45 protein-coding genes are annotated in these 43908 nt (G+C 54.3%); 41 read left to right on the top strand and 4 right to left on the bottom strand.

What is annotated here, in order from left to right; translation table 11 throughout:
• The first annotated feature begins 354 nt into the window (after positions 1–354).
• The 34 genes from P8Z34_10460 (at position 355) to P8Z34_10295 (ending at position 33916) form a co-directional block, all read left to right on the top strand.
• Positions 355–1926, top strand: coding sequence for an NAD(P)/FAD-dependent oxidoreductase (locus P8Z34_10460; GenBank protein MEJ2551095.1), 1572 nt, complete (start codon positions 355–357; stop codon positions 1924–1926).
• The gene (locus P8Z34_10455; protein MEJ2551094.1) at positions 1923–3140 is read left to right on the top strand and encodes an iron-sulfur cluster-binding domain-containing protein; all 1218 of its coding nucleotides are present in this window, start codon (positions 1923–1925) and stop codon (positions 3138–3140) included. Before P8Z34_10460 ends, P8Z34_10455 begins: the two co-directional genes overlap by 4 nt.
• Before the next feature lie 79 nt (positions 3141–3219).
• Positions 3220–4035 (top strand): type II CAAX endopeptidase family protein, encoded by an 816-nt coding sequence (locus tag P8Z34_10450; protein ID MEJ2551093.1) that lies wholly within the window; start codon positions 3220–3222, stop codon positions 4033–4035.
• A 71-nt stretch (positions 4036–4106) separates the two neighbouring features.
• The gene (locus P8Z34_10445; protein ID MEJ2551092.1) at positions 4107–4559 is read left to right on the top strand and encodes a nitroreductase family deazaflavin-dependent oxidoreductase; all 453 of its coding nucleotides are present in this window, start codon (positions 4107–4109) and stop codon (positions 4557–4559) included.
• Positions 4560–4885: 326 nt separating this feature from the next.
• Complete coding sequence (locus P8Z34_10440) at positions 4886–5848, top strand: hypothetical protein (GenBank protein ID MEJ2551091.1); 963 nt, start codon at positions 4886–4888, stop codon at positions 5846–5848.
• A 110-nt stretch (positions 5849–5958) separates the two neighbouring features.
• Entirely contained in the window at positions 5959–6921 is a 963-nt protein-coding gene (locus tag P8Z34_10435; protein MEJ2551090.1) for a PfkB family carbohydrate kinase, read from the top strand.
• A 108-nt stretch (positions 6922–7029) separates the two neighbouring features.
• The gene (locus P8Z34_10430; GenBank protein MEJ2551089.1) at positions 7030–7377 is read left to right on the top strand and encodes a hypothetical protein; all 348 of its coding nucleotides are present in this window, start codon (positions 7030–7032) and stop codon (positions 7375–7377) included.
• Positions 7378–7388: 11 nt separating this feature from the next.
• Positions 7389–7934, top strand: coding sequence for a hypothetical protein (locus P8Z34_10425; protein ID MEJ2551088.1), 546 nt, complete (start codon positions 7389–7391; stop codon positions 7932–7934).
• Positions 7935–7995: 61 nt separating this feature from the next.
• Positions 7996–8148: a hypothetical protein gene (locus P8Z34_10420; protein MEJ2551087.1), complete on the top strand. Its 153-nt coding sequence runs from the start codon at positions 7996–7998 to the stop codon at positions 8146–8148.
• Between the two features lie 214 nt (positions 8149–8362).
• Entirely contained in the window at positions 8363–9271 is a 909-nt protein-coding gene (locus P8Z34_10415) for a PHB depolymerase family esterase (protein ID MEJ2551086.1), read from the top strand.
• Positions 9272–9325: 54 nt separating this feature from the next.
• Positions 9326–10390, top strand: a complete 1065-nt coding sequence (locus P8Z34_10410) for a metallophosphoesterase (GenBank protein MEJ2551085.1) — start codon at positions 9326–9328, stop codon at positions 10388–10390.
• Between the two features lie 132 nt (positions 10391–10522).
• On the top strand, positions 10523–13492 hold the full coding sequence (locus tag P8Z34_10405; protein ID MEJ2551084.1) for a tetratricopeptide repeat protein: 2970 nt from the start codon (positions 10523–10525) through the stop codon (positions 13490–13492).
• Between the two features lie 237 nt (positions 13493–13729).
• Complete coding sequence (locus tag P8Z34_10400) at positions 13730–13939, top strand: hypothetical protein (GenBank protein MEJ2551083.1); 210 nt, start codon at positions 13730–13732, stop codon at positions 13937–13939.
• Positions 13940–14084: 145 nt separating this feature from the next.
• A complete protein-coding gene (locus tag P8Z34_10395; GenBank protein ID MEJ2551082.1) occupies positions 14085–14711 on the top strand; it encodes a LysE family translocator in 627 nt (208 codons plus the stop codon).
• A gap of 82 nt (positions 14712–14793) precedes the next feature.
• Entirely contained in the window at positions 14794–15366 is a 573-nt protein-coding gene (locus tag P8Z34_10390; protein ID MEJ2551081.1) for a YdcF family protein, read from the top strand.
• Between the two features lie 9 nt (positions 15367–15375).
• Positions 15376–15831, top strand: a complete 456-nt coding sequence (locus P8Z34_10385) for a maleylpyruvate isomerase N-terminal domain-containing protein (GenBank protein ID MEJ2551080.1) — start codon at positions 15376–15378, stop codon at positions 15829–15831.
• A gap of 104 nt (positions 15832–15935) precedes the next feature.
• On the top strand, positions 15936–16442 hold the full coding sequence (locus P8Z34_10380) for an isoprenylcysteine carboxylmethyltransferase family protein (GenBank protein ID MEJ2551079.1): 507 nt from the start codon (positions 15936–15938) through the stop codon (positions 16440–16442).
• A 122-nt stretch (positions 16443–16564) separates the two neighbouring features.
• A complete protein-coding gene (ald, locus tag P8Z34_10375; protein MEJ2551078.1) occupies positions 16565–17659 on the top strand; it encodes an alanine dehydrogenase in 1095 nt (364 codons plus the stop codon).
• Between the two features lie 178 nt (positions 17660–17837).
• Positions 17838–18293 carry a DUF3592 domain-containing protein gene (locus P8Z34_10370; protein MEJ2551077.1) on the top strand — a complete coding sequence of 152 codons (456 nt, stop codon included), beginning with the start codon at positions 17838–17840 and terminating at the stop codon, positions 18291–18293.
• A gap of 178 nt (positions 18294–18471) precedes the next feature.
• A complete protein-coding gene (locus P8Z34_10365) occupies positions 18472–20268 on the top strand; it encodes an L-fucose isomerase (GenBank protein MEJ2551076.1) in 1797 nt (598 codons plus the stop codon).
• 241 nt (positions 20269–20509) lie between these two features.
• Positions 20510–20725 carry a hypothetical protein gene (locus tag P8Z34_10360; protein MEJ2551075.1) on the top strand — a complete coding sequence of 72 codons (216 nt, stop codon included), beginning with the start codon at positions 20510–20512 and terminating at the stop codon, positions 20723–20725.
• Positions 20701–21591, top strand: coding sequence for a glycosyl hydrolase 53 family protein (locus P8Z34_10355; protein ID MEJ2551074.1), 891 nt, complete (start codon positions 20701–20703; stop codon positions 21589–21591). The genes P8Z34_10360 and P8Z34_10355 overlap by 25 nt, the downstream gene beginning before the upstream one ends.
• A 266-nt stretch (positions 21592–21857) precedes the next feature.
• A complete protein-coding gene (locus P8Z34_10350; GenBank protein MEJ2551073.1) occupies positions 21858–22937 on the top strand; it encodes a glycosyltransferase 87 family protein in 1080 nt (359 codons plus the stop codon).
• Positions 22938–23130: 193 nt separating this feature from the next.
• Positions 23131–24507: an alpha-glucosidase/alpha-galactosidase gene (locus P8Z34_10345; GenBank protein MEJ2551072.1), complete on the top strand. Its 1377-nt coding sequence runs from the start codon at positions 23131–23133 to the stop codon at positions 24505–24507.
• A 225-nt stretch (positions 24508–24732) separates the two neighbouring features.
• On the top strand, positions 24733–25215 hold the full coding sequence (locus P8Z34_10340) for a hypothetical protein (protein ID MEJ2551071.1): 483 nt from the start codon (positions 24733–24735) through the stop codon (positions 25213–25215).
• Positions 25216–25407: 192 nt separating this feature from the next.
• Complete coding sequence (locus tag P8Z34_10335; protein ID MEJ2551070.1) at positions 25408–26370, top strand: two-component regulator propeller domain-containing protein; 963 nt, start codon at positions 25408–25410, stop codon at positions 26368–26370.
• Between the two features lie 80 nt (positions 26371–26450).
• Positions 26451–26795: a DUF3795 domain-containing protein gene (locus P8Z34_10330; GenBank protein MEJ2551069.1), complete on the top strand. Its 345-nt coding sequence runs from the start codon at positions 26451–26453 to the stop codon at positions 26793–26795.
• A 29-nt stretch (positions 26796–26824) separates the two neighbouring features.
• Complete coding sequence (locus P8Z34_10325) at positions 26825–27586, top strand: site-2 protease family protein (GenBank protein MEJ2551068.1); 762 nt, start codon at positions 26825–26827, stop codon at positions 27584–27586.
• 289 nt (positions 27587–27875) lie between these two features.
• Positions 27876–28301 (top strand): methyltransferase, encoded by a 426-nt coding sequence (locus P8Z34_10320; GenBank protein MEJ2551067.1) that lies wholly within the window; start codon positions 27876–27878, stop codon positions 28299–28301.
• A 213-nt stretch (positions 28302–28514) separates the two neighbouring features.
• The gene (locus P8Z34_10315) at positions 28515–31151 is read left to right on the top strand and encodes a PEP/pyruvate-binding domain-containing protein (GenBank protein MEJ2551066.1); all 2637 of its coding nucleotides are present in this window, start codon (positions 28515–28517) and stop codon (positions 31149–31151) included.
• 94 nt (positions 31152–31245) lie between these two features.
• Entirely contained in the window at positions 31246–31716 is a 471-nt protein-coding gene (locus P8Z34_10310) for a hypothetical protein (protein MEJ2551065.1), read from the top strand.
• Positions 31717–31725: 9 nt separating this feature from the next.
• Positions 31726–32403 (top strand): hypothetical protein, encoded by a 678-nt coding sequence (locus P8Z34_10305; GenBank protein MEJ2551064.1) that lies wholly within the window; start codon positions 31726–31728, stop codon positions 32401–32403.
• A 167-nt stretch (positions 32404–32570) separates the two neighbouring features.
• Positions 32571–33461 carry an aminoglycoside 6-adenylyltransferase gene (locus P8Z34_10300; protein MEJ2551063.1) on the top strand — a complete coding sequence of 297 codons (891 nt, stop codon included), beginning with the start codon at positions 32571–32573 and terminating at the stop codon, positions 33459–33461.
• Positions 33462–33475: 14 nt separating this feature from the next.
• The gene (locus P8Z34_10295) at positions 33476–33916 is read left to right on the top strand and encodes a hypothetical protein (GenBank protein MEJ2551062.1); all 441 of its coding nucleotides are present in this window, start codon (positions 33476–33478) and stop codon (positions 33914–33916) included.
• 52 nt (positions 33917–33968) lie between these two features.
• On the opposite strand, the gene P8Z34_10290 is transcribed toward P8Z34_10295, so the two are convergent.
• Together P8Z34_10290 and P8Z34_10285 are read right to left on the bottom strand one after the other, a co-directional pair.
• A complete protein-coding gene (locus P8Z34_10290) occupies positions 33969–34184 on the bottom strand; it encodes a hypothetical protein (GenBank protein MEJ2551061.1) in 216 nt (71 codons plus the stop codon).
• A gap of 310 nt (positions 34185–34494) precedes the next feature.
• Positions 34495–34827 carry a hypothetical protein gene (locus tag P8Z34_10285; protein MEJ2551060.1) on the bottom strand — a complete coding sequence of 111 codons (333 nt, stop codon included), beginning with the start codon at positions 34825–34827 and terminating at the stop codon, positions 34495–34497.
• 163 nt (positions 34828–34990) lie between these two features.
• Between P8Z34_10285 and P8Z34_10280 the strand changes: the two genes are divergently transcribed.
• Positions 34991–36349, top strand: coding sequence for a hypothetical protein (locus P8Z34_10280; GenBank protein MEJ2551059.1), 1359 nt, complete (start codon positions 34991–34993; stop codon positions 36347–36349).
• A gap of 355 nt (positions 36350–36704) precedes the next feature.
• A complete protein-coding gene (locus P8Z34_10275; protein MEJ2551058.1) occupies positions 36705–37130 on the top strand; it encodes a GNAT family N-acetyltransferase in 426 nt (141 codons plus the stop codon).
• 34 nt (positions 37131–37164) lie between these two features.
• On the opposite strand, the gene P8Z34_10270 is transcribed toward P8Z34_10275, so the two are convergent.
• On the bottom strand, positions 37165–38079 hold the full coding sequence (locus P8Z34_10270) for an AraC family transcriptional regulator (GenBank protein MEJ2551057.1): 915 nt from the start codon (positions 38077–38079) through the stop codon (positions 37165–37167).
• A gap of 72 nt (positions 38080–38151) precedes the next feature.
• Complete coding sequence (locus tag P8Z34_10265; GenBank protein ID MEJ2551056.1) at positions 38152–39069, bottom strand: YCF48-related protein; 918 nt, start codon at positions 39067–39069, stop codon at positions 38152–38154.
• A gap of 288 nt (positions 39070–39357) precedes the next feature.
• Here P8Z34_10265 and P8Z34_10260 point away from each other — a divergent pair, with 288 nt between their 5' ends.
• The 5 genes from P8Z34_10260 (at position 39358) to P8Z34_10240 (ending at position 43876) form a co-directional block, all read left to right on the top strand.
• On the top strand, positions 39358–39822 hold the full coding sequence (locus P8Z34_10260; protein MEJ2551055.1) for a GNAT family N-acetyltransferase: 465 nt from the start codon (positions 39358–39360) through the stop codon (positions 39820–39822).
• A gap of 653 nt (positions 39823–40475) precedes the next feature.
• Positions 40476–40943, top strand: coding sequence for a hypothetical protein (locus P8Z34_10255; GenBank protein ID MEJ2551054.1), 468 nt, complete (start codon positions 40476–40478; stop codon positions 40941–40943).
• A 143-nt stretch (positions 40944–41086) separates the two neighbouring features.
• Entirely contained in the window at positions 41087–41788 is a 702-nt protein-coding gene (locus P8Z34_10250; protein MEJ2551053.1) for an SDR family NAD(P)-dependent oxidoreductase, read from the top strand.
• A gap of 168 nt (positions 41789–41956) precedes the next feature.
• Positions 41957–42754, top strand: a complete 798-nt coding sequence (gene heR, locus P8Z34_10245) for a heliorhodopsin HeR (GenBank protein MEJ2551052.1) — start codon at positions 41957–41959, stop codon at positions 42752–42754.
• A gap of 159 nt (positions 42755–42913) precedes the next feature.
• Entirely contained in the window at positions 42914–43876 is a 963-nt protein-coding gene (locus P8Z34_10240) for an oxidoreductase (GenBank protein ID MEJ2551051.1), read from the top strand.
• The last annotated feature ends 32 nt before the right edge of the window (positions 43877–43908 follow it).

Below are 43908 nucleotides of genomic sequence, written 5' to 3'. Positions count from 1 at the left end.
ATTAACTGGTATATTCGCTACATCACGCTTGGTATTCTGGGCTTCTCTTCATTCCCTTACTCTTTATTTCGGTCGGAGAATTGGTTGGAAGCGGTTTCGATTTTCGAGTCTGGGAAGGATCACGATATTTACTTCCAATATTGCCATGTATTCTTTGGCTGGTGTTCGAGGTTTATGATGGGGTTGATTTATCATCGGTCAAGGATTAGTGACTTGACTGAAAATTTCTTTACTTCATACCCTATTTGTTAACGATTAAGGAATGCATATGAACGAGCGAATATAATTCCGGCAACATATCATCGACGTTTCGGAAAGAAGTCCGACGTTCTTATTCGACGAAGGAGAGATTCCATGGCGAATGGATCCCGATCACAACAAATCCAGCAGGCATACGACTGCGTCGTCGTCGGCGCAGGAAACGGCGGATTGGCCTCCGCGGCGCGCCTGGCGGTGGCGGGGAAGCGCATTCTGCTCCTGGAGCAGCACAACATCCCGGGCGGCTTTGCCTCCAGCTTCCGCCGCGGCCGGTTCGAGTTCGAAGTTTCCCTGCATCAGTTCGCCGACATCGGATCCCCCACGAACAGCGGCAGCGTACGCCAATTTTTCGAGGATGAACTGGGCATCTACCTGGATTGGGTCGAAGTGCCCGAGGCGTTTCGCCTGATCCTCACCGATCCCGAAGAGGCGCTGGACGTCACCATGCCCTACGGCGTGGACGCCTTCGTCGATGCGCTCGAAGAAGAAGTTCCAGGCAGCAGGGAATCTGTGACGAAGTACCTCGGGCTCTGCCAGGAGGTCCTGGAGGGACTTGCCTACGTGGGCAAGTCTCGCGGCAATCCCGATCGAAAGCACCTGCTCAGCCGGCACACCAATTTCCTCAAGACCGCGCCGTACACCGTCGATCAGGTGGCCGAGGCGCTCGACGTCCCCGAACAGGCACGGAAAATCATGCACGCGCAATGGTCCTACATCGGGGTGCCCACCAATCGTGCCAACTTCACGATCTTCGGTGGTATGTTGATCAAGTTCATCACCTTCGGCGCCTGGATTCCCCGTCAGCGCTCGCACGAGATCGCGCTGGCCTTCGATGCCCGAATCCGTGAATTGGGCGGCGACATCCAGTACAACACGCGCGCCGAAGAGATACTCGTCGATGACGGAAAGGTCGTCGGCGTGGTGACTTCTCATGGGGACCGCATCGAAACGGAATACGTTGTTGCCAATGCGTCCCCGACGCTCGTTTACAACCAGTTGATCCATCCGAAATCCGAGGTTCCTGCGATCGCGCTGCAGGAGTGCAACGCTCGACTGCAAGGCCTCAGCGGCTTCGTGGTTTACCTGGGATTGGACGCTCCAGCGGAGGAGATCGGGCTGCGGGAATACAGCTATCTGGTCTACCGCAGCATGAATACCGCGGCCGGCTACGAATCGTTCAGAACGCTGGACGCCCCCGATCTGCAGGCCGTGGTATGCCTGAACAACGCCATTCCGGATTGTTCGCCGCCGGGCACGTCGATCGTCTTCATCACCACGCTCTACCGGCCGGAAGCCTGGCACGACGTCAAACCGCAGGATTACGTCCGTATGAAAAACAAGATTGCCGCAGATTTGATCGCCGATTTCGAGTGCGCCACCGGCGCCTCGCTGCGGGAGCACATCGAGGAATTCGAAGTGGCGACCCCCCAGACCTTCGCCCGATACACGGGATCTTACGACGGCAATATTTACGGCTACGAACCGGAACCGTGGGACTCACTGCTGCCGCGCATGATGATGTTGTCGGACGACCAACATATCGGCGGTTTGCAGTTCAGCGGTGGTTCCGCTTTCCGCTGCCTGGGGTACAGCAGCAGTTTCTTGTCGGGCCAGGTGGGTGCGCTGCTGACGATACGCGAGATGAAAGCAAGGGGAGGGGCAGCATGAAGATCAGCGTCAAGGGATCCCTTCGAGATTTGTTCGGTTTCATCCGCTTACGCTCCTCGCGCGGTAAGCGCTTTGCCGCGGCCCCGTCGAAACCTGTCGATCCGGGTCCGGTGAACGAGTTGGCCGCGCAGCTTCATCCGAAACGCCAGAACCTGTTGATCAGCGAAATTCACGACGAAACCAAATCGACCAGGACGTTCCGCCTGGTACCCGATCCCGAATCGGACACCCGGCAATTGGCGTATTTCCGAGCGGGGCAGTACCTAAGCCTGAAGGCCGATATCGATCGGGTCAGAATCGCCCGGCCGTATTCGATCTCCTCCGCACCTCGCGAGGCATTGGGCGCCGACGGTTTTTACGACATCACCATCCGTAAAATCGACGACGGATTCTTCACCTCGCACGTTTGGGACAATTGGAACGTCGGGACCAAAATCGTGGCTTCAGGTCCATGCGGCCGGTTCTATCACGAGCCCATTCGGGACGGGAACAAGATCGTTGGGCTGGCCGGCGGTTCGGGAGTTACTCCTTTCTGCTCGATGGCGAGGGAAATCATCTACGGGGATATGAATGCCGAATTGCTGCTGCTCTACGGCAGCAGCGATAAGGACGACATCGTGTTCTACGAACAGCTTGGTGAACTTGAAGCGAAGTCGGCCGGCAGGATCAAGGTCGTACACGTGCTGAGCTGCGACGAAGCGCCGCTGCCCGATTGCGAGCAAGGATTCATCACTGCCGACTTGATTAGAAAGTACGCCGACGTGGACGAGAGCACATTCTTCATCTGCGGTCCCCAGGCGATGTACGATTTTGTCCGGCAGGAGCTGGCTGCATTCGGGCTGCCCCCCAGACGCATCCGCAACGAAGTGTACGGCGAGGCGCGCGACGTCAGCAATGCGCCGGGCTTTCCACGGACGGCGGTAAATAAGAGTTTTGAATTAACGGTCAGGATTGGCGGACTCACGATGGTCATACCCGCTCTGGCGGCGGAAACGGTGCTCGTGGCCATGGAGCGGGCAGGATTGGCCCCGCCGTCCGAGTGCCGCTCGGGGACGTGCGGAGTCTGCCACACGCTGCTCGTTTCCGGTGATGTATTTGTATATCCGGATGGCGACGGAACGAGGGCGGCGGATCGGCAGTTCGGTTTTATTCATCCATGCTCGTCCTATCCGCTTTCGGACCTCGAAGTGGCGGTGCCGAGGAGCGGGTTATAAGGCCGTCCGTCATCCGTTCCGATTTCCAGTAGGCAGCACGATGACAATCGACGGAAAATTGAACGGCGGGGAGGTATTAATGAAGGCACTTCGTGCGTTGGCGGGACAGAACGAGTTAATCGGCTATTTTTTGCTGGCGTATGGTTTTTCCTGGGTCGTTGGAGTGCCCCTCGCGCTAGAAGCGCAGGGGGTCATCCATTTAAGTCTTCCGTTTTCCTTGCACTACTTGTACGCATACGGTCCCGCCTTGGCCGCGCTGTTCATGACTTGGTTGGTTAATGGACGGGACGGGTTGAAAGAGCTGTTTTCCCGGATAATCAAATGGCGGGTGAGACCCATCTGGTGGATTGTTGCGTTTTCTCCTCTCTGGCTTTTTGCCTTGGTTGCCGTCGTCCGGCGTGTTATTGAGGGGAGTTGGCAGGACTTCAACCTTCTGGGACAAGTCCATTTTCTTCCGCATTTGTATCCGGGGACGGCGCTGCTTCTGTGGATTTTCACGTTCGGTTTGGGCGAGGAAATTGGTTGGCGGGGATTCGCCCTGCCTCGGCTGCAGAGAAATCGCAGCGCATTAGCGGCCTCACTGATCCTGACGATCCTGTGGGCGTTGTGGCATTGGCCGATGTTCTTTTACAACCTGGATAGCTCATTCATTATCGGTTGGCTGCTGAGCTTGGCGGCGGGCACGATCGTGTTTACCTGGCTGTACAACAGCAGTCGGGGGAGCGTGTTGATATTATTGCTGTGGCACGGCTCTTTCGATTTCATCACGGCTTCGAACGCCGGTGAGGGTTTGGCTGCCATCATTCTGAGTGTTATCGTGATGATCTGGGCGATCGTGGTCGTACTCCTATATAAGCCTGCAACTCTATCTGCGGAACAAAAACAAGTCATCTGAACGATGCTCGATTGTAGATATCTATACATATCGGTAAGCAAGGACGAATTTCGCGAAAGGAAGATAGGTAATTGGGGCTGCGGCGTTTCTTCAACCGGTTGGGGAATGGATTTATCTCTTTTATATTGCGTTCGCCCCTGCACGTCATGTTCAGCAAGAGCATCTTGCTCATCACTGTAACCGGCCGGAAAACGGGTAAAAAGTACACTACACCGGTGAATTATCTGCACCGAGGGGACGAACTCACGATCATCAGCCTGCACACTCGAACGTGGTGGCGAAATCTGCGCGGCGGCCGCGAGGTCACTATATGGCTGTGTGGCCGGAAAGTGACCGGTAAGGGGCAGGTGATCGAGGATGAACGCGGCGTGGCGGCGGCGCTGACGGAATACTTGCAGCGTGCGCCGAACTACGCCAGGTACTTCGACGTAGCACTCGATGCTCATGGTCAGCCCGTCAGCGCGGATGTCGAGCGCCAGGCACGAAGCCGGGTCGTGATCCAGGTGGAACTCCCTGAATCATAGCCAGACGGATGGAGATTCGAACATGAATGATGAAATCCGAAGCCTCGATGGGGCGAACATGGACATCGATCTCGTAACCCCGGAATACGAAATCAGTTGGGAACAAGATCGTTGTCCTTGGAATGAGGTGGAAGGCGCCACGGAACATCGCTGTGCGATAAAAAATGTGTCCATTTGCCGCTATTTTTGTGGCGTCAAGTTTCAAGATTGTGTATTGTGTTGTTATCCGCACGAGAATCCGTATCGCAAAGTTTGAAGCGCGACGGTCGAGTTCTCGGCGCAGCACGGATTGAATGTGCTGCTGTTCGAAGATATCAGGATAGCGAATGGAGTTGAATCGCCTCATCATCGTCACGTTACTTGTGGGGAGTTTGGTGCTTTCAGGCTGCGGTGAAAGCAGCCCACCCGTTACAGCGCACCCCGAGTTGGACCGGCGGGCAGCAATCCCCGGCGGCGCCGTCAAAATAAGGCCCGAAATCGATCAACATCCGCCGATTCTCCATTCGGCTGAATACGAACAGCCGGTTCCACTGCCTGACTCGATCAACACCGCCGGCGTGGAGGATTCGCCTTTCATCCTTCCGGACGGGACTTCGCTGTATTTCTTTTTCACGCCGGATGCGAATACGCCCGCAGAAGAGCAGCTGCTGGACGGCGTGTCGGGCATCTGGGTCTCCCACAAAATCGGAAATACATGGAGCGAAGCGACGCGGGTGTGGCTGCAGGATCCCGGTGAACTCGCGCTCGACGGCGCAGTGTGTATCCAGGGCAGCGTGATGTGGTTCGGCTCGGCGAGGGAAGGATACTCCGGCCTGAATGTCTTTACCGCCGAGTGGATTGATGGAAAATGGACAGACTGGCAGTACGTAGGGGATCGATTAATGAAGGAGATTCAGCTCGGGGAACTGCACGTACTCGGCGACGCCATCTTCTTCAGCTCCGATCGCCCGGGCGGGATGGGCGGCTACGACATCTGGGTGACCGCCAGAAGCGGTGACACGTGGGCCGATCCCATCAACATCGAGGCGGTCAACACCGAGGCTGTGGAAATGCAGCCGTACGTATCGGTCGATGGGAGCGAGCTTTGGTTTACTCGTGTCGCCAACGGAGGACCGGAGGTCTTCCGGTCACGCCTGATCGATGGTGAGTGGTCGGAACCGGAACTGATCGTATCCGACCTTTCGGGTGAGCCCACACTCGACGCGGCGGGGAATCTCTATTTCGTTCATGCGTTTTACGTGGATGACCAGAAGATCGAAACGGATATTTACGTAGCGTATAAGAAGTAAGCGAAACGTGATCCTGCTTTATCGACGTCCACGCAATCAGAGTCGGGTGATTGGCTCAAAACCAGTGGTTCCAATCGACAGTGGAGGTTTGCGTTCGGTGGCGGTGAACGATGGCTGAAGTCGTCTGCATGGGCGAATTGCTGATCGATTTCGTGTCTACGGAATCGGGCGTTTCCCTCGTGGATGCACCGGCATTCAAGAAAGCAGCCGGGGGCGCGCCGGCGAACGTCGCTGTGGGATTATCCCGCCTGGGTGTTTCTTCTGCCTTCATGGGCAAGGTGGGCGATGACGAATTCGGCAGATTTCTGGCGCAGAAGCTGATTGAAAACGGGGTGGACACTACGCCCCTGGTCTTCTCGAAAGATGCGAGAACGGCGTTGGCTTTCGTCTCGCTTACGGCTGATGGTGAGCGGGACTTCATGTTCTACCGCCATCCCAGCGCAGACATGCTTTTCGAGTCCGTCGAGGTGGATACGAATGCGATCCGCCGGGCAAAGCTGTTCCACTACGGCTCGATCAGCTTGATCGGAGATCCCAGTAGAAGTGCGACGTTGCATGCCGTAGAGGTTGCCCAGGAGGCAGGCTTGGTGATCTCCTATGATCACAATCTGCGTCTACCGCTTTGGCCGGCGGAAGAGGCGGCTCGAAAGGGAATGATGCTGGGATGGGAACATGCGCAGATCATCAAGGCCAGCGCGGAGGAGCTGCGCTTTCTCACCGGAGAGGGGGACTTGGCCCGTTCGGTGAAGCAGTTGTGGCATCCAGCGTTATGGCTGCTCGTGGTCACCATGGGGAGAAACGGCTGCCATTATTTCACCGAAAAGGCGGATCACCGCGTTACCGGCTTCCAGGTCGACGCCATCGATACGACGGGCGCGGGGGACGGATTCGTCGCCGGTATGCTGATGGGTCTGGTCCGTCGGCCCGATGTCTGGAAAGACAAAGCGGCTCTCGAAGATGTATTGGTGTTCGCCAACGCAGTCGGCGCGCTGACCACGACGAAGCGCGGTGCGATCCCTGCGCTACCGACATTGAGTACGGTGTCCGAACTGATCCAAAACCGAAGTGTCTGATATTCGGTACGTCGGGGCCTATCGTGAGGGTCTTCCAGATATAAAGAAACTCTACATGATCGTTTGACCACTTTATCAGCGTCTTCAAAGGCATGCGATGAGGCAGGATTGCAGCCGAAAAATGAAAGGAATACGATGCAGAAGATCGATAAGTCTAACGTCGTATTGATTCTTGTTCTGGTGCTCATTGCTGCTGTGACCGGATTATATTATCGTACTCAGGAATCCGCGATCGAATACGTCACCATCCGTGGAGATTCTGCGGTATTCCAGGGAAGTGGTTTGTATCGATATGATCAAGCCTCGCTGGCACGTGAAGCAATGATCTGGGACGCCATCAATTTGCTGGTCGCGGTGCCTTTGTTAGTGACCGGTATCTTTCTGAGTAGCCGGAAATCACTCCGTGGGCGATTGCTTCTGGCAGGCATGTTGTCATACTATTCTACGTCTATTTGATGTACGCCACGATGATGGTATTCAATCCCTTGTTCCTGGTCTACGTGGCGATTTTCGCCCTCAGCATTGTCGGATTGATGGTTAATCTGAGCCGCATCGACGTTGCCGGTTTGCCGCAGCGATTCGGCGCGCACTTTCCGATTCGAATCTTTACCGGATACATGGTGTTGATGGCGCCGATGCTGATCGTGTTGTGGGTAGGGCGCATCATTCCAATGTCGGTGAACAACAACTTTCCCCCCGAACTTGCGGGTGTAAGCACGCTCGAGTCACAGGCACTTGATTTGGGTTTAATCGTCCCACTTGCGCTGTCTGCTGCGGTTCTACTTTGGCGGCGTTCCCCTTGGGGATATTTACTGGCCAGCATCGGGGTAATGCATGGCTTTATGATGTTTATATCTATTCCTGCCTGGATCGTGGTGCCGCTGATTCAGGACGGGTCGGTGAACGCCGTTGAAGCCATTCCATTCATGACCTTGTGTTTCGTGGGGCTTCTATTGGCCGCCTGGTTCTATAAGAAAGTGCTGCCCGATCCAGTAACGAGTGCCGCATTGTAACTCAAGTCGGGCGAGATGGCCTTGACCCGATTTCAGGACGTACGTAGTGTAGAGGTGGGGTATGACGCAAAGACCTTCGCTTTCGGATTTCTTTACCAACATGAAGCAGGATATGCCCTGGCCGGTCAAAATCCAGAAACTCACCCGTAACCTGTGGCGGCGCATCGTCCTGCGCCAGGACTGCTGCGGCCACGAGGGTGAGCCGGGTTGTTGAAAGGTGGAAACATCGTCCCGTGGGGACGATATCAATAAAGAATAGCCGCATGAAGCCACTCAAAGGCTTTCTGGGCTGAAGATCCTGAAAAACGGCCGTATCAGGCAGGTAACGGTGCATTCTATTCGTCATGATATCCCATCGAAACGCCAACAATTGTAATTCGTTTCATTCTACCCGCGAAGAAATACATTATCTGCCGATCATCCTACTCGTGCTTACAGTCTTAGCCTGTGCACGCGGCGCTTCCACGATCACCAGGAATCCAACTGATCCACCTACGGGGGAAAACACCCGCACATTGACCCACGGGGGCCGCAAGCGTTCCTACATTCTGTACGTTCCGGAGTCGGTCGATTGGGAAGGATCTGTTCCTCTCGTATTTGTCTTCCACGGCGGGACGGGCAATGCCGAAAGCGCCATACGCATGAGTGGTTTCAACGACGTCGCAGATGTCAACGGATTCGTTGTGATCTATCCCAACGGCACCGGCCGTTTGAGCGATGATAAACTGCTGACCTGGAACGGCGGCGCATGCTGCGGATATGCTCAGGAGGCGGACGTAGACGACGTCGGTTTCGTGCGGGCTATCGTGGCGGATCTGCAAGCGTTGGTTGACATCGACGGCAATCGAATTTATGCCACGGGAATGTCCAACGGCGGCATTCTGTCCCATCGTCTGGCTTGTGAAGCTGCCGATCTATTCGCTGCCATCGCACCCGTGGCGGGAACATTGAATTTTTCAGCCTGCCAACCGCAGGAGCACGTTTCTGTGATCGAGTTCCACGGCACGGACGACCAGCACGTCCTCTACGAGGGCGGATACGGCCCCAAAGCGCTCGTGCGCGTAGACTTCGATTCCGTGCGAGATACGATCGGGTTCTGGGTCTCGGCTGACGAATGCAGCGCCGAGGCACAAATGGAATCGTTTGCCGACATCCGGCACGAAACCTGGACGGGCTGTGCGGGTTCAACAGTGGTGGAATTGTATACCGTCATTGGTGGTGGGCATTCCTGGCCCGGAAGTCAGGCTGGTTTAGCGGGCTCGGCTCAACCCACGATGACCATCTCGGCTTCGCAATTGATCTGGGATTTTTTCGCAGCGCATCCCAAGCAGGATTAGCAGATGTCCGCAGTGTATTTACTGACGATATTCCGAACGAATTGAGCAGCTTTCGTGAATTCAACGGTTATCGTATATAACACGTTGGCTCTGGCGTTCGTCCTTGGGGCGATAGCCTTTCTCTGGCGCCTGAAAACGCAGCTCACTTTTTTCCACGTATTCATACTGGGCGTGACGCTTGTGGCCTTGACGTTCGTCGGGGCATTTTTCAGTCCCATCGATGCCTTCGGAAAGAGTCAGATGTTATGCTGGGCGTTATTCGTGCATCATCCGATTTTTCTCATCGGCGTGACGATTGTTGCCCGCCGTCGAAATCGAAAATCGCTTTCTGGCTTGTCCGCGGTACTCACTATCTGCACCGTCCTGGTTGGTGTCTACGCATTCCTGATCGAACCCCATTGGCTGAAAACCACGCGGGTCACCATTCGAACCGACAAACTGGCAAGCCCCATTCGCCTGGCTGTGATCGCCGATGTGCAGACGGATCGTCCCGGGAAATATGAACAGCACGTCTTCGAGTTGGTCGCTGATGAGCATCCGGATCTAATTCTGTTTGCAGGGGATTATCTGCACATATCCGACGAAGATGATTACCTCGCTGCGAAGGAGAAACTCAACGCACTTTTGCTGCGCGCCGGGCTCGAAGCGCCGTTAGGTATGTATGCCGTTCGAGGGAACGTCGATTGGGGGGATTGGGATGAAATCTTTGCGGGAACTCCCGTCGTACCCATTGAGGTCACCTCCACTCGGAACCTGGGACCGGTCGTGCTGACCGGAATGACATTGACGGATTCGGGTAATCCGGGATTCTCCCTGCCGGGACAGGCCAAGTATCATATTGCCGTTGGGCACAAACCCGACTACAGTTTGGGAGAGGTGAATGCTGATCTGTTGATCGCCGGGCACACCCACGGCGGCCAGGTACGCCTTCCATTGATTGGACCGATATTTACGCTGTCGAGAGTGCCGCGCGCCTGGGCAGCCGGGATCACCCAGATCGCACCCGGGCAATACTTGATCGTATCGCGCGGCATCGGAATGGAACGTGGCAATGCGCCCAGGCTGCGTTTCCTGTGCCGGCCGGAGTTGTTGATCGTGGATTTGCTGCCGTTGGAATGAAGTTCGTGATTGAACGTTGACAATGAAGCGCATCCCTAAATTTCCTTCCCTGTCCTGCGGCGAGGTTGAAATTTGCTAATGGGGCAGCGCTGGTTGTAGATATTACGATGGATTCCGGGAGGATACACACCCATGGCTACCTTCGCTGAGGGGCCTTCGAGTTCAGAGGACGCTGTAGAACTTATGGATCAGGCTGAGCGCTGCTACAAGCAGGGGGATTATGCTGCTGCTCGTGAGGCGTACGAACATGCGTTGGGTGATCTGCTTGCTCTCCATGGCGAGAAACACCTCCACACAGCAATGGCGCAGCGCGGTTTGGGTGTTACGCTGTTCGAATTGGGGGAGTATGCCGCTGCACAGGGGTTCCTGGAAAGGGCGCTGGCGACCCGCGAGACGCTCCTCGGCCGCGAGCACGCCGATACGGCGCAGGTCCTGAACGGCCTCGCCTGCGTGCGTTTTGGACAACGGGATATTGACGGTGGATTGGAACTCGTCCGCCAGGCGTTGGTTGTTCGGGAGGCGAGCCTGGGTCCCGACCATCCCGACACGATAGAAAGCCTGAATAACCTGGGTGTTTTCCTTTATCACAATGGGGATCATCACCGCGCCGTCGAGATCCACGGCGAAGCGCTGACACGCTGTGAACGTGCCCTTGGCGATCACCGCAGTACGATCGAGACGTTGAACGCGCTGGCGGCCAAGCTGGCCCGTGATTCTGCGACGTACGAGCGGGCGCGTGAGTTGTACGATAGGGCGCTCGGAATGAGCGAACGCGTGCTCGGTGCAACGCATCCTTTGACGGCAGTGTTGATGAACAATCTGGCGGCCGTGCTGGCGGATCTCGAACGGTACAGCGATGCCCGAGGTTTGCTCGAGCAGTCGCTTGCATTACACGAACAGGTCTTCGGCGTCGAGCATGTCAAGACGGCCTGGGTGCTGTTTAACCTGGGCGACGTCGAATGGAAAATGGAAGATCCGGCTTCCGCCCGCCAGCATTTTACCCACGCCTTGATCGTCCGCGAATCTGCCCTGGGAGCGCAGGACCCCGCCACAATCCGCACGCTGCGAAAGCTGGTGGCCGTGTTGGGCACACTCGTCGAACGGGGCGACCAAACGGCGCTGCTGTACAGCATGCCGCTGCATACCTGTTTGACCGCATTCGATGCGGCGGCGGGCAAACTCCCGGCGGGACAGACTTATTTGCCGGGTGCGCACCTCGACGCGGACCGTGCTGCAGAACAATTGCACGATCTCGTCGGCAAACTTGGCGACGAAATGAAGCGTGCACCCCTGACTTCGAAGGCGCAAGAAACATTGGACATGGCCGCCGAACTGGAGCGGAAAGCGCGGCAGCACCTGGACGCCGGTGAGTATGTCGAAGCGCAGGAGCTGCTGCAGCGTGTTATCGAAGCTCGAGAACAGGTTTTGGGTGCTGATCATCTCGATCTCGTCCCCGCATTGAAGATGCTGGAAGTCGCGCTGCAGAAGTCGGATAGATCCAGCGCGGTGCTTCCGATCTGCCAGCGCATCGCTGACATTCACGTGGCAGCACTCGGTGAGGGGCACCCATATTCACTGATGGCGCTGACGGAACTTGCCGGCCTGATGGATTATGAATATGGACCCGGCGGTGGTAATGAAATATGGGAGAAGATTCAACGAGTGAGAGAGTCATATTTCGGCCCCGATGATGTGTTCACCCAGATGACCAGGAAGACGCTGGAGAACCTACTTTCGTTCCGCCAGGGGATGGAAGCGAAGGCCTCACCAGAAAAGCCGCGCCGATCCCGATCTGAGAAGCGCGAAGGATTTCTGCGGCACCCCAATTCGCTTGTAGACGAGATACTACCCGGTCTGAACGAGGTTGATTGGCGTTCGCTTCAACATGCCTATGGTACGGCGGAGGACGTGCCCGCGTTGTTGAGCATGCTGCTCAGCGAGGAAGATGATGTGCGCGAGGATGCGTTCGAGCAATTGTTTGGCAACATCTGGCATCAGGGCACCGTGTATGAAGCCTCGGCTTTTGCCGTACCATTCCTGCTGCGTATGTTGGCCGACGAACGAACGCCGGATCGACTCGGTGTGCTCACCTTGCTCTCGTCACTGGCAACCGGGAGTTCCTATCTGGCCGTTCATCACCGCGAAGGCGATGAAATGCTGGATTTGCGGAAGCTTGTGGAGAAACGCGGCGAAGATTTCGATTCGGCGCTGAAGAAGGAAATGGGGTGGGTAACCGCCGCGAACGAAGCCGTCGCGGAGGGGATCGAACTTTTCTTGAAGTTGGTAGAGACGGAAGACGAAGACGAAAATCTCAGGCTGGAAGCATTAGGGACGATCTCCGAGCTGCCGACCCGGAAGTCGGAAAGTGTGCCGCGCTTGCTCCGTTTGTTTTCGACGACAACGAATCGGCAGGTGCGTATCGCCGTCGCGCGGGCGCTTCACGATCTGATGGATGCTGACCGCCAGTCTCTACAATTCTTTTCCGAGCTGCTGCACGACGGTGAATTGGATGTGCTACGCCTCATCGCCGCCGTCGCGCTGATTGCGCGCAGCCGTGAAAATGCCCCAACAGAAGCCGTTGAAGAAGTGATAACGGCGTTGCGTCAATTGGGCAAAAGCCCACACCACATCGAGGCGACGGAGGAGGAACGCAGCGCATGGAAAGCCGTTGCGGAACGTTATTGGCTATTGTGGTGGGATGGCTCCCCGGTATGGTTTTGCCTGGAAAGTCTGGCCGGAATGGGCGGCGAGCGAGCGCGCACAGCGCTCTTGCAGGCTGTGAGTCTGCTGCGCGATCCGGATGATGCACTTCGTGCCGCGGGGTTGCTGTTGGACTTGACGTTCAACTGCGATGTATCGCAATCGGCCGGCGCGGCGTACTCAAGAGACAAGCAAACCGGGGTTCGCAAGATCGAATTTTGGGGAGCTCCGGAACCGGCGCTTCGCCAAATCCACGAGTTATCGCCGGAGCAGCGTGAGGCGCTGCGTACGCTGGTCGCACACGATCCGTTGTGGGAGTACCAGAGCAATCTGATGGAACTCTACGGACTGCCTTCGGATCGTCAGTCCCTACGGTCCCAATTGGCTGCTGAGACGGAGTAGAGTTTCAGGAGGAATTCCGTCACGGGGAGGACCATCCTTACGTCTGAAGCTCGAGCGGTGAACGGCTGAATGTGGGGTATGGAGAATCATCGACAACATGAAGTGGAATTCCCCCTCCAGAGTATGATCGTGATTCCATTTGTGCCTCCGTAGGGATCAACGGGGAATTTCCATCCTATGATCGGCAACGATAAAGCGTGATATCCTAGCCTTTATTCGATACACAGGAGCCGGCCGATGAAAACCAACAAGCGATGTCCGAAATGCGAGTCGACCCAGATTGTCCAACTCGCTGGCGAATCTTTCATGTCCAAAATCTATCCCTTCGGTTTGCATGATACTGGATATTCGAGAATCAACCGATTTGCTTGTACGGATTGCGGTTTCGTGGAAGAGTATCTTGTCGATCCCGAAGAATTGGCGGAGCTGAAGAAGTCGTTGGCGTGAGTGAAATCGGCATGGGAATGGATTCGATGCTGCGCTGTATATATACTCACTCTGCTTTCAACTATCCTGAACTCGAGGCTGCGAATACTTTGAAAGCAGCCGGCTGTCGATATCAGCCAAATACGTCTGCATCCGCCGGAAAAAGATGGGTGCGCAGATGATCGATGCCGAGTTTCTACTCACTTCCCTCGTCGTCGTTCTCGTTCCCGGAACGGGCGTCATCTACACCGTTTCGACGGGACTTGCGCTGCGCTGGCGAGCGAGCATCGCAGCGGCAATCGGCTGCACGGCGGGAATCGTTCCGCACCTGACGGCCAGTATTTTCGGTCTCTCGGTGATCCTGCATAACAGCGCAGTCATCTTCCAGATCTTGAAGATCACCGGGACGTTGTATCTGCTCTTTCTCGCCTGGTCGATGTGGCAGGATACGGGCGCAATCCAATTGGACGGCCAAGCGAGCAACAAGAATGCATTCCAAATCATACTTCGAGGGATCTTGATCAACCTTCTCAACCCGAAGCTGGCGCTTTTCTTCTTCGCTTTCCTTCCGCAATTCATTTCGGCGGATGTATCTTCCCCCACGCAGCAGATGATCGGCCTGGGTGCGCTTTTCATGCTCATGACCCTGATCATTTTCATTTTGTATGGCATTCTGGCCAGCGGTGTCAGTGCTTATCTGTTGAACTCCCCCAGGGCAATGCGATACGTGCAGCGCACTTTTGCCCTGGTCTTTGCGGTATTGGCGCTGAAATTGGCCTTGAGTGATGCGTAACGCGTTGTCCGGACTCGGAACTCGAATCGGCAGGGTTGCGGGCAAGATTATTCACTTGCCCGGGCGATTGTTGAGGTTCCGATTGTGGAGATTTTCGTTTGCCGGACTGATCGCATTTTTAGCGGTCTCCACCATAGCCATCGTCTGGGACGGCGTCACGGACGAACTGCAGAGAGCGGACGTCGCTCTCGTGATGGGCGCCAAAGTCAAGACCGACGGTACGCCCTCTCATCGTCTGACCGCGCGGTTGGACACGGCGGCGGACCTGTTCGAGCGGGGTTATTTCGAGTATCTGATCGTGAGCGGCGGCTTGGGTTGGGAAGGGTACGACGAAGCGCAGGTAATGGCGGCCTATCTGGCCGATCACGGGGTGCCTGAAGCGCGTATATTCATCGACAGCGGCGGAACGGACACCTTCATGACGGCGCGCAACGCTTCTCGAATCATGCGGACGAACGACATGCACAGCGTATTGGTCATCACACAGTACTTTCACGTTCCCCGGACGAAGCTGACTCTGAAGCGCTTTGGCGTGACGCCGGTGTATTCCGTCAACGCCACGTACTGGGGGCTGCGCGATCTGCTGTATATCCCCAGGGAAGTGATGGCATACTATTACTATCTCCTGCGCTCCTACGACCAGGATGTGAAGTGAGGCAAAGTCATGGACGAATTGTTGGATCGGTTCCAGGAAATCCGCACCGAATTCATCGACGTCCTGCAGCAAATTCCCGCTTCGAAGCGAACGGAACGGCTCTTCAATCAATGGTGTTTGAAAGACGTCGTCGCCCATCTTGCGGGGTGGGATCGATACTTCGTCGACATCGCGGATGCACTGGAAGCCGGTGAGGAGCCTGCATACTGGGGGAGTATGGCGAAATTCAACGCAGCCTCGGTCGAAAAGCGGAAAGATCAACCCTGGGACTCCGTGTTCGCTGAATTCGTGACCAACGGCGAGGCGTTCATTCAACGCTGCATGCAAATCCCGGCATCGATGTGGGCCGCCAGGTTCTGGAACCACAAATCAATCACGCCTGTTCAAATGCTCGAGATCAACATCCATCATTACGAAAAAGACCATCTGGTAAAAGTGAAAAAGATACTGGCTCGCTTCCAGTAGGCAATCATTTTCTCGAAGATCGGGAAATATAAGGGGCGGTCCCGCGCAAGCTGAGTGCGGCAGTATAAGGGTTTGAGATCGAACGAAAGAAAGGAGGCTCACTCATGCGCGATAAGAAAATGATGATTTCCGGTGTGCTCATTACGATTGGCGCCGTGGGGCAAATTGGGTCTGCCATTGCCTTTCACGATCCCGCGAGTAATGAATTACGCATGAATGCCGGCTGGTTCATCCTCATGCTTTCGGGATTGTTTGGCTGGCTGCCGATATACACGTTTCGACGCTTGGGAAGTGTGGAGGGACGTGGATACATGCGGACGTCGGCGTTGGTCGATCGTGGAATCTATGGAATCGTGCGCCACCCGCAGTATCTTGCGGGCGTTTTGATGGCCATTGCGCTGCCGTTAATTACCTGGCACTGGTCGGTGATCGTATTGGGGCTCATCGCCGCGCCGATATACTACTTGAATACGTACGATGAGGAGGAGGCGTGCATTAATAAGTTCGGGGATGAATATCTGGATTACGTGAAACGTGTGCCTCGCATGAACTTTCTTTCGGGTCTGTGGCGGATGATTCGCCGTCGGACCGCGGATGATCCATCGGCGTAGACTGTAAATTGGGTTTTCTCAGCATCAATTGCTGTCGGAAATGACGTTTTCGTGTCCTGCGTGGCTTGGACCTGTAGATTAACCTATAATTACTTAAAACTATATATACAAAGGAGGTCGATGTGATTATCGGGGTGCCGCGTGAGATCAAGCCCGATGAGTATCGCGTCGGGATGTTGCCGGTAGGTGCGGAGCTGCTGGTCAAGGACGGTCATGAGGTGCTGATCGAGCGGGAAGCCGGACTCGAAAGCGGCTATCCCGACCAGGATTACATCGACGCCGGAGCGACCATCGAGGATTCCTGGGAAGCGATCTATGCAAAATCGGAATTGGTCCTCAAGGTCAAGGAGCCGCAGCCCAAGGAAATCGACAAACTCGGAAAAGGCCAGATCCTGTTCTGCTACTTTCATTTCGCCAGCTCCCGGGAGCTGACGGAAGACTGTCTCCAATCGGGCATTTCGGCCGTGGCGTTTGAAACCCTGGCGGACGAACAGGGCAGGCTGCCGCTGCTCACGCCCATGAGCGAGGTGGCGGGCAAGATGTCTGTCCAGGAGGGAGCCAAATCCCTCGAAAAGCAGCGGCACGGCCGCGGCGTCCTGCTCGGCGGCGTCACCGGCGTCAAGCCGGCCAACGTACTCATCCTCGGCGCCGGCGTCGTAGGCACCGCCGCCACACAGGTCGCGGCGGGAATGGGGGCCAACATCATCGTCATGGACATCAACCTCGACCGCCTGCGCTATCTCGAAGAAGTGATGCCGCCCAACGTCACCACGGTTTTTTCCGATCCCCACGCCATTGCCTACCACGCCAAATACGCCGACTTGATCGTCGGCGCGGTGCTTATTCCGGGCGGGAAAACGCCGGTCCTGATCACCCGGGAAATCATCCGGACGATGAAACGCGGCGCCGTGCTGGTGGATGTCTCCATCGATCAGGGGGGCTGTTTTGAAACCAGCCGTCCCACGACCCACAGCGATCCCACGTACCTCGTCGACGGCGTCGTGCATTACTGCGTGGCGAACATCCCCGGCGCGGTGAGCCGAACCAGCAGCCAGGCTCTCGGGCACGCAACCCTGCCGTACTGCCGGCAGCTCGCCAAATTGGGTCTCGATTCTTTCCTCGCGCTCTCCGAGGGTCATCGAGAATCACTCAACATGCGCGACGGGAAACTGGTGCACCCTGCGCTTCTCGGAGCCTTCCCGGATCTTGGCGGGTGAACCGCTTCCGGAGTTGGGTCGCTCGATTTGTCCACCATAGAGGATGGGCAGGATTTGCTCACGATCTGCGTCGTTGAGTTTCCTGTTCCGCAGTGTGGCGTCAGCAGGGAATGCGAGTTTCGAACGCGCTTTATCGGCAGATGGTCGGTCGTCAACTTCGGATGAGAGGGGAGGAAAAATGGGTTTAATCTTCGGTTTGGTCTTCACCGCGATCGGCTTGTTCGCTCTCGTACGGGGCGTCGTGCATTATCGCACGGGCAAGGCGAGTGCAGCCTGGCCGGCCGTCGAGGGACGAGTCGCCGACGCTACGGTGGAGGTGAGTGTGTCGACGGACTCGGATGGCATGACGAGCAGACAATACACGCCGCATGTGGTCTATACATACTCGATCGGCGGGCAGCAATACAGCAGCGATCAGGTCAACATCGGTTCGAAGTGGCATTATCCCACACGAGCCCGAGCGGAAGCGAAGTTGAACTATCAAACCGGGCAGCGCGTCAACGTCCATTACAATCCCGAAAATCCGTCCCAGGCCGTTCTGGAGCCCGGTTCGACGCGCGGCGCATGGGGGACTTTGCTCATCGGGATCGTGTTCAGCGCTGCGGGCGTGGCGATCGTAATCTTCAATCTCTAGCGTTCGATAGCTGGGTTCAGTAAGAATATACTCTCATTCAGACGGGCTTCATTCCGTTCGGGCAACCTTGGATGGCGAGATTCTGTGAGAAGGAACTCGGAGCCATCCAATAATCACCGGCAGTCCCTGCTCTTCAGTGGAAGAACCCTCAAGAATCAGCACTGTTTAGGAGTAGAAAATGGATATTAACCCTCCCGCAAATCGTCTCGTTGGCTCCATGCCGAAAATAGGAATCCGCCCCACCATCGATGGCCGTCTGCAGGGCGTGCGCGAATCACTTGAAGGACAGACTACGCGTATGGCGAACGACGTGGCAGCTTTCCTGTGTGAAAACCTGCGCCACGCGAACGGTCTGCCGGTGGAATGCGTGATCGCCGATACCACCATCGGAGGTGTTGCCGAGGCCGCTCGCTGCGCGGACAAGTTCGTCCGTGAAGGCGTTGGGGTTTCATTGACGGTGACTCCATGCTGGTGCTACGGATCGGAAACGATGGACATGGATCCGCTGATCCCGAAAGCCGTTTGGGGTTTCAACGGTACAGAACGCCCCGGTGCGGTCTATCTTGCCGCAGTACTTGCCGGCCACAGCCAAAAAGGTCTTCCGGCTTTTGGAATCTACGGCCGGGAAGTTCAGGATTCGGACGACAATTCTATCCCCGAAGATGTCCAGGAAATGCTGCTGCGTTTCGCACGTGCCGGCCTGGCCGTCGCAAGAATGCGGGGCAAGAATTACGTGTCGATGGGCGGAGTCTCCATGGGAATCGCGGGTTCCATCGTCGACCAGGATTTCTTCGAAGCTTATCTGGGTATGCGGGTCGAATCGATCGACATGGTCGAGTTCGTACGCCGCTTGGATGAAGGTATTTTTGATCCGATTGAGTTTGAGAAGGCCATAAAATGGGTCAAGGCAAGCTGCCAAGAAGGCCGGGACGTAAACCCGCCGGAACAGCAGCGCAGCCAGGAACAGAAAGACAAGGATTGGGAAGTTTCCGTCAAGATGGCGATGATCGCGCGTGACCTGATGGTCGGTAACTCCCGTCTGGCTGAAATCGGATTTGGCGAGGAAGCGCTCGGACACAATGGGATCCTGGCAGGTTTTCAAGGTCAGCGTCACTGGACAGATTTCATGCCCAATGGAGATTTTCTCGAAGCGGTACTCAACTCCTCCTTCGATTGGAATGGTATTCGCCAACCCTATATCGTGGCCACCGAGAACGACGCCCTCAACGGAGTCTGCATGCTCTTCGGCCATCTACTCACCGGATCGGCTCAAATCTTCTCCGACGTGCGCACCTATTGGAGTCCGGACGCCATCGAACGCGTCACCGGGCACCGCCCGACGGGACTCGCCGGGAAGGGCGTGCTGCATTTGATTAACTCCGGACCTTCGGCGTTGGATGGCACCGGTCAACAAGAAATGGACGGCATACCGGCGATCAAACCCTGGTGGGAGGTAACTCCCGAGGACGCGCTGAAATGCCTGGAAGCCACCGAATGGTGCGCCGCTGTAACGGAGTACTTCCGTGGCGGAGGTTGGTCCACCGATTTTCTGACCCGCGGCGGGATGCCAGTTACGATGTGCCGGATCAACACGGTGCGGGGTCTCGGACCGGCGCTGCAGCTGGTCGAGGGTCATATCGTTGACCTACCACCCGACACCCACGACGTCCTGGATTCCCGCACCAATCCCACCTGGCCAACCACCTGGTTTGCGCCGCGCACGAATGGGGACGGTGTGTTTCGCGATCCTTACTCCGTGATGAATGCCTGGGGCGCCAATCATGGTGCGTTTACTTGTGGACACATTGGAGCCGATCTGATCACCCTGGCTTCGATGCTGCGCATTCCGGTGTACATGCACAATGTGCCTGAGGAGAAAATCTTCCGCCCCAGTGCCTGGAACGCATTTGGCACCGCAGATCGTGAAGGCGCCGACTTCCGGGCTTGCGCCAATTTTGGCGCCCTGTATCGCTAGGAGTTTGGGGGATGCTTCTCATAAATGTCGTCTTGAGGATATAGGAAGGACCGACACGCTCATCGAAGTCTGTCCAGGTGGTGTGTGACCATCATATGGACGTAAAAGAATGATGTTCTACATCTCGAGTTCATAGATTCCAATTGGCCGACAATCCAACCTGACCGCCTTCTATACGTGACATGTGTAGACATCACGTGTAGAACATTAGCCGTACGGTACAGTGGAGGAGGAATCGATCATGAAAAAACGCATTGTCGTGTTGCTGCTCATAAGCGTGATAAGTGACGCGCCGTCAGCATGTGTTCCAGAGCAGACTCCTGCACCGACGCTCACCCCAACTGCGACCAGAGAGCCGGTCCCCACGATTGCGACTCCGGCGGAGTCTGATTTCCACGTCAATCCCGTCGAAGGGCTTAGCAAGATTTCATCATGGGCGCCGACGTGTCCATGCTGAAACAAATCGAGGACAACGGTGGGAAATACTACGTCAATGGGGAGGAAGCAGACGCCCTGGAGATCCTCAAGGCGCACGGTGTGAATTGGATACGCCTGCGTATCTGGAACGATCCCACGGATGAAAATGGGCAACCCCTGGGCGGTGGGAACAATGATCTTGGGACGACCGTGGCGATCGCCACGCGCGCCAAAGCTCTTGGGCTAAAATTCCTTCTCGATTTTCATTACAGTGACTGGTGGGCCGATCCCGGCAGTCAAGACATGCCCAGGGTGAAGGCGCTTTTCTCTGACGATTCGATCCGGGATGTGCCCGTAATGTGGGACACTGTCCCGGTTAACTGGCTCGAGGAGCCAGGTGTTTACACCTTGGATGGCACAGTCGAGGGGCAGGAACTGCTGGCAGCTGCCAGTGTTACGACGGGTGGTGAAAAGAATTACCTAACGAATGCCGGTTTCGAATCGGGCGGCTTCGGCCCTTGGGTCGTGAACGGAGACGTTGGGGGGGTCGATATCAGCAACGAACGCCAGAACCTGCACGAAGGGAAATGCGCCATGCACTACTGGGCGAACGATGCCTTTGAATTCACGGTATCGCAGACCGTCACGGGCTTGGAGAACGGGACATACTTTCTGAGCGCGTGGATTCAAGGCGGAGGTGGTGAGGACGTCCTGCAGCTATATGCAAACTGCGGTGGAGAGACGCAGACTTTGGACATTGCGACAAATGGGTGGTTGAATTGGAAGACGCCGACCATCGAGAATATCAACGTCAGTGATGGAACCTGCACGGTAGGGTTGAAAGTTGTCGCTTCCAGCGGACAGTGGGCCTTTTTCGACGAGAGTTCTTTGAACTTCGTTGAGTGAATTTCAAATCGAGAACAGTCGACATCGGTCAACTTGACACCATGGGTGAGGTCATAGTAGATTGCCTATGGTGTCGTTTGATTCAAGCATCTCGACTGCAGTAACAATGTGTGCGCGTATTTAATAGACTGTAAAATTACGGCAGACTGTTTGCAGGGTACGTATGTTTCCCGAGATCAAACGGCTGCTTGCATGATCAAAATTGCGCTGAAGCATTCCTACTCGAATAAGGCAATGCAAGCGTGTATGGCAGCGTGGATGGAAGCATGAATAAATCAATTTCAAGTTGGTTGTTGGCCGGCGTGTTGTTGATAATTACGGCCATCGTTTTCGTGCATCTATTTAACCGTTTGCCCATTGAAGAATTCGGATTTGGACTCGATTGGAAAGGCTTGTGGTTTGGTCTCAAAGGTGGTCTGCCTCGATATGGAAGCGGTTTGAGAAATCCCCCCTGGAGTATCGTTCCGGTATTACCTTTGGGATTACTTTCATATCGATCCAGTTGGGGGATCCTGATATTGATGACGCTCGTTGCTGAAATCGTTAGTGTCCCTCGGAAAATTCAGAAAACACTGCGAATCCTAGTGACTGTCTTATTGGTGATCTCCTATCCATCGATACGCACCATGGCAGATGGGAACTTCGAGGTTTTAACAATCGCGGGCGTCCTCACGCTGCTATATGCGCTCCGCAAGCAAAATGCGTGGCTGTTATCCATCGGCATTCTCGTTGCATCAGTAAAGCCCCAAACCACGTGGCTTCTGTTCGTCGCGCTTCCTTTCTACCTCATTGATAAATGGCCACGGAAGAAAATCATCCAAGCGAGTATCGTCACATTTATCATTGTGGCGATATTCTTGTTGGCTTATGGAGTGGATTGGTTCGCTTCGATGATCGGAAACGAACAACGCGGAAGCATTATGGATATCAGCCTTTTGGCGGCTTTGACCCGTTTACAACTATCGCCCATTGTCATTGGTTGTATCTGGGGTGTGATTTTCGGTCTTTCCCTCTACATTATCTATTCCTCACGTCATTCGATCGATCGCACCAAGGCGGGATTCTTAATGTCGGCATCGCTTCTTCTCTCTCCATACGCCGCAGGGAACAGCATGCTTTCGCTTTTTACAGTCGGTGTGATCCCGCTGTACATTGGGGATAGGATGTCGGCAGGGGCATTGTCCATTGCATTCAATCTGCCTTACCTGTTTATCCATGAAAATCCCATCTGGTTCTCATATGGGGCATATTACACAACACTCGTCCTATTAATGTCATGGATCGTTTTTTCCTGGAAGGTCAGGGCGCATAGCCGAGACACCCTCGTCAAATCCCGGCAGACTTAATCCGATTATCCTGTGGGACTCGAGCGATTGCTCGATGCGCTTAAATCATGTTCAGTGCTGTAGAGAAAATCTCGAGATCGAACGGTGATATGGCTGATGCGTGCGGAGGATTTTCGCTGCTGCTTGAATGGGATTTAGAAATCGAAGTCGAGTAAAATGTTGGTCTGGGGTGAGAATAAAAGAGGCATAGCAAATGTGCAAAATCACTTTCATTGGGGCGGGAAGCACGGTATTCACCAAGCGCTTGCTGGTGGATATCCTCCAGTTTTCTGAATTGTCAGATTCTACGATCGTCTTGCACGATATCGATCCGAATCGCCTGCATACCTCGAAGATCGTTGCCCAGAAAGTCGCCCGGGCCGTGGATGCCCGGCCGTCCATCGAAATCACCACCGATCGCCGTGATGCGCTGGATGGCGCCGACTATGTCGTTTGTATGATTCAAGTGGGAGGTTATAAGCCTGCCACGCTGATCGATTTCGAGGTGCCTAAGAGATTCGGACTGCGGCAGACGATCGGCGACACACTGGGAATCGGCGGTATCTTCCGAGGATTACGCACCATCCCTGTGCTGCTGGAGATCTGCGCCGATATGGAAGAATTATGCCCCCAGGCTACATTCCTGAACTACGTCAACCCCATGGCGATGAACTGCTGGGCGATTTTTCGAACAAGCAAGATCAAAACGATCGGGTTGTGTCACAGTGTCTACCACACGGCCGCGCAGTTGGCAGACGACACCGGCGTGTCGATAGATGAAATCGAATATCTCTGCGCCGGCATCAACCACATGGCTTTCTACCTGCAGTTTGGGCGCAAGACCCCGCAGGGAATCGAAGATCTATACCCCCGGATTCATCAAGTGGTGGACGAAAGTCGTGTCCCGGATTGGAATCGCGTACGCTACGAGGTGTTCGAGCGTCTGGGCTACTTCGTAACCGAGTCGAGCGAGCATTTCGCCGAATACGTGCCCTGGTTCATCAAACGCGATCGTCCCGATTTGATCGAACGCTTCAACATTCCGCTGGATGAATACCTGCGGCGCTGTGAAGAACAAATCATGATGTGGGACGCAATGGGTGCGATTCTGGAAGATCCCCAAGTCGGCCTTGATAGTCCGGCATCCGAACTGCCGCAGATCGAAGGAATGCCGCAAGAATACGTCGACGAGATATTCTCACTGGCATCCAGCGGGGAATACGCGCCACTGATCATTCATAGTATGGAAGCGGGCGTTCCTCGTGTGGTATACGGAAACTTGCGCAACCGTGGCTTGATCGAGAACCTGCCGGATGATTGTGTCGTGGAAGTACCTTGCTCGGTGGACAGCAACGGCATTCACCCCTCACGGATCGGAGCGCTGCCCCCGCAGCTGGCGGCGTTGATGCAGACCAACATCAACGTACAAGCGCTTACGGTAGAAGCTGCGCTGACCCGCAAGCGGGAGCACATCTACCACGCCGCCATGCTCGATCCGCACACCGCGGCGGAGTTGGATCCGGATCAGATCCAGCTCCTCGTGGACGAACTCATCGAGGCGCATGGGGCTTGGCTGCCGAAATATCACTGAATCAATGCGTATTTGGACGGAGTGGACAAAGTGATTTTTCCTCGCATGGGCTGGCGTTCTCCCCATAAGGATTGATCTGTTCTCAACGATCTCCGCTATTGCGTCCACCATTATGCGTTCTCCTTTGTGCCATGACGCTGCACGAAGACTCGCCGGATTGCAGCGCCTGCCGCTGAATTCACTTAAAATCGTTCGAGGCAGGTAACAACGGGAAGGGAATTCGTCATGAACCGTAAATTCGTGTTGTGGACCGTGACCGGCTGCGGCATTTTGTGCCTGGGGACCATATTGTTTGTGATTCTCATGGGGGGTTCGCTTCTCAAGTGGGTGGCGCAGGACCCGGAGAACATCGAAATCGACGTGATTGTCCCCGCTTCGGTTTCTTTGGACGAAGAATTAATCCTCCTGGTGGAGATCACCAATTTGGCCGAGGAAGATCAAACATTGGATAGCATCGATATCGATCTCAGTTACCTGGACGGCTTCAGCGTGGATGGAACCGAACCCGAATATGCCGACATGATGGAAGCCAGCAATGCATTTTCGACGTATGATTTTCAAACCCCCATTCCTGCCGGCGGCCAACTGGAAATACGTTATTACATGACGGCGATACTCGTTGGTGAACGTTCCGGTGAAATCCAGGTGTGTGTCAATTGGTTCGCGAATTGCGCCAACCGATCTATCCGCACGATCGTCGAAGAATGAGGGGGGATCCGATATACGTCGCGGGAACCTTCTCATAGTAACTTATCGTCTCTGGGTAATAGATCGGTATGCGCGTAGAGAAATTCCGCGCGGGACGAGAGCAGCTCGATGAAATCCTTTTCGAGATGGCAATTATCCTTCTTGTGCTTGGGTTTATCGCTATGTCTGAGCGGCTGCGTTTCGATTGGCAAGGTGGCACGGGACCTGGGCCGATTCACGGCAACTCCTGTTTCCTCGTGGTCGTCCTACACCACTGCGGATGGTTTGGCCGAGCGGCACGTTTCGTCCATCGCCATCGATGAAACCGGCACCGTTTGGCTGGGTACATGGGATGGTCTCTCGCGGCTGGAAGGAGAAAACTGGATCACCTACACCATTGAGGACGGTCTTGCGGGCAACAAAATCAGCTCGCTCGCCATCGGCCCGTACGGCGCACTTTGGGTCGGAACGGACGGAGATGGCGTTTCGAGTTACGATGCGCAGACTCAGACCTGGATGACATATACATCCGCAGACGGTTTGGCGGGCACTCGTGTTTGGGACATCGCCCTGGGTCCTGAAAATGAATTGTGGTTCGCTGCACTCGATGGAGGCATCTCTCGCTATCACCCGAAGGAGGGACGCTTTATAACGTACACCAATAAAGACGGATTACCCGGCAATTCAGTTTGGTCTCTGGCAGTCGCCCCAGACGGCACACTGTGGGCCGGGATGAACGGGAGCGGCCTCGTCCATTTCGACGGCGCGGATTGGGTGGCCTACACGGCAGAGTCCACGCAGGGTGGTTTGAGCAGCGACCTCGTCTATGCACTGGTCGTAACGCCAGAAAATGTCGTCTGGGCAGGTACATGGAACGGTGGAATCTCGAGTTTCGACGGCGAGCGGTGGACATATTACCCCGGTTTCCGGGGCGCCGGCGATTACCGTACGCAGCCGAACTCGAATAATATCTATTCCGCCGCGCTCGAGCCGAATGGCGCGGTGTGGTTCGGTGGGATTTATGGAGTGTCCCGTTTCGATGGCCAAGGCTGGCGCACGTATCACACCAACGATGGCTTAATCGAAATGCACGGCTATTCCCTGGGGATTGCGAAAGACGGCACGATCTGGGTTGGCACAGAAAATGGTGTATCGCGTTCGGGAATTGCGGAGTAAAATCTATCGACAGAGGCATCACCACAGAGGGTAACTCGGGTATGATTGGCCTTAAATCGACGCGTAGAGAGGAAACGATCATGAGTGAAATGCTTGCGTACTGTGGACTGAACTGTCTGCAATGCGGAGCGTTGATTGCCGCCAGGACGAACGACGATTCGAAGCGTGCGGAAGTCGCAGCTTTATGGTCAGAGGAATTCGGCACTGACCTTCAAGCCGGTGATATAAATTGCGACGGATGTGCTTCGGAAGGTGGGCTGCTCTTCCAACATTGCAGTGTCTGTGAAATTCGGAAGTGCGGGTTGGATAAGGGCCTGCCGAACTGCGGACACTGTGATGAATACCCCTGCACGAAGTTGACCGAATTCTTCGCAGTGGCACCTGATGCGAAAATTGCGTTGGATGGAATCCGGGCCGGGTTGTAACGGCTTGAAAACAAAGCCCTGAAGTAGAGATGAACCTTTTTCAGCCACCACCACTGACTCGATACGACCTCCGTTTTCGATTTGCGGGGGTTCCCGTTCGCGTCCACCCGCTTTTCTGGTTGATGGCGCTCCTGTTTGGGGCTTCCGCGGGCAGTCTGGTAAATTTACTGGTTTGGATCGTCGTTCTCTTCATCTCGATCCTCGGTCATGAACTGGGACACGCCTTTGCGATGAGAATGTACGGTATAGATTCACGCATCGTACTTCATCTCGCGGGAGGACTGACCATACCCGAATCCGTGAAGTGGGGCAGCAGAAGGGCGAGTGTATCGTTAGGCTCCACGCAATCCATGATCGTTTCGTTTGCCGGCCCCTTTGCCGGTTTCCTTCTGGCGGGACTTGTCATACTGGCTGTGGTAGCCTCTGGCGGGAGTGTATTCATCTCCAAGTTATTTGGCGTGATTCCCCTGCCGATGGCGCAACTGCCAGTGAGCAGTTACGTTGCGAATTTGGTAGTGATGACGTTCCTTTGGATCAATGTCTTCTGGGGGTTGATTAATCTCATGCCGGTCTACCCCCTCGATGGCGGCGACATTGCCCGAGAAGCGCTCGTCCGCATGGATCCTCGGCGTGGCTTGCGTACGTCTCTCCTGGTTTCGGCGGTCGCCGGATTGATCATCGCCTTGCTCGGATTGACCCTGTTCCACAGTATGTACATCACTTTTCTGTTTGGGATTCTGGCAATCGAGAGTTATCAAGCGTACCAGGCGCATTTCGGGAACATGTACTAGGAAACGCGTAGTCGATTCGGTTTTCGTCTCTCGATATTTTTCGGCATGCAGTACATCGAAGCTGTGAATCCACATATCCAAATCCGTTCACGAACATGCGAATGGGCAAGGTGAAGATTCGAAAAGCCCAGCCTGAAAGGAAGATCGATGACGTTTCTCCCTGAATTCCAGCCAGGGTTATTACACGGTTGGCTTGCCCTCCTTCCCTATTTCGTGGGTTTTTTTATTTTTGGTACGTGTTTTCTCAAAGGATGCCAGGGATCGGCTTTTCGAAGACCCGAAATACAGCATGTCGATCGGCGTCAAGCTCCTGCGTATGCTGGGGCAGATTGGGTTGATAAGCTGCATGGTAATGATGGTCTTTACACCGCTGCGCTTCGGCACGCCCGGATTTGTGATCGGTCTGTTGGTCTATGCTGCGGGCTACGTCATGGTCATGAGTTCGCTGAATACCTTCCGGACCGCGTCGGCCGGCCGATCGGTTGTCTCGGGATTCTATCGTTGGTCTCGAAATCCGCAGTGGGTGGGATTGGCGATGGTCCTGTTTGGGCCGGCGTTGATGACCGGTGTGTTGCTGTATATGGGGATCATTATCTCCGTGGCCGTAATCTATCACCTGCAAATCGTAGGGGAGGAGAAGCTCTGCTTAAAGCATTACGGGGACAGCTACCAGGCATACGTGGCGAACGTCCCGCGATATTTACTATTCTTCTGAGGATCCTCTCTGGCCGGCCTTCTCTCTCATCGTCGAGAGCCTGGATCGCGATAAGATTTCCGACGCAGTGCAGCTGAAAACCGATCGTTGTTGTGGATCGGCGGAGTTCTGCATCGTTTTGATGATGCTAGAATCGGTGCCATTGGGATAGAGATCGGCCAAGATTCTTTTATAATGAAGGTGACGACCGGAATCACGTCGACGGGAATTGGGATGGATAAACAAGAAATCCGCAGCGGAATCGAGGCTCTCGACAACGTCCTCCAAGGATTCCGACTTGGCGATAACGTCGTCTGGCAGGTCGACGATCTGGAAGACTATCGCCACTTTGTCTTACCCTTCGTGCAGGCTGCTGCCGAGGAAGGATGGCCGGTCGTTTATTTACGTTTCGCTTCTCACGCTCCGGTGTTGCTTCCTTCGGCCAACGTGGAAATTGTCAAATTCAACCCTGCAGCAGGGTTTGATACTTTCACTCGTGAAGTGCATCAATTTATCGAATCGCGAGGACCGAAGATGTTTTACATCTTCGACAATCTCTCGTCGTTGGTCGATAAATGGGTGACGGACGAATCCCTGGCCAATTTCTTCCAGGTAACCTGTCCATACCTGTTCGAATTGCACACCGTGACGTATTTTGCACTCACTTCCGGGCACCATGCGCACGGTACGGTGGCCCGCATTCGCGACACGACTCAAGTCTTGCTCAATGTTTACCACGTCAAGGGTCAGATGTACGTGCATCCCATCAAAGTGTGGAATCGCTACTCCCCACAGATGTTCTTGCCACACGTCGCAGAGGGCGAGCACTGGATACCGTTGGCAAACAGCGGGGAGGCCGCAGAAGTGCTGGGATCGGCGCGTCAATCCCCATTACGCAGCTCGACACAGCCGTTGGATCCGTGGGAAAGCGTCTATCAGAAATTGGCGCGTTATCGCGCTTCGCCCTCCGGGCTTGACGAAACTGATGAAGAACAACTGGCGCTGAAGAGAGAATTTATCCGCATGCTGATCGGACGGCATCCGATATTCTCAAGACTTGCCGAGCGGTATTTTTCATTGGACGACCTGTTTGCTGTGCGCGATCGTCTCATTGGCGCCGGTCGGATCGGAGGTAAGGCAGCCGGGATGCTGCTGGCTCGGCGCATCTTGGCCTCGGGTGATGAGCCCGGAGATATGGAGTTAATCGAACGTCTGGAGGATCATGACTCGTTCTATATCGGTTCCGATGTCTTCTTTTCTTTCCTGGTAAACAACGATCTCTTTCGATTAAGGCTGCAATTGACGCGCAATTCGTCGCTCTCGACCGAAGAATTCAAGGAAGTAGAGCAGCGCTTCCTGGCGGGAACTTTTTCGGGGACGATCCGGGAGCAGTTCCGTCTCATACTCGACTACTATGGACAGGCGCCGGTTATCGTGCGTTCGAGCAGCTTGCTGGAAGACAGCTTTGGAAACGCGTTTGCGGGTAAATACCGCAGCATCTTCTGTGCCAATCAAGGCGATCCAAAATCCCGTCTCGAAGATTTCATGCAGGCGATCAAAACGGTCTATGCAAGTGCGCTCAATCCGGATGCGCTTTCCTACCGCCGCCGGCGTGGCTTGGGTGAAAATGACGAACAGATGGCGATACTCGTGCAGCGCGTTTCCGGAATTCCCTATCGGCATTTTTATTTTCCGGCTCTTGCCGGGGTGGCATTTTCCCGTAATTTGTATGTCTGGAACGACCGCATCGATCCCAAGCAGGGACTGATCCGTCTCGTCTTTGGTTTGGGAACGCGAGCCGTGGAGCGTGTGGGCGCAGACTATCCACGCATGATCGCCATCAGTGACCCGCATTTACGCCCGGAAGTCGGCGTCAGGGTGGCGAAATATTCGCAGCACGAGATCGATCTGCTGGATTTGGAGCAGAAGCGTTTTACCAGCCGCACGTTGCCCGACGTGCTCTCGAACGGGCGCTATCCCAATCTGGAGCTGTTCGTCTCGGTGATGCAGGACGGTTATCCCTTCGATCCGATTTCAACGAGCGTGAAGGGCGAGCCGGAACAGCTCGTATTGACATTTAACAATTTGCTCCATAAGACGGATTTCGTAACGATGATGGGCAAAATCCTGAGGAAGTTGGAAGATGCCTATGGCCAACCTGTAGACCTTGAATTCACGGCAGGCGTCGATGAGGATGAGCGGGTAAGCATCAATTTGCTCCAATGCCGGCCCTTGTTGCTGCCGGGTTCGACCATCGATGTTTCGATTCCGAAGTACCTGGAACCAGAGCGAGTTCTCTTCCGATCGCAACGCATGATCGGGGGCGGCAGCTTGCCACCCATTCGATATATTCTGTACATCGATCCCCAAGAATACAACCATCTGGCTTCGATCGAAGAAAAACGCAACCTGGGGCGGTTGGTCGGGCAGATCAACCGTCTGCCGGAGGTCGAGCAAGGTAAGATTATCATGATGGGCCCGGGGCGTTGGGGCAGCGGCAACATCGATCTGGGCGTCAACATCGGGTATGCGGACATCGATAATGCTTCGGTGTTGGTAGAAATGGCGTTGGAGGAAGCGGGGCACGTGCCGGAAGTATCTTACGGTACGCATTTCTTTCAAGACCTCGTCGAGGCTCAAATTATTTATATGCCCGTGTATCCGGATGACGAAGCGACGCAATTTCAAACCGAGTTCTTCACGACTGCCCCGAACGCACTCTTGAAATTGATACCAAAAGCTAGCAAGCACGAGAAAATCGTGCGGTTGATCGATGTCCCCGAAGCTGCGGATGGCAGCTACGTTCGGGTAGTTGCCGATTCGGAGCGGAACCGTGCGGTCTGCTATTTGACCGATATCCATTCCAGGTGAAGTTATAAATCTAGCGCCGGAACCATCGGTCTCTCTTTATTTTATTCCTTCCGGCTGGGAATGGCGGATTGAGAACGTCTCAAGGAGTTACGACATGCCGCAACTCGTTAAGGGTGGCAAACATGCCTATGGCTGGTGCCGGGTTTGGGAAAAGGGCCGCATTCTGCTTCCTCCTGAAGCGACAGATGAGTATGGATTTACCGACCCGATGAAATTATTCATGCTGCCGGGCAGCAAGAAGTCAGGGGGCTTCAGTGTGGGTTCTTCGGATTCAATCTCGCATAGCCCAGTAGCTGCTGCGATAAAAACCTTTCCGGAACTCGCCAAATTCCAGCTACCGCAAGGGGCGACCGTCGAATACCAGGGAAGGCGATTTTGCTGGATTGAGCTGCGTGATGGGATCATTCAAGTCCCACCAGAAACACTTCAACATTACGGTGTCCAGAATGGTGATGATCTGCTGGTCATCCGGGGGAGCAATCTGGCGGTTGGTTTTGCCGTTCGAGGGCCGATTGTCGAGAGTAGTGCTTATAGTTCAAGAGGAATAATTACGGATAGGTGGTGAGGAGGAACGATGTCGGTGCCAAATGAAAATGATGAAGCAGAATTGGGCTATCGTTTTGTAGCCGGACGGAATCCACAGTCAATCGGCTATCGCCGGTTGGAGATCAACATTCTCTGTGCGCCTTCGGAAAGGCACTTCGATCCGAAAATTACTCAAATCCCGATCTTCACCTTGAAAGACAGCGTTCGTCCCCATAAAATCGATCAACTCGAAATCTACCATCCCTGGGTGTATCGTGACACGTACCAGGTTGCGCCTGGTTTGGTGACCCTTGCGGACCGCAAGGGCAAGAAAGTGGAAGCCTATACATTCGGGGGGAAGCTGACGATCGATTCGGATGAAAACTGCACGACGTGCGTGCTTCAATCGGATGCCCCGATTATAGAGATCAACCACGCCAATCCGGCAATCATGAAGTTCATCGACGAAGTGGAAATCATCCTTGCTGAGCAGCGGGCCAACCGGGCTGCAGATCTAGAAGATTTCGAAGCGCGGCTGGAAAAAGTGCCCGTTTCTAAACTCTATGTGGCTTGTCTCATGGAGTTGAAGAAAAAAATAGGTGGCGCACAAGCTGGCGGAGATTTCGTCGATCGAAAACTCGCGGACATCATCGATGAGGAAAGGCAATTTATGAGGAAGGAAGGAAGCTGGCCTGAAAAACCTCCCTCATTTTCGGAGATGCTTTAGCGACGAACTGTCCGGTTGAGTGCGGCCTGAATCCAAATACCTGGTGTTCGTCAACTTCCCTGCGGGCTCGAACCGCCGATCCATCGATGATGCCGATGGGGGATTGAACATCGGAGCGAACCTGTCCATTTTCCGTTAAGTTGCAAGTTGCGGGAGTGCGTGAAGCCATGCGCCGCGACAAAGAAATGCTGGATTTGATTCTCACCATCGCTCGAGGTGACGAGCGCATACGGGCGGTGATCATGAATGGTTCGCGCGCAAATCCCGAGGTGCCTCGGGATTTCTTCCAGGATTTCGATATCGTCTATGTTGTCAAGGAGATGGAATCGTTCAAACAGAGTCCGAACTGGATCGAGCGCTTTGGCAAACTCATGATCCTGCAATTGCCCGACGAAATGGGCGATCATCCGGGCAGCTCTGGCCGTTATGCGTATCTCATGCAGTTCGCGGATGGGAATCGAATCGATCTCACGCTCTATCCCCTGGAGCGAATCGATCAACTTCCGCGGGACAGCTTGAGTGTGCTTCTGCTCGATAAAGATGGAATCGTGGAACCCTTTCCGCCCTCGAATGATGGCGATTATCTGGCCGAGCCGCCTACGCCAAAATCCTTTGCCGATTGCTGCAACGAATTTTGGTGGATTTGTCCATACGTCGCCAAAGGGTTGTGGCGCGAAGATATAATCTATGCCAAAGGATCGTTCGAGCAATACCTTCGACCGGAGTTGATGAAAATGCTGATCTGGCATGCCGGAATCGAGGCTCATTATTCATTCAACCCGGGAAAGTTCGGGCGAAACTTGAAGCAGCATCTCGATCCCACGCTGTGGGATTTGCTGCTGACAACCTATTCGAATGCCGGCATCGAAAACACGTGGCATGCACTCGATGCCGCATGCCGCCTCTTTCGCACGGCGGCTCGTCCGGTTGCCGGGCACTTCGGTTATACATATCCTCAGCAAGATGATGAAAATGTCACGGCTCATCTGCAGCACGTACGCAGCTTGCCGAGGGATGCGCAGGAGATGTATACCGGAAAACGAAATTCAGGAAGTTGATTTGGAGGAATTGAATGCCTGATTTTGCTACGTTTTACATCGCCGATCCTTCATTGCTCGGCTCGAAGGTCTTCGATGAGATCGAAATCATCCAAAATTATGAAGGGTTAACTCGGGAGGGAAACGCGACCGGGGTCATCTTCGACATTGGCGCAGCGCACGTGCGCATGAATTTCATGCCGCCCGGGGAAATTCAGGAGCACCTTGCGGGATTGAGCGGGTATATTCAAAGCGTGTGCGAGGATCAGGATCGATTGGTATATACTTTGGACCGGGTGCGCCCGGTTCGTTTTGTTGCCGGCTGTGTCATTGAGCCCGGTTTCGATGATGGTGGCATTGTTCAGACGTTCTTGTTGGAGCTCAATCAACGTTTGAATTCGATGCTGTTCCTCTGGGATAGTTTGGTAGACTTTACCGGCCAACCGTTGGTTGGTCCGTTGGCAGAGGCAAGATAGATCTCATATTAGAAAAACCACGAGAACGGTTCGCTCCTGACTCGAGGAACTGCTAGGCGTTCTGCTCGGGCTCTCTAGGGACGACATAAATGAGGTACAAGCCCACGAGAGAAAAGATCATGCACAATATGGGAATGGTTATCGGCAAGCCAAACCATCCTGTGACGAGATCAATGACGGAAGCTAAGATGCCGGTGATCCCCATAACGAGCAGCATTTTGCCCGTAAGATGAAAGCGGATGGGGACAAATCCAGGGCTCTGGCTCAAGGTATTTCTCCTTATCTATGACTACGGTGTGGCAGAAAGTCCACGCGTATGGAAGATCCATTTCAAATCGATCGAGTCTGCCCGGTTCAATTATATCAACGCTGTACATAAGACAATAAGCATGTACATGAAAACCGTCGTCGATCTGCCGAATAGACAAGTCGAAGCGGAGGATGGAGACGTATGCTTCACCCAGAAAATCAGTAATTTCGAATGCGGAACATTTCCGATTCCCGGGAGTATAAGGGGTATCGTTTATAATGGCCTGTTGCGGCTTCTTCCATCGTATCTTGAAAGGCAGTTCTGCGCCTCAAACCGGGAGGTTTTTTTCATGGACACGTTCATCCTGAACATCATTCATCGACCAAAACTTGTACCGGAATATATCGATACGAGTGCATAGAAAGGTAAAACGAAGGAAGCCAGCAAAGACGAAGTTGTGAGCGAATCGATCGACATCTTTCGTCTGCAGCAAGAGATCGCCCATCGCAACGATCTGAAAACAACAATTCAAATGACGTACTCCAGCCTCTTCAATGAGGAGTGCATCGAACTCGTAAAAAATCATCATGAGGAGTACGGGGATGAAATCGGCCACACGTTTTTGGGTTTGAACTGCAAGGAGTTTCGTGAGAAATTCCATTCCAAGGAATTGGCCATCTGGCTGTTTCCCATGGACCTGAAGCAGGAGATCGTGGTCGATTCTTTCGAGCGATTTAAAGATGTCTTTGGATTTTACCCGACCTCCACGGGCTCGTACTTCATGGATGCGGAATTGATCCGCTTCATCAAAGAGAAATTATCCGATGGTGAAAGTGGCCATCGCCACTTGCTTCGAGGAGGGTCCGAAAATCTTTCGGCACACCAACTCCTCCTGGTACACGCTGATGGACGTATCCCCCTGGACGGCTTGGATCCCATCGAAGCGGAACACGCACGCCATTGCGGACAGCGAAGAGGACGATATTGGAATCGTTGCGCTGCCTCACCTATCCCGGGATTTACTCGCCGTCATGGACAACGCCGGTGATATGTTCGGCACCCACCCGCAGAACATCATTCGCGGGCTGATTTACGAAGACGATCGATTGCCTGATATGTACAACCTGATCGACCAATACCGGGTGATGAAGCACTATAACAAAGGATTTGGCTACAATCTCGTCTACGTCGGACCGGGGTGGATGGGCAAAACGGGACGTTGGGAGGCGAGCTATCGAATCCTGAAGAAGAGTTACGAGGATTTTCTCGCCTATTACGGAAAATTGAAGCGGGAGAACGAAGTCGAGGACATGACCATGACGGAGTTCGCCGACTGGTTCCATGAAAATCAACCCCGCAGTGGGCCGTATTGTGGTCTCTGGAAAGACGTTCTCTGGGGTACGAGGAATCAAGCCCTCTGGTACGTCGATTCGAAATTTCGCGTGCAGGTTGATTTGAAGCAGGGCGGAGCGATCACGGATCTACGACCGTACGCCTCCAAACTTCAACGGCCGGTCGGCGTGGGAACGGAAGCCAATCAAGATGCTTCCTACCCCTTCATCATCCAGTCTCGGTATCGCGCCGGCGCATTCACTCACTACGCAGGCGAAGGTGCGATTAACAGCTGCAAAGTGCGCTACGGTACAGAAGAAGTCGATTTCAGCGCCTGCCGCACGACCGGTGGTTACCGCGAGGAGCAGGGCCGTCGCATTCTGGACATCCAGCCGGTCGAGGTCGAATTCCATGACCTGACGATCAAACTGGTCGACAGCTACACCTTCATCGAAAACAGCGGAGAAATACTCATCAAACGCACCATTGTCGAGTCGACCGACCCTGAGGCGGAAGTGGAAATCGATGAATACGTCACTTCCTGCTGGGGAACGACTGAGTATCCGGAGGATTTGAGCGGAAGTCTGCTTTCCGTGACGGGAAACGACGGCAAACGGGCGGAATTGAGATACGAATTTCGCTGCCGGAATCGGCGCATGGAAGACGTGAAAAGCGTCGATGCCGTCATCCCGCAGGTCCAGACCAGTATCAGCCTCATCCCGGCAAAAAGTGGTTATCACGGATACTTCGAGGAGGGCTACTCCTTCGCCCCGAACATCAAGATCGGCGTTTCGCGAGCCGTAAGTTTGAATCAGGGGTTTGAAACATGTCTCAAGGTCGACAAGGTGTAATCAATTATCGCTGCCCGAATTGCCTCTTCCGCGACATCGATTTCGATCTGCTCTACGATAAAGATCTCGATCAGTTTTACTGCCGCAGGTGCAATTGGGAGGGAAGCGAGCCGGGAATTTTGTATATGATGGCCGTGTACAAGCGCAAATAAAAAGATATGCTCAAGCGCTATACGGTTGAGGACATCATTGCCAAGGATGAATGAACCCGCCCGCCTGCCTGAGGCGTTTCAAATCAAGGAATGTACAGCGAGCGACGTTGTTGGTTTACCCGGACAATCGACCCGTCGGAAGGGTTATCTGCTGCAGAAGATGACCAGATACATCAATTTTGAGCGTGTAGGATATCGTCAAGATGATCAACTATCGACAGCAAGCTCCAACCGTAGCAGAATACAATCACTTGCGTGACCATGTCGGCTGGGGCGCCTACGCCGATGCAGGCGCCGTCGTGCATGGCTTCAAGCATTCCTTGTTCCACGTTACTGTTCGGGATGGGGACGAGCTGATTGGTATGGGACGCGTGATTGGTGATGGGGCAATCACATTTTACATCCAGGATGTGATCGTCCGCGAGGATTACCGCGGGCAGGGCATCGGTAAGTCGATCATGGAGCGCCTGATGGATTACATTGCACGTACGGCGACGGAAAATGCTATCGTGGGATTGTTTGCGGCGAAAGGAAAAGAGCCGTTTTACGAACGATTCGGTTTCATCGGCAGACCGAATGAGACGCTTGGAAAGGGCATGATCCATTTTTGGCCGGGGAAAAGCAGCTGATCGCTTCGTATTCCGCCGCTGGCGGAAATCCACATCAATGCAACATCCAACTGAATTTCTCGCGGTATTCACTCGGTGAGTGGCCCATGTGCTTCTGAAAGGTCCGGCTGAAGTGAGTGCGGTCGGAATATCCCACCCGGTAGAGGATTTCGCTGATGGGCAGCTCGGTATCTCGAAGCAGAATGGCGGCCAGCTGGATGCGCAGCTGGATCAGGTAGGCGATGAGGGACATGCCCGTGGCGTCGCGGAATTTTTCGTTCAACGTCGTGCGGTTGGTGTTGAACATTTCTGTCATCTCGTTGATCGTGATCTTGCGTTGATAGTTGGAATGGAGGTGGAGAATGACTTCGGTGATGTCGGCGTCGTTCGTCGCTAGCGTGTCGGTTTCGTTTTCTTGGACGCCGGAAAAGATCCGCGCGGCGAGATAGAGCACCTCCAGAAAATAGGACCGGCTTCGGCAGGGCCAGTTGTCATCCCGTTGAAGCGCAAGTTCCTCCGCCAGGGCTTTGAACAGGGAAGCAAGACGCTGTGCAGACGCAGGACCAATACGCAGCACCCCATGGTATTCCGCCGTACGCTCTATAAACGGGCGAAGATAGTAAAGATCTTGAAAATCCGTTGCGGTGGTAAGCTTCTGACCCTGTCCGCGTACAATCTCAAATGTGAATGCACCATTGATCACCGAGGGATGGAAATAGACGGAACGTGCCTTTAAATTCAGGTGCTGCTCGATCTCCGGCCGCTCGTTTTCGTTCAAGCAAAAAAGTGTGGGTGCAAGGAAGGCAACTTGTTGTCCAGATAGATTGAGGACACCGGTTCCGTTTTCCATCAGGACCACTCTAAAACGGGTACCGGTGTTGTACGCCGCTTCGAACAACTCGAGTGGATGATGATAAAGTGGGAGCTGATAACCGGGATAGAACTCGTTTCCTGTGGTGGCCAGTTCCATAATACAAATAGCTCCTGATTCTTCAGGAGCTATTTTAAGATGTTCGCACGCAGGAGGAAAGAGGAGGCTGGTTCATCTATTCCTGCGCAACACCACAACCAAATTGTCGTTGATCGTCAGTGTTGCGCCATCTGCTGAGAGATAAAAGGTCGGATTCGAAGTCTCGAGTTCGACCGGCAGGTCTTCCTGCTCCCAGGCTGCGCCCCCATTCGATGTGTGCAATGCCACCACGCCTTTACCGCCCACTTTCGTGACGATGAGCCCGTTTTGGGCGTCGAAAAAGCGCATCGAGGGCAATGCGAGCAGGCTGATTTGATCCTCACCCAATCCCAGGTCGAGGGAGATCCACGTTGCGCCGCCGTCATGTGTGGCATACAAAATTCCGGGATGCACGAGGATAAATCCGTTGACTTTACTCAGCATTTCGATGGCGAGGATCGTTATTCCTGCTTCCGGAAGGGGAACATCTTCCCAAGTCTGGCCGCCATCGGAGGTCGCCCATAGTTGTTTCTCGGAAGCCGCCCAGCCAGTCTGCTCATCGAGGAAGCGGATCGATTTACTGATCCCTTGATCCGACAGATCGGAGGCGCGTTGCCAATTCCGTCCGCCATCCGTGGATACACCGACTTGACCGCGGTTGCCGATGTGCCAGGCGATGCTTTCGTCGACGATGTCCAACCCAAAACGGCACCAGGAATTGTTATTTGCTTTTTCCCAGGTACTGCCGCCATCCTGGGTGGTGGCAACGGCTCCACCGTAGCCTACTGTGATCCCATACTCTTCGTCGTTAAAACCAACGAAGTATATGTTTGACTCTACCTTGAATTTGTGCACGATTTCCCAGGCGGCAGGAACTTCGGTAGGAGTCTGTGTGGGGATAGGTGCGGCTTTACCAGGCGGTGTTTCTGTTTTCGCGAACATGTTGCATCCGGATAGGATCCCCGAGGCGAGGAAAATCAGGACCACTAGCGGGGTGAGTGATTTCATCATGATGTTTAATCTCCTGGAAACGATATTTGCATCCATTAAATAATGACCCAGAAGGATTGAGAATAGAGAGTCGTCAAGAATAGTAGGCGAATCTTCAGAATCCAGCACAAGAATCGCCAAATCCCGCGCTCCGATGCTTCTGTCTCGAAGGCTTGAGTCTCTGGCCGGACGAATCTGTCGTCCAGGATGTCACGCTGGTATAATCGTGCGGATCTTGGATGAGTGGCTGACTCTACCTGCAAGTACGTACCACATTGATTTGGTCTCGAAGCCGGGAAGCATGACTCGATGGAAATAACACAGGCATTACGCGCTGATGCGGAAGATATCTTGGCCGTACAAAAGCTGGCGTTCCGAATGGAAGCGGAGCGCTATCACGACTACGATATCCCACCGCTGCGGCAAACCATCGACGATCTTCGAACGCAGTTCAACACGCATGTGATTTTGAAGGCGACCATCGATGGCGAGGTCGTCGGAACGGTTCGAGCATACGAAAAGGATGGCATCTGCCACATTGGCCGGCTGGCGGTGCGGCCTGAGTACCAAAATCGCGGCATCGGCGCGGCGTTGATGTTGGAAATCGAAAAGCGCTTTACCCCCAAACGGTTCGAGCTTTTCGTAGGCGCATGTAGCGATAACAACATCCATTTGTATACCAAATTGGGTTACTCCACTTTTGATTCGGGCGGTGATTGCTGTGGTAGCGTCGAAACTGTGTTCATGGAAAAGCGGGCCAAAGAAAATTCCTAACGAACGTCCCTCGATTAGTTCCTGTTCAACTTGAGTTCGACATTACCAGGGCTCAAGGTTTCCCGGACGTGTAGCAGATGCAGGCAAAATTTTGGATTGCACTCGTTGCCTCGTTCGCAGCATCCTTCGTAACGCCTTTGTCGACACGTATTCAGCAAGTGATTTACCATATCCGATCAAGCCGACGATGATGCGCTTCGTTGGTCAGGATGTGACCAACTTTCCCTCGTTGCCCTCCGCGAGGAATCAACTGACGACCACACTGTATTCAGCCCGGTCTTCCTGCGCTCCCTGCATATCACGAGACTGCATGATGTCAACTCTTCTTATTTCAAGTTGGTTCGATAGCTGATTTGCTCGAACCGAACGCCTCGAAAGCCTCCGTTTCTAGCGGATCGATACACATCCTGGCCGCTACGGATGATCATCCAGGAGCGGATATAATCGGATGATATCCGCGGTTTATTTTGTTTTGGGAAGGTAAAACAAACATGACTGTTCGATCTCTAAAAATTATCTCTTGCGTCTGGGCGATCGTCTTATCCGCCTGCAGTAATGCTGCGCCGACGAAAGCATTGCCGACGCCCCAAATTTTTTCGACCTTCGAGCCAACGGAGGCGATTTTACCTACCGAGGATGTTGAATCCCCAAACGTGTCATTCGACGCTGTTACCTACAGGGATGATTCTGCCGGTTTTATGCTGGATTACCCCGCTGCATGGACCGCCGATGCACCTCAGGCAGGTGGGGACCGTGGTTACTTCGCGCAGATCACCTCGTGGCCGCGCAATCCGGGTGAACTGCCGGAATTTGTCCCTGAGGGTGGGACGATCTTGAGTATTACCGTGCTCTTGTGGGATCCGAAGAACGATTTAGACGCTTTCATCACCACTCGCAAAGAGGGTTGGGCAGCGTCGGGCTACGAGATCATCGATGAGCAGGAATCGAATTTGGCGGGGAATTGGCGGGCGTTTCGTTATGAGATTCAGACGCCGGTAGAGACAACCCTGTTCCTGTTTACCACGATCGGAGATCGCTATCTGGTTCTTAGTGGAAGTGGTGATCTCGATCTCTTGAGCGAGATTGTAGGCACTCTTCGACCGATCGACCAGACGCCCTGATCTATGCCGTCTCTTTTCGTATTTGCGAAATTGGTGTGTATGTGCTTCGTCTGATAGACGGCCATTGATTTTCCGGCTGTTTCAAACTGAGTTAACAATTGAGGAGCAGAACTGAAATCCAGCTACTTTGTAAGAGGATGAAAATGAGATTACTGGAGAATAAATGGGCGCTTGTTACAGGTTCCAGCCGGGGTATCGGGCAGCAAATCGCCTTGGGATTGGCGCAGCGGAAGTGCAACATCATCGTACACGGCCGAGAAGACGGCAATACCGCGGAAACCCTCGAACGATTGGCTGCGTTTGACGTCCAGACTTTTTCGGTCGCAGCAGATTTGGCGATACCACAGCAGATCGAAGAACTCGTCCGTCAAGTGCAGGCTGGCCCAGGCGCGGTCGACATCTTGTATAACAACGCTGCCATCCAGAACGATTGGGACTCCATCTGGGAGATCGACCTGGAGGAGTGGCGCCGGATTTTCGAGATCAATCTGTTTGCAATGGTACGTTTGTGCAACGCCTTTGCCCCGGAGATGAAACGCCGCGGTTTCGGGCGCATCATCAATCTGACGTCGGGCATTCGCGACATTCCCCAGCTGGCGCCTTACAGCGTCTCCAAAGCCGCGGTAGACAAATACAGCCAGGATCTGGCCGCAGAGCTGCGCGGCACGAACGTCCTGGTGAACTTTGTCGATCCGGGTTGGTTGAAAACGGACATGGGCGGGCCGGATGCGGAGAACGAGGTGTCGAGTGTACTGCCGGGGGCTTTGGTGCCGGCGTTGCTGGAGGATCACGGTCCGAGCGGTCAATTCTACGCCGCGCAGGATTATCGGGTTTTGGAAGGTTAATTGCGGACGAATGGGGAACGGATTCTGGCAGAAATCCCTATAAATATGATCCAAATATACAAGGAATTTGTTACAATTTTTATTAAGTTGCTCATTCTGTAGGAGCTGTAGCGCCATCGCTGCGCCAGTCTGTAAGATATCCGATTTCAAACCAGGGAGGGATAACTGATGTCTGTAGACGCTGCTCGACCTTCTGTCGACTCGGAAGGTAAATTCTCAGGATTGAGGCGTTTCAACCTCATAATGGGATTTCTCCACTTGATCCAGGGTATTTTCATGATCCTGGTCAGCAATGACACCACGTATCCGATCTATACAAATTTCCTGCGCTTCGATACCCAGACGCGATCTCTAACCCCGGACCCGAAGCTGCTTTACGGACTGCGCTTCGGACCCGCCGTGGCTGTTTTTCTGCTCATCTCGGCGGTCGCCCACTTCTACCTTTCGACGATCGGCTATGGCCGTTACGTTGAAAATTTGAAGAAAGGTATGAATCCGGTGCGCTTCTACGAATATGCCCTCAGTTCGTCCCTCATGATCGTCCTGATCGGCATGCTCACCGGGCTGTGGGACCTGGGCGCGTTAATTCTGATCTTTGGGATCAACGCCATGATGAATCTCTTCGGCATCATGATGGAGCTACACAATCAGACGACACAGCGGACGGATTGGACGGCTTTCATCTACGGCTGCATCGCCGGCATCTTCCCCTGGATCGTGATCTTCATCTATTTCGTGGGCGCAGTCAACTCGGGTGATGCCAAGCCGCCGGCTTTCGTGTATGCCATCATTCCCACGCTGTTCGTCTTTTTCAACATCTTTGCCATTAACATGGTGCTTCAGTATCGTAAGGTGGGGCGCTGGATGGATTACCTTTTCGGCGAGCGGGTTTACATCATCTTGAGTCTGACGGCGAAATCCGTATTGGCCTGGTTGATCTGGGCGGGAACGCTCGCGCCTGTATAAACGCTGCCGAACCTGCTGCATCCCATGGTAGTATCTTTCACAGGTAAACGGATGTTTTAGGGAGCTGCGGCTAGTTGTACCGCAATCGAGTCCCAAACGATTATCGATCGTGGGAAGCACGATCTCGGATCATTACGGATCGTGCATCGAGAGGTTTCCGTGTCATCGAAATGGAGGTCAGTAGATATCCCAGATTTACCGGGTATGGCCGCTATCGTGACGGGGGCGAACAGTGGGATCGGTTTTGAAGTGGCTAAATCCTTGGCTTCGAAGGAAGCCAACGTGATCCTCGCTTGCCGCAACGGAGAAAAAGGCCAAAGGGCTGTCGATGAGATCCGCGGTGCGAATCCGTCTGCCAAAGTGAAACTGATGCTGCTCGATCTCTCAGATCTGGCTTCGATCCGAGATTTTGCCGGTGAATATAGGGCACGCTGTGACCGCCTGGACATTCTCATCAACAACGCCGGCATCATGATGACCCCCTTCGGGAGAACCACGGACGGCTTTGAACTCCAATTCGGCACGAATCATCTGGGGCCCTTCGCGCTGACCGGCCGGTTGTTGGATCGCATTCTTCAGACGCCAGGCGCACGTGTCGTCGCTGTCAGCAGCAACGGACATCACGTGGGCCGGATCGATTTTGATAACCTGAATGCGGAGCGAGACTACAACCGCATTGCGGCTTATACCCAAAGCAAGCTGGCGAATCTGCTGTTTATCTACGAATTGCAGAGACGTTTCACGACCAACGGCGTCGATGCCCTTGCTGTTGCCGCTCACCCGGGCTGGACGGCTACGAATTTGCAGGCTCACACATGGTATTTCCGAGTTTTAAACCCCTTGCTCGGCCAGAAACCGGCGATGGGTGCGCTGCCGATTCTCTATGCCGCAACGGCACCGGACGTGAAAGGTGGGGGGTATTATGGCCCCGGCGGTTGGCGCGAGTGGCGCGGCTACCCGAAAGAAGTGAAATCGAGTGAACGCTCTCACGCAGCGGATGTGGCTGCCGAACTCTGGGAAATGTCGGAGCGATTGACCGAGCGAAGAAGAGGCCCGCCAGATCATCCTGGATCATCTCAGCACGTACGGGTTCGACGTCGCGACGCTGGAATGAATCGATAGAGGAATCACGAAGCTGGGCGCTGCGGTTTTCG

This window comes from Anaerolineales bacterium (genome assembly GCA_037382465.1).
GTDB lineage: Bacteria > Chloroflexota > Anaerolineae > Anaerolineales > E44-bin32 > WVZH01.
The sequence above is the reverse complement of the archived record's forward strand: the minus strand, read 5'-3'. Positions and strand labels throughout refer to the sequence as shown.

Coding starts and splice junctions, on each gene's coding strand:
- P8Z34_10460 (MEJ2551095.1), top strand. CDS start 355: ATGGCGAATGGATCCCGATCACAACAAATCCAGCAGGCATACGACTGC.
- P8Z34_10455 (MEJ2551094.1), top strand. CDS start 1,923: ATGAAGATCAGCGTCAAGGGATCCCTTCGAGATTTGTTCGGTTTCATC.
- P8Z34_10450 (MEJ2551093.1), top strand. CDS start 3,220: ATGAAGGCACTTCGTGCGTTGGCGGGACAGAACGAGTTAATCGGCTAT.
- P8Z34_10440 (MEJ2551091.1), top strand. CDS start 4,886: ATGGAGTTGAATCGCCTCATCATCGTCACGTTACTTGTGGGGAGTTTG.
- P8Z34_10435 (MEJ2551090.1), top strand. CDS start 5,959: ATGGCTGAAGTCGTCTGCATGGGCGAATTGCTGATCGATTTCGTGTCT.
- P8Z34_10425 (MEJ2551088.1), top strand. CDS start 7,389: ATGATGGTATTCAATCCCTTGTTCCTGGTCTACGTGGCGATTTTCGCC.
- P8Z34_10420 (MEJ2551087.1), top strand. CDS start 7,996: ATGACGCAAAGACCTTCGCTTTCGGATTTCTTTACCAACATGAAGCAG.
- P8Z34_10405 (MEJ2551084.1), top strand. CDS start 10,523: ATGGCTACCTTCGCTGAGGGGCCTTCGAGTTCAGAGGACGCTGTAGAA.
- P8Z34_10400 (MEJ2551083.1), top strand. CDS start 13,730: ATGAAAACCAACAAGCGATGTCCGAAATGCGAGTCGACCCAGATTGTC.
- P8Z34_10395 (MEJ2551082.1), top strand. CDS start 14,085: ATGGGTGCGCAGATGATCGATGCCGAGTTTCTACTCACTTCCCTCGTC.
- P8Z34_10385 (MEJ2551080.1), top strand. CDS start 15,376: ATGGACGAATTGTTGGATCGGTTCCAGGAAATCCGCACCGAATTCATC.
- P8Z34_10380 (MEJ2551079.1), top strand. CDS start 15,936: ATGCGCGATAAGAAAATGATGATTTCCGGTGTGCTCATTACGATTGGC.
- P8Z34_10370 (MEJ2551077.1), top strand. CDS start 17,838: ATGGGTTTAATCTTCGGTTTGGTCTTCACCGCGATCGGCTTGTTCGCT.
- P8Z34_10365 (MEJ2551076.1), top strand. CDS start 18,472: ATGGATATTAACCCTCCCGCAAATCGTCTCGTTGGCTCCATGCCGAAA.
- P8Z34_10360 (MEJ2551075.1), top strand. CDS start 20,510: ATGAAAAAACGCATTGTCGTGTTGCTGCTCATAAGCGTGATAAGTGAC.
- P8Z34_10355 (MEJ2551074.1), top strand. CDS start 20,701: ATGGGCGCCGACGTGTCCATGCTGAAACAAATCGAGGACAACGGTGGG.
- P8Z34_10350 (MEJ2551073.1), top strand. CDS start 21,858: ATGAATAAATCAATTTCAAGTTGGTTGTTGGCCGGCGTGTTGTTGATA.
- P8Z34_10345 (MEJ2551072.1), top strand. CDS start 23,131: ATGTGCAAAATCACTTTCATTGGGGCGGGAAGCACGGTATTCACCAAG.
- P8Z34_10340 (MEJ2551071.1), top strand. CDS start 24,733: ATGAACCGTAAATTCGTGTTGTGGACCGTGACCGGCTGCGGCATTTTG.
- P8Z34_10330 (MEJ2551069.1), top strand. CDS start 26,451: ATGAGTGAAATGCTTGCGTACTGTGGACTGAACTGTCTGCAATGCGGA.
- P8Z34_10325 (MEJ2551068.1), top strand. CDS start 26,825: ATGAACCTTTTTCAGCCACCACCACTGACTCGATACGACCTCCGTTTT.
- P8Z34_10320 (MEJ2551067.1), top strand. CDS start 27,876: ATGTCGATCGGCGTCAAGCTCCTGCGTATGCTGGGGCAGATTGGGTTG.
- P8Z34_10315 (MEJ2551066.1), top strand. CDS start 28,515: ATGGATAAACAAGAAATCCGCAGCGGAATCGAGGCTCTCGACAACGTC.
- P8Z34_10310 (MEJ2551065.1), top strand. CDS start 31,246: ATGCCGCAACTCGTTAAGGGTGGCAAACATGCCTATGGCTGGTGCCGG.
- P8Z34_10305 (MEJ2551064.1), top strand. CDS start 31,726: ATGTCGGTGCCAAATGAAAATGATGAAGCAGAATTGGGCTATCGTTTT.
- P8Z34_10300 (MEJ2551063.1), top strand. CDS start 32,571: ATGCGCCGCGACAAAGAAATGCTGGATTTGATTCTCACCATCGCTCGA.
- P8Z34_10295 (MEJ2551062.1), top strand. CDS start 33,476: ATGCCTGATTTTGCTACGTTTTACATCGCCGATCCTTCATTGCTCGGC.
- P8Z34_10285 (MEJ2551060.1), bottom strand. CDS start 34,827: ATGGAATTTCTCACGAAACTCCTTGCAGTTCAAACCCAAAAACGTGTG.
- P8Z34_10280 (MEJ2551059.1), top strand. CDS start 34,991: ATGGTGAAAGTGGCCATCGCCACTTGCTTCGAGGAGGGTCCGAAAATC.
- P8Z34_10275 (MEJ2551058.1), top strand. CDS start 36,705: ATGATCAACTATCGACAGCAAGCTCCAACCGTAGCAGAATACAATCAC.
- P8Z34_10270 (MEJ2551057.1), bottom strand. CDS start 38,079: ATGGAACTGGCCACCACAGGAAACGAGTTCTATCCCGGTTATCAGCTC.
- P8Z34_10265 (MEJ2551056.1), bottom strand. CDS start 39,069: ATGATGAAATCACTCACCCCGCTAGTGGTCCTGATTTTCCTCGCCTCG.
- P8Z34_10260 (MEJ2551055.1), top strand. CDS start 39,358: ATGGAAATAACACAGGCATTACGCGCTGATGCGGAAGATATCTTGGCC.
- P8Z34_10250 (MEJ2551053.1), top strand. CDS start 41,087: ATGAGATTACTGGAGAATAAATGGGCGCTTGTTACAGGTTCCAGCCGG.
- heR (MEJ2551052.1), top strand. CDS start 41,957: ATGTCTGTAGACGCTGCTCGACCTTCTGTCGACTCGGAAGGTAAATTC.